The sequence below is a fragment of the Vibrio sp. Y2-5 genome, assembly GCF_014596725.1.
Classification (GTDB): domain Bacteria; phylum Pseudomonadota; class Gammaproteobacteria; order Enterobacterales; family Vibrionaceae; genus Vibrio.
On record NZ_JACVEG010000003.1, the window covers coordinates 203884 to 260493 of the forward strand.

Annotated in this window: 62 protein-coding genes and 2 tRNA genes (1 of these 64 only partly in view); 26 read left to right on the plus strand and 38 right to left on the minus strand. The window is 42.9% G+C overall.

All coding sequences use genetic code 11. The features are described from left to right. The first annotated feature begins 162 nt into the window (after positions 1-162). Positions 163-987, plus strand: coding sequence for a DUF2971 domain-containing protein (locus HUO09_RS10270; protein WP_188233927.1), 825 nt, complete (start codon positions 163-165; stop codon positions 985-987). 15 nt (positions 988-1002) lie between these two features. On the opposite strand, the gene HUO09_RS10275 is transcribed toward HUO09_RS10270, so the two are convergent. From HUO09_RS10275 to HUO09_RS10300, 6 genes are all read right to left on the minus strand, one after another. Beyond that, complete coding sequence (locus HUO09_RS10275) at positions 1003-1197, minus strand: hypothetical protein (RefSeq protein ID WP_188233928.1); 195 nt, start codon at positions 1195-1197, stop codon at positions 1003-1005. A 93-nt stretch (positions 1198-1290) separates the two neighbouring features. Beyond that, entirely contained in the window at positions 1291-2379 is a 1089-nt protein-coding gene (locus HUO09_RS10280) for a hypothetical protein (RefSeq protein ID WP_188233929.1), read from the minus strand. A gap of 5 nt (positions 2380-2384) precedes the next feature. Then, the gene (locus HUO09_RS10285; protein WP_188233930.1) at positions 2385-3761 is read right to left on the minus strand and encodes a hypothetical protein; all 1377 of its coding nucleotides are present in this window, start codon (positions 3759-3761) and stop codon (positions 2385-2387) included. After that, positions 3758-5356, minus strand: a complete 1599-nt coding sequence (locus HUO09_RS10290; RefSeq protein ID WP_188233931.1) for a hypothetical protein — start codon at positions 5354-5356, stop codon at positions 3758-3760. Before HUO09_RS10290 ends, HUO09_RS10285 begins: the two co-directional genes overlap by 4 nt. Further along, positions 5349-6314: a hypothetical protein gene (locus HUO09_RS10295; RefSeq protein ID WP_188233932.1), complete on the minus strand. Its 966-nt coding sequence runs from the start codon at positions 6312-6314 to the stop codon at positions 5349-5351. The genes HUO09_RS10290 and HUO09_RS10295 overlap by 8 nt, the downstream gene beginning before the upstream one ends. Then, positions 6314-7006: a hypothetical protein gene (locus HUO09_RS10300; RefSeq protein ID WP_188233933.1), complete on the minus strand. Its 693-nt coding sequence runs from the start codon at positions 7004-7006 to the stop codon at positions 6314-6316. The genes HUO09_RS10295 and HUO09_RS10300 overlap by 1 nt, the downstream gene beginning before the upstream one ends. Positions 7007-7404: 398 nt before the next feature. Here HUO09_RS10300 and HUO09_RS10305 point away from each other — a divergent pair, with 398 nt between their 5' ends. Beyond that, entirely contained in the window at positions 7405-7731 is a 327-nt protein-coding gene (locus tag HUO09_RS10305) for a hypothetical protein (RefSeq protein ID WP_188233934.1), read from the plus strand. Positions 7732-7756: 25 nt separating this feature from the next. Here the strand turns inward: HUO09_RS10305 and HUO09_RS10310 are convergent, their stop codons facing one another. Both HUO09_RS10310 and HUO09_RS10315 read right to left on the minus strand, forming a co-directional pair. Then, positions 7757-7999 (minus strand): co-chaperone GroES, encoded by a 243-nt coding sequence (locus HUO09_RS10310; RefSeq protein WP_188233935.1) that lies wholly within the window; start codon positions 7997-7999, stop codon positions 7757-7759. Then, a complete protein-coding gene (locus HUO09_RS10315; RefSeq protein ID WP_188233936.1) occupies positions 7996-9042 on the minus strand; it encodes a tyrosine-type recombinase/integrase in 1047 nt (348 codons plus the stop codon). Before HUO09_RS10315 ends, HUO09_RS10310 begins: the two co-directional genes overlap by 4 nt. A gap of 152 nt (positions 9043-9194) precedes the next feature. Here HUO09_RS10315 and HUO09_RS10320 point away from each other — a divergent pair, with 152 nt between their 5' ends. Beyond that, a complete protein-coding gene (locus HUO09_RS10320) occupies positions 9195-9362 on the plus strand; it encodes a hypothetical protein (RefSeq protein WP_223159387.1) in 168 nt (55 codons plus the stop codon). A 312-nt stretch (positions 9363-9674) separates the two neighbouring features. After that, positions 9675-10244, plus strand: a complete 570-nt coding sequence (locus HUO09_RS10325; RefSeq protein ID WP_188233938.1) for a glycoside hydrolase family 108 protein — start codon at positions 9675-9677, stop codon at positions 10242-10244. Between the two features lie 142 nt (positions 10245-10386). Here HUO09_RS10325 and HUO09_RS10330 read toward each other — a convergent pair. Continuing rightward, positions 10387-10463, minus strand: a tRNA-Val gene (locus tag HUO09_RS10330). Positions 10464-10499: 36 nt separating this feature from the next. After that, positions 10500-10576, minus strand: a tRNA-Val gene (locus HUO09_RS10335). A gap of 287 nt (positions 10577-10863) precedes the next feature. On the opposite strand from HUO09_RS10335, the gene HUO09_RS10340 reads away from it, so the two are divergent. Then, positions 10864-11916 carry a GGDEF domain-containing protein gene (locus HUO09_RS10340; protein WP_167412485.1) on the plus strand — a complete coding sequence of 351 codons (1053 nt, stop codon included), beginning with the start codon at positions 10864-10866 and terminating at the stop codon, positions 11914-11916. 9 nt (positions 11917-11925) lie between these two features. Here the strand turns inward: HUO09_RS10340 and HUO09_RS10345 are convergent, their stop codons facing one another. The 4 genes from HUO09_RS10345 to HUO09_RS10360 form a co-directional block, all read right to left on the minus strand. Continuing rightward, positions 11926-12618 carry a DUF2726 domain-containing protein gene (locus HUO09_RS10345; protein WP_188233939.1) on the minus strand — a complete coding sequence of 231 codons (693 nt, stop codon included), beginning with the start codon at positions 12616-12618 and terminating at the stop codon, positions 11926-11928. 157 nt (positions 12619-12775) lie between these two features. Next, positions 12776-13543, minus strand: coding sequence for a transporter substrate-binding domain-containing protein (locus tag HUO09_RS10350; RefSeq protein ID WP_188233940.1), 768 nt, complete (start codon positions 13541-13543; stop codon positions 12776-12778). 83 nt (positions 13544-13626) lie between these two features. Further along, a complete protein-coding gene (locus HUO09_RS10355; RefSeq protein ID WP_167412488.1) occupies positions 13627-14307 on the minus strand; it encodes a response regulator in 681 nt (226 codons plus the stop codon). After that, positions 14304-15923, minus strand: a complete 1620-nt coding sequence (locus tag HUO09_RS10360) for a sensor histidine kinase (RefSeq protein WP_167412489.1) — start codon at positions 15921-15923, stop codon at positions 14304-14306. Before HUO09_RS10360 ends, HUO09_RS10355 begins: the two co-directional genes overlap by 4 nt. Positions 15924-16280: 357 nt before the next feature. On the opposite strand from HUO09_RS10360, the gene HUO09_RS10365 reads away from it, so the two are divergent. The 5 genes from HUO09_RS10365 to HUO09_RS10385 all read left to right on the plus strand — a co-directional run bounded on the left by HUO09_RS10365 (position 16281) and on the right by HUO09_RS10385 (position 21346). Then, complete coding sequence (locus tag HUO09_RS10365) at positions 16281-16514, plus strand: hypothetical protein (RefSeq protein WP_167412490.1); 234 nt, start codon at positions 16281-16283, stop codon at positions 16512-16514. A gap of 127 nt (positions 16515-16641) precedes the next feature. After that, positions 16642-18063 (plus strand): TolC family protein, encoded by a 1422-nt coding sequence (locus HUO09_RS10370; RefSeq protein ID WP_167412491.1) that lies wholly within the window; start codon positions 16642-16644, stop codon positions 18061-18063. Beyond that, the gene (locus HUO09_RS10375; protein WP_188233941.1) at positions 18060-19034 is read left to right on the plus strand and encodes an HlyD family secretion protein; all 975 of its coding nucleotides are present in this window, start codon (positions 18060-18062) and stop codon (positions 19032-19034) included. Before HUO09_RS10370 ends, HUO09_RS10375 begins: the two co-directional genes overlap by 4 nt. 1 nt (position 19035) lies before the next feature. After that, entirely contained in the window at positions 19036-20214 is a 1179-nt protein-coding gene (locus tag HUO09_RS10380) for an ABC transporter permease (RefSeq protein WP_188233942.1), read from the plus strand. After that, complete coding sequence (locus HUO09_RS10385; RefSeq protein WP_188233943.1) at positions 20201-21346, plus strand: ABC transporter permease; 1146 nt, start codon at positions 20201-20203, stop codon at positions 21344-21346. The genes HUO09_RS10380 and HUO09_RS10385 overlap by 14 nt, the downstream gene beginning before the upstream one ends. A 24-nt stretch (positions 21347-21370) precedes the next feature. On the opposite strand, the gene HUO09_RS10390 is transcribed toward HUO09_RS10385, so the two are convergent. Further along, positions 21371-21742, minus strand: a complete 372-nt coding sequence (locus HUO09_RS10390) for an ATP-binding protein (RefSeq protein ID WP_175579839.1) — start codon at positions 21740-21742, stop codon at positions 21371-21373. Between the two features lie 161 nt (positions 21743-21903). On the opposite strand from HUO09_RS10390, the gene metA reads away from it, so the two are divergent. Together metA and pilW are read left to right on the plus strand one after the other, a co-directional pair. Next, complete coding sequence (gene metA, locus HUO09_RS10395) at positions 21904-22845, plus strand: homoserine O-succinyltransferase (RefSeq protein WP_167413820.1); 942 nt, start codon at positions 21904-21906, stop codon at positions 22843-22845. Between the two features lie 166 nt (positions 22846-23011). Continuing rightward, on the plus strand, positions 23012-23722 hold the full coding sequence (gene pilW / locus HUO09_RS10400) for a type IV pilus biogenesis/stability protein PilW (protein WP_167413821.1): 711 nt from the start codon (positions 23012-23014) through the stop codon (positions 23720-23722). A gap of 8 nt (positions 23723-23730) precedes the next feature. Here pilW and HUO09_RS10405 read toward each other — a convergent pair whose 3' ends face one another. From HUO09_RS10405 to flgB, 15 genes are all read right to left on the minus strand, one after another. Beyond that, the gene (locus HUO09_RS10405; RefSeq protein WP_188233944.1) at positions 23731-23952 is read right to left on the minus strand and encodes a hypothetical protein; all 222 of its coding nucleotides are present in this window, start codon (positions 23950-23952) and stop codon (positions 23731-23733) included. A gap of 44 nt (positions 23953-23996) precedes the next feature. Beyond that, on the minus strand, positions 23997-25166 hold the full coding sequence (rlmF, locus tag HUO09_RS10410; protein ID WP_188233945.1) for a 23S rRNA (adenine(1618)-N(6))-methyltransferase RlmF: 1170 nt from the start codon (positions 25164-25166) through the stop codon (positions 23997-23999). Then, positions 25163-25669, minus strand: a complete 507-nt coding sequence (locus HUO09_RS10415) for a M48 family metallopeptidase (RefSeq protein WP_042488710.1) — start codon at positions 25667-25669, stop codon at positions 25163-25165. Before HUO09_RS10415 ends, rlmF begins: the two co-directional genes overlap by 4 nt. Before the next feature lie 184 nt (positions 25670-25853). After that, entirely contained in the window at positions 25854-26897 is a 1044-nt protein-coding gene (locus HUO09_RS10420; protein WP_188233946.1) for a flagellin, read from the minus strand. A gap of 11 nt (positions 26898-26908) precedes the next feature. Then, positions 26909-27799 carry a flagellar hook-associated protein FlgL gene (gene flgL, locus HUO09_RS10425; protein WP_167413498.1) on the minus strand — a complete coding sequence of 297 codons (891 nt, stop codon included), beginning with the start codon at positions 27797-27799 and terminating at the stop codon, positions 26909-26911. A 9-nt stretch (positions 27800-27808) separates the two neighbouring features. Continuing rightward, positions 27809-29182 carry a flagellar hook-associated protein FlgK gene (gene flgK / locus HUO09_RS10430; protein WP_188233947.1) on the minus strand — a complete coding sequence of 458 codons (1374 nt, stop codon included), beginning with the start codon at positions 29180-29182 and terminating at the stop codon, positions 27809-27811. A 5-nt stretch (positions 29183-29187) separates the two neighbouring features. Continuing rightward, positions 29188-29712, minus strand: a complete 525-nt coding sequence (locus tag HUO09_RS10435; protein WP_167413500.1) for a rod-binding protein — start codon at positions 29710-29712, stop codon at positions 29188-29190. A 10-nt stretch (positions 29713-29722) separates the two neighbouring features. Beyond that, a complete protein-coding gene (locus tag HUO09_RS10440; protein ID WP_167413501.1) occupies positions 29723-30847 on the minus strand; it encodes a flagellar basal body P-ring protein FlgI in 1125 nt (374 codons plus the stop codon). Further along, positions 30847-31518, minus strand: a complete 672-nt coding sequence (flgH, locus tag HUO09_RS10445) for a flagellar basal body L-ring protein FlgH (RefSeq protein ID WP_167413509.1) — start codon at positions 31516-31518, stop codon at positions 30847-30849. The genes HUO09_RS10440 and flgH overlap by 1 nt, the downstream gene beginning before the upstream one ends. A 28-nt stretch (positions 31519-31546) precedes the next feature. Continuing rightward, positions 31547-32332 (minus strand): flagellar basal-body rod protein FlgG, encoded by a 786-nt coding sequence (flgG, locus tag HUO09_RS10450; RefSeq protein ID WP_102964035.1) that lies wholly within the window; start codon positions 32330-32332, stop codon positions 31547-31549. 27 nt (positions 32333-32359) lie between these two features. Continuing rightward, on the minus strand, positions 32360-33094 hold the full coding sequence (gene flgF / locus HUO09_RS10455) for a flagellar basal-body rod protein FlgF (protein WP_188233948.1): 735 nt from the start codon (positions 33092-33094) through the stop codon (positions 32360-32362). Positions 33095-33119: 25 nt separating this feature from the next. Next, entirely contained in the window at positions 33120-34316 is a 1197-nt protein-coding gene (flgE, locus tag HUO09_RS10460) for a flagellar hook protein FlgE (RefSeq protein WP_188233949.1), read from the minus strand. A 27-nt stretch (positions 34317-34343) separates the two neighbouring features. Next, a complete protein-coding gene (flgD, locus tag HUO09_RS10465; protein ID WP_188233950.1) occupies positions 34344-35024 on the minus strand; it encodes a flagellar hook assembly protein FlgD in 681 nt (226 codons plus the stop codon). Beyond that, positions 35024-35458: a flagellar basal body rod protein FlgC gene (gene flgC, locus HUO09_RS10470; protein WP_188233951.1), complete on the minus strand. Its 435-nt coding sequence runs from the start codon at positions 35456-35458 to the stop codon at positions 35024-35026. Before flgC ends, flgD begins: the two co-directional genes overlap by 1 nt. Before the next feature lie 2 nt (positions 35459-35460). Next, a complete protein-coding gene (gene flgB / locus HUO09_RS10475) occupies positions 35461-35823 on the minus strand; it encodes a flagellar basal body rod protein FlgB (protein ID WP_167413506.1) in 363 nt (120 codons plus the stop codon). 226 nt (positions 35824-36049) lie between these two features. Between flgB and flgA the strand changes: the two genes are divergently transcribed. The 4 genes from flgA (at position 36050) to HUO09_RS10495 (ending at position 38230) form a co-directional block, all read left to right on the plus strand. Continuing rightward, complete coding sequence (gene flgA, locus HUO09_RS10480) at positions 36050-36700, plus strand: flagellar basal body P-ring formation chaperone FlgA (RefSeq protein WP_223159388.1); 651 nt, start codon at positions 36050-36052, stop codon at positions 36698-36700. Between the two features lie 91 nt (positions 36701-36791). Continuing rightward, a complete protein-coding gene (gene flgM, locus HUO09_RS10485) occupies positions 36792-37070 on the plus strand; it encodes a flagellar biosynthesis anti-sigma factor FlgM (RefSeq protein ID WP_188233953.1) in 279 nt (92 codons plus the stop codon). A 12-nt stretch (positions 37071-37082) separates the two neighbouring features. Further along, complete coding sequence (flgN, locus tag HUO09_RS10490) at positions 37083-37526, plus strand: flagellar export chaperone FlgN (protein WP_188233954.1); 444 nt, start codon at positions 37083-37085, stop codon at positions 37524-37526. Positions 37527-37606: 80 nt separating this feature from the next. After that, on the plus strand, positions 37607-38230 hold the full coding sequence (locus HUO09_RS10495) for a lytic transglycosylase domain-containing protein (RefSeq protein ID WP_368484431.1): 624 nt from the start codon (positions 37607-37609) through the stop codon (positions 38228-38230). 85 nt (positions 38231-38315) lie between these two features. Here HUO09_RS10495 and fliJ read toward each other — a convergent pair whose 3' ends face one another. The 8 genes from fliJ to HUO09_RS10535 are packed head-to-tail and all read right to left on the minus strand — an operon-like array spanning position 38316 to position 46231. Next, positions 38316-38756, minus strand: coding sequence for a flagellar export protein FliJ (fliJ, locus tag HUO09_RS10500; RefSeq protein ID WP_188233956.1), 441 nt, complete (start codon positions 38754-38756; stop codon positions 38316-38318). Positions 38757-38791: 35 nt separating this feature from the next. After that, a complete protein-coding gene (gene fliI, locus HUO09_RS10505) occupies positions 38792-40141 on the minus strand; it encodes a flagellar protein export ATPase FliI (RefSeq protein ID WP_188233957.1) in 1350 nt (449 codons plus the stop codon). Further along, a complete protein-coding gene (gene fliH, locus HUO09_RS10510) occupies positions 40131-40874 on the minus strand; it encodes a flagellar assembly protein FliH (RefSeq protein ID WP_188233958.1) in 744 nt (247 codons plus the stop codon). The genes fliI and fliH overlap by 11 nt, the downstream gene beginning before the upstream one ends. 3 nt (positions 40875-40877) lie before the next feature. Further along, positions 40878-41897, minus strand: coding sequence for a flagellar motor switch protein FliG (locus HUO09_RS10515; RefSeq protein WP_188233959.1), 1020 nt, complete (start codon positions 41895-41897; stop codon positions 40878-40880). Continuing rightward, on the minus strand, positions 41860-43608 hold the full coding sequence (fliF, locus tag HUO09_RS10520; RefSeq protein WP_188233960.1) for a flagellar basal-body MS-ring/collar protein FliF: 1749 nt from the start codon (positions 43606-43608) through the stop codon (positions 41860-41862). The genes HUO09_RS10515 and fliF overlap by 38 nt, the downstream gene beginning before the upstream one ends. A gap of 3 nt (positions 43609-43611) precedes the next feature. Beyond that, positions 43612-43968 carry a flagellar hook-basal body complex protein FliE gene (gene fliE / locus HUO09_RS10525; protein ID WP_167412594.1) on the minus strand — a complete coding sequence of 119 codons (357 nt, stop codon included), beginning with the start codon at positions 43966-43968 and terminating at the stop codon, positions 43612-43614. A gap of 14 nt (positions 43969-43982) precedes the next feature. Beyond that, positions 43983-45314, minus strand: a complete 1332-nt coding sequence (locus tag HUO09_RS10530; RefSeq protein WP_167412595.1) for a sigma-54 dependent transcriptional regulator — start codon at positions 45312-45314, stop codon at positions 43983-43985. Next, on the minus strand, positions 45314-46231 hold the full coding sequence (locus HUO09_RS10535; protein ID WP_188233961.1) for an OmpA family protein: 918 nt from the start codon (positions 46229-46231) through the stop codon (positions 45314-45316). The genes HUO09_RS10530 and HUO09_RS10535 overlap by 1 nt, the downstream gene beginning before the upstream one ends. Positions 46232-46777: 546 nt before the next feature. On the opposite strand from HUO09_RS10535, the gene HUO09_RS10540 reads away from it, so the two are divergent. From HUO09_RS10540 to fliD, 10 genes are all read left to right on the plus strand, one after another. Next, entirely contained in the window at positions 46778-47590 is an 813-nt protein-coding gene (locus HUO09_RS10540) for a FliM/FliN family flagellar motor switch protein (RefSeq protein ID WP_188233962.1), read from the plus strand. A 3-nt stretch (positions 47591-47593) separates the two neighbouring features. Beyond that, a complete protein-coding gene (gene fliN, locus HUO09_RS10545) occupies positions 47594-47959 on the plus strand; it encodes a flagellar motor switch protein FliN (RefSeq protein ID WP_167412598.1) in 366 nt (121 codons plus the stop codon). Between the two features lie 15 nt (positions 47960-47974). Further along, positions 47975-48733: a flagellar type III secretion system pore protein FliP gene (fliP, locus tag HUO09_RS10550; RefSeq protein WP_042488780.1), complete on the plus strand. Its 759-nt coding sequence runs from the start codon at positions 47975-47977 to the stop codon at positions 48731-48733. A gap of 15 nt (positions 48734-48748) precedes the next feature. Further along, positions 48749-49018: a flagellar biosynthesis protein FliQ gene (fliQ, locus tag HUO09_RS10555; protein WP_042488784.1), complete on the plus strand. Its 270-nt coding sequence runs from the start codon at positions 48749-48751 to the stop codon at positions 49016-49018. Then, complete coding sequence (gene fliR, locus HUO09_RS10560; protein ID WP_188233963.1) at positions 49018-49794, plus strand: flagellar biosynthetic protein FliR; 777 nt, start codon at positions 49018-49020, stop codon at positions 49792-49794. The genes fliQ and fliR overlap by 1 nt, the downstream gene beginning before the upstream one ends. After that, on the plus strand, positions 49791-50918 hold the full coding sequence (gene flhB / locus HUO09_RS10565) for a flagellar biosynthesis protein FlhB (RefSeq protein ID WP_188233964.1): 1128 nt from the start codon (positions 49791-49793) through the stop codon (positions 50916-50918). Before fliR ends, flhB begins: the two co-directional genes overlap by 4 nt. Before the next feature lie 21 nt (positions 50919-50939). After that, positions 50940-53033, plus strand: a complete 2094-nt coding sequence (locus tag HUO09_RS10570; protein ID WP_188233965.1) for a flagellar biosynthesis protein FlhA — start codon at positions 50940-50942, stop codon at positions 53031-53033. After that, positions 53026-53838: an EAL domain-containing protein gene (locus HUO09_RS10575; RefSeq protein WP_188233966.1), complete on the plus strand. Its 813-nt coding sequence runs from the start codon at positions 53026-53028 to the stop codon at positions 53836-53838. Before HUO09_RS10570 ends, HUO09_RS10575 begins: the two co-directional genes overlap by 8 nt. 286 nt (positions 53839-54124) lie before the next feature. Then, a complete protein-coding gene (gene lafA / locus HUO09_RS10580) occupies positions 54125-54976 on the plus strand; it encodes a lateral flagellin LafA (protein ID WP_167412602.1) in 852 nt (283 codons plus the stop codon). 323 nt (positions 54977-55299) lie between these two features. After that, positions 55300-56610: the 5' portion of a flagellar filament capping protein FliD gene (gene fliD / locus HUO09_RS10585; protein WP_188233967.1), read on the plus strand. The gene runs 27 nt beyond the window's last position; the window shows 1311 of its 1338 coding nt (coding positions 1-1311); the start codon lies at positions 55300-55302; the stop codon falls past the right edge of the window.

Consider the following 56610-nt stretch of genomic DNA (forward strand, 5'->3'; position numbering starts at 1 on the left):
GTTTAGTGTTTAGTGTTTAGTGTTTAGTGTTTTTTTGGCTTGTGCATTCGTCGAGATAATAATGCGACAATTTGTTGCATTGCGCAACCATTAATCACACATGTTTTAAAAAAAGTCTGTGCCGAACACGGACCTTTTAATCGCCATACAGTAGGGAAATTTATGGAAGAACAACCCAAATATTTTTACAAATATTGTCCTACATACGATGTAAATAAAATAATAGAAACAACAAATAATGAAGAACTTAAAGCTATTGGTGAATATTCGCTAGCTAATCTATTCAATCACACATCCAAATTTACAAGCAGGACAGCTTTCAACGATCCTTTTGATACAAAAATAAAGATTCATACTCCTAATAAGCATCAAATAAGAGAGTTATTAAGAGCAATGCCCTATTTACAAAGGGAAAAAAACAGGCCATGGATGAAAGGTGAGCAAGGGAAGAGAAAGTTTGATGAATACCTTAAGCACATAAACCAAACTTTAGATAGCTATGTATTTTACTGCGTTACACCTGACGCACTTAATAACCTCATGTGGTCCCACTATGCAAATGAACATCATGGGTTTTGTATAGAGTGGGAAAGTGATTTTATGCAAGCCAGCAAAGTGACTTATTTGGATAGTATTGGCGAGTTTGAAATGATCCGTTTTATTAGAAGCGTTTTCTTTGAAGAGGAATCTAAAGCTGTAGGTGACGAATTCTGGAGGATTATGAGAATAAAACTCAAAGAGTGGGCTTATGAAAACGAGTATCGGCTTCAGTTAAGTAACAAAAACATAGATGAATTAACTGTAACCCACGCCCCGAATTTCAAAATAGTTAGGCATGAGCCCAAGGCGATTAAATCCATCATATTTGGGGGGCGAATGGATGTCCGTCTAAAACGCTTTATAAGAGACAGGTACAACAATGATGTAACTTATAAAGAAGCGTTCTTTAAACAAAGTTCAATCGGAATCCGCCCAGCAAAATTCTAATAGAAAGCCTGAATCTCAGGCTTTTTTTACAACTGGCACTTTTACCCAACGCTTACAACGGCACAATGCTGTACCTTCATGAAGCTTCACGCATCGAGAACGGATGATACCTTCGCTATCACAAATGCAGTGGCCACAAATACAAGTGACCTTACTGATTAGCTGAGTGGTTTGGTTTGGCTGATGATTTTGATTTGGTGCAACACTCATTGTAATCCCCTAGCAACTGACTGATTGTCTCTAACTTTTTGACTGACGTAAGCATTATAAGGAAATCTACGTGGAAAACAGGGGGCAAGTTATTCACAGGCTGTCAGTATCAATACCCTTACGTTTCAAGGCTGGTTCTACGTGCTTCCAAGGCGTAGCTATCATGTTTTGAGACAGGATATCCCGATGTAATGCTGACACCTTTTTATCATGGCCAAGCACCGCTTTTTGTGTGTCTCTGCTTTGCCCTTTTAACCAATCAATGCGATTTGATGTATTAGTTCTATCGTCTTCTGTGATTTCATCGATGAACACCACTTGTTCATAACTCAATGTATTTGGATGCGCTGGCCATGGGCTCTTTCCTTTCGGATAAACACCTTTTCCCAAGCCATACAGATTAACCCTTGCGTGCATATCGCAAATATCCCGCCTTGGGTGATTAGGGCTAAGTTTAAATTTGGTACCAACAACAAACTCATTCTCAAAGGCTGAATTCTGAAAAGCCATGCCATGAGCTCGGTTGATTTCAGTACGCATCACTCGCTTAATTTGGTGATACGGTGTGCCTTGATCGTCTATCAGGGCATCTTTCATTTTTTTACTGAGTGCCGAGCTACTTGCCATGTTTGCCTGTTGAGTAATTTCTGTCGGTACTGCTCCAGCCCTTCGCTGATATTCCTGAGCAGCATCAGCTGCAGAGTTACCCAAAATAACCGCACGTTCTACAGCCTGAATTAACTGTTCTTTTGCATTGCGATGAACACGCCAGAGACGATCGCTAAGCTGTAAACCATCTTTTTGCTTCATAGTTCGCACAGCTAAAGCCGCTGAATCAATAGACTGCGAAACTCTCTCAACAGGAATGCTGGTAGAAAACGTATTGCCACCGTTCTTAGCCGCTTCAACGATATAACCATCAACCATATTCGACTGAGTGAGGTTTATCTGATTAAGGATACCTTCAATCTGAGTGGTAAGAGCTTGTAACTGGGAAAGTCGAACCATGCCTAGTTCATCTGCAGCATTGGTAATGAGATATTGAATTTCGACTAGTGCAGACTGATACAGAGTTGCCAGTTCCCTCATAGCTTGAGCATCAAGTTCATTGGTTGCCCGTTCTGCTGCCTGCATCGCTCTGCGAATGGTGGCTTTTACCTGAGTACGTTGATTATCAGTCATTCCATTTACCCATTACTGATTGAGGTTGCGCTTTCGCCTTTCGGCTGATTGTTTGGTGTGATGCTAACTTTCGGTTTTCCATCTTCCTCTTCTTCCAGTTCGTTATGCTCTGGATAAGGATCATTGCTGTTGGCCTCTTCTTCTCGCATTGCCTCCGCTCGTTGAATATCAACACCAGCTGCTTCCCAGGCAAGTTTACGCGGCATACCCAAAGCCTGATATTTAAGAGCCAAATCTGCACATTGGTTTTTGCTGTCAGTCATACGTTCAGCGAATTGAACCTGGAACTGATAAGAGTCCGGATTAATACCAGCTAACAATAACTGCAGCTTAAAACCATCTTCATAGGCATAAGCCAATGCGTCCTGCAATGAATCGATTTCTTCGTAATAGTCACGTTTCAAGTCTTCCAGAACATCACGAGCTAAGTCATCCACATAACCAAACAAACCTTTTGGAGCTGGAGCGCCAGAGAAGAACGCATCAATCAGCAAAGTGATATCTGCGATTTGTTCCAGGTTAGCATCACCACCAACCGCAGTAACGCTGAGTTTGTTACCGTAAAAGTCGGTAGCAATTTCACCTGACTCCCCTTCTACACGCGCTCGATATTCATCCAGAGCCTCTTGGTTAGCGCCATCTAGTGAGTGAGCTAGCTTCTGCGGTGCTCGAGTACGACGACGAATAACGAGGTCCTCTTCCGTCATATTCAATTTCTGCCAAATACCACGGGAAGCATCCATATATGGGCGCCCCATACACCCCATATCATCGAAGTTATCAGGGTCCAAACGGCTAACCGTCAACTGCCACAATGGAAAGGTACACAGCTCTTGCATAGTCACTGGGTGAACCTGACGAAACGCTTTCTTGGTATCTTTAAAACGCCCTGTTTGGTCAACGATAGGAATAATGGTCTCTGTAGGCATACGCAGCGAGCCTGTTACCTGACGTAACTCATTGACGATCCATTGCAGAGGAAGGTTACCCTCTTTAGCCAAGCCTGCTGCATCACTCATCAGCTTCATACGGTTGTTTATCTGCAGACGCAAAACAAACTGCTGCCATAGTTTGTTGATGCGAGGGCTTTCTTTACCAATCCAATGCAATTTCAAACCGCCTTTGGTGGCATCACGAGCTATACGGCGGTGAATTTTCTTAACCCTTGGATCGACCTTATCCATATATCGAATAGTTACGATGGCAGCTCTTAATTGAGGGTCGATTTGCATTTGGTCATAGAGGTACTGCACCGAACGCTCTGGATCAGCAATATGACCTTTCTCTGTTGTCGCCTCTCCATGATGGTTACCTGATGTATTAGGCGCGGAAGGAAGAGGTCTATTTCTCAAGATGGCCCAAATTTGGGAGAACTTGCTCATCGTAAATTCCTTAGCTGATCGAATGCGCTTGGGGCGCCTAGAAGTTGTTCGCGTGTTTTATGGTGAATAGTGATGATGCTTGGTACTGGCGCAGCACCTTGAGTAACGAGTGCCCAATGTGAAGCCATATGTGCGTCAAATAAGTCATCACCTAGAGCTTTCTTCACCATCTGATAACTGCTGTAACTACCCGCTTTCACAGGTGATGGTTTGATGTTTTTAAGCTGCCTTGGCAGGCTGACGTAATCTTCTAATGCGGGGTCAGTATCTCGGTCGTCAACGTAAGGAAGCACCATTTGACGGTTGTGGTATGCGCTACGTAATGACTGAGCCATTTGGTGTTTAGCCATACCTTCAAAACGTAGAGGGGAAAACGCCCATTCTGGCCATGTTGTTGCCGTGCTCTCACCGCCACCAATACTTTTGCGGTCGATTTGCGTTAAGCCTTCAGCAAATAGATCATCGTTAACCTGTGTGATAAGCCCGATACCAAAGGCATCACCGATAGCGTAATCAGGGCGAAAGTAACGCCAAAATCCGACTAAATCTTTACGAATAACGCTTTCATCCGTTCCCGGGTGCCAAGTTCTAGCGAATATAACGACCGAGAAGTTACCGATTTGTTCTTCGACAATCAGCGAGGAGCGAGAGGAAGCTAGGTTCTCACCGTGACCTGTATGGTCATAGCCAAAAGAGAGTACGCCACGTTTTTTGTAAACAGTGTAAGGTTCCGGCTCTACTGGTTCCAAACCAATGCGAACGCCAACCTGAATGGCATAGCGAATGTACTTTTCCCAAATCAAGTTTTTAGCGGCAACGTTAATGCACAGCAACTGACGAATGTATTCATCTTCAGGCAACTGCTTACGCATCGACATGATGAATTCTTCATTCAAAATCCCGAGCTCAATGCCGAGGTAACAATCAACCGTTGGCAGGCAGCTATATTCGCCAGAATCTATCAAACCACTGAGAGTATCAGCACCTTTGAAAACACCAGTGATGCGGATTTGTGGTTTATTGATGGCTGTTTTACTTGCACCTAAACGGCGGTTTGAGCCCATCATCAATAGGAATCGACCGTAAAGACGATCAGAATCCATATCATCAACTTCTTCTAATGATGCCCAGGTTAAGTCACCACCATCGACGTTCGCCATGATGCCGTAAGCTCGCGCTTTTGAACGGTTAGCGAATTCGTAATAGGTGTCTGCCAGCTGCTTACGCCCCGATTTATAAGCGATGTATCCGTTCAAAATGTCGGAGCGACGAATCGCATCCAAATGATAACTAAGATTCACCAATGACTGAGCTTCACGAGGAGCGACAATACCGCCTTCCTGATCGCCATTGATAGCGTTGTACTCCAAAAAGTACATTTCTTTGACGGCAGTTTTACCAGTACGACGACAACTGTAATCAACCGTGTTTTGGTGCGTATCCATTTCTTCCATTTTGAGCAACTGGACTGGGTCAAGCTCTACGTTGTGAACATGTTTGTGCCACATGCCGTGGTTTCCGGCATATCGCATAATCTCAGTTTCAGCTCTGCTCTGGATTTCAACCCGCTCTTTCGCTGTGACGCGTTCAGCCATTATTTACCTCGCCATCAATGACATCAGCGTCTTCTGCAGAATATTCCTGATTGTGTTCCAGCAAAATGTCGTCACTTCTCACACGTTGCTTAGAACGGGAGATCATGTCGCGTAATCCGTCCATTTGTTCTGACATCTTACGTTGATACTCAAGTGCAGATTCACGTTCATCTTCATGTTCCAGCGTTTTGCCCATCTCGATGCCGTGGTCAACTTGGACTTTAGGAGTCATGTTGAGATCAGCCATCGACATGTTGTTTTTGCTCAGCATCTCAAGCATTGGCTTGAGCAGTGGGTGCGCTTTCACTTCCTCAATGGTTTCCATCACGCCATGAGCATTTTTGTACTGGCCAATATGGAAACCACCTTCTTTATCGAAGTCATAAACGGGATTACGCAAAGCTACACCATCAGACACGATGGTTTGCATCATGTCCTGAAATATCGCGGCCAAGTTCGCCTGGTTGATAGCATGCAGTTCGGTGAGTTTTGTTGGGTCATTGGACTGAAAGGCGATGAGGTGCTGCATCATTAGTTCAGTTCGTTTGATACAAGCAGGCTGAGTCGCGCAATAGGCATGGTCAACATCGCAGGTTTTACACTGCGGGTATTTGCCAGGGCGAGCTGGGAAAAACAAGGCAGTTTTTGCGTTGGCGCCGTGCTTAAGCGCGTTGAATCGGCTGACTCCCCTGTTGCTTACTTCCTGCAAATTTGCTGATGATTTGGCTTTGCCTTCCGTTGTTCTTGGTCCTGTCGCTGCCAGTACTGCACAGAACTGACCGACCTCCCAAGGAACTTGCTGCACTTCGCGCTGACAGCTGTCGCAAGTAGCGAAGTATCTATACGGGTGCGCTCGGTTTGGTTCTTCTTCAATGCGTGATGCTTCGCTCTTGAATGTGTAATCACAAGAGGCGCACTTGAATGTAATCATGGACTTTGGCTGTTTATGCTCGTTCATCACACCATTTCGCCTGATTTTTGATTGTGATTGGAGGGATTCAAATCAGTAATCATCTTTGAAGCTAAGTTGATGCGTGATTGCGACGCGGTTTGGCCTGTCCAAAATAAAAGGTGTTGTGAAACTTTGTGCTTGGGGACGCCTGCATTAAGAAGACTAAACATTAGGATGTGTTTTAAATGCGTATTCCAGGTATTAAAAAGAGGGACGTAAACTCGCAGCGTTCTTCTCCCCGGATAGAAAGCAACGTCGTAAAGAGTTTTCCATATAAAGCGATATTGTTCCGGAGATGTCGAATAGTAGACTTCAAACCATGGCTTAGATAAACGCTGAGCATCAAGCCAAAGCTCAAACTCTTCAGTGGTCATCTGCAGGTGTTTGTCCTTCAACTTACCAATTTGAATGCGTAACCGATGACCAGTCCGAAGTTCTTCTAAACCTCGCCACAACTCTAAAAACTTTAATGCACCGATATGCTTCTGGATTTCGGCCCAATGGCTTGGAAGAGGTAAACAGCTAAATGCCTTTTCTAACTCAAGATCACTTAATGAAAGTTCTAATTTGGTGTAGTTATCTAGGTACCTACCCCCCTCTATCGGCAGGGGTAAATCTTTATGCCGAGCCCCCACCCCATGAGCAGTGACCTGATGATCCTTAAGTACATCTAGATATTTTTGAATTGAACTGCACATTACCTAGTCCTTTATGAAAACTGTATCCAGTAAACACAAAGGCTCGGTCACCACAGTAAGCTGATGAACTGCGCATTCTGTTAGTATGTGCAGCTAGTGATAGATATCACGTTTCAGAGTTTGGTCGTTTCGAAGGTGAGTTCTCAGAGGTCCCGCAATCGTCCGACAACATCCAGTATACCTGAGTTTAGAAAATAAGTTAAAGACGGGTTATATAAGTTCTAAGACGTTAAAGTGCAGTAAGGAAGTCTGGGTAGAGCACTCAAAAGTTAGAAAATGGAAATGGTGTAGAATAGGTTTAATCTACGTGATAATTAAATTTCAGTTTACACCTTGGGGTTTAACCGAATAGCCCTAATATTAACTAGTTCATTATACTCAAATAACAGAGGTTATTTATGGCATGGGAAATTACGTGGAATGGTTCTTCTGTAAACTATACATTCGGGGAAGAGGATTTTAGTATTGACGAAATTACTCGAATCAATCGAAAATCGTTTGACGAACCCAGTGGTGGATATAAAGAACCAAATGACAGTGTTATGGTCGATGTTTATGAAGCAATAACTGAACACGGTACTTTTGAATGGACGGTTACTGCTAAATGCGAAGGTTTCAATGGTTATGCTGATATAGACGACGTACAGCAAACTAAAGAACCTAAAGGTTGTACTACAGAAATACCTGTGTTTGAAATAGAAAATGAATCTAGTGAAAATCTATAAAACACCACGCATAAAATAACTCTATTTATTTGATCATAATAGATATTTCATCTTCATTAACGAATAGCCAAGTCTGGCCATGAGCCGAAACCTCAAGGCCAGCATAAGGATTAAATTGAACCTTATTGCCAACACTTACTTCTTTAACCTTTGGTCCTATAGCTGTAACGGTACCTCGATTCACAGGTTTATCCGGAACCCAAAGTAAACCGCCAACCGGCTTATCACGTTCAATGACTACCCAATCGTGCAACGGTCTTAGCTTCATACCAACTTACCCTTTTTGAACTCGTTCAGTAATGCAGAAACTGGCGTGTCCATCTTACTTAAAGGGTTTCCTTTATCGAGCACATTCGTCATCTTACGCATCGAGATATGAGTGTAAATTTCTGAGGTCTTCGGGTCAGCATGTCCCATTAGCGCTTGAATTTGCAGTGTAGAGGAATCGGACTCGGCCAGTTCGGTACCAAACAAGTGACGAATAGCATGAGCATGTGCCTGGTCTTCAGGAACTCCGGCATCGATAGCATATCGTTTTATCATTCTATCGACTGCTCGAGTAGATAAACGACGCAACTCACCTCGATGTTCCCATTCAGGAACGTGGCGATTACGCAAATTAACAAACAATACTTGGTCACCGTTCTCGAGTAAGCGGTCAACATTTCTTAAGTCTTGGTGGCCAAGATACGCTTGAACTAAAAGCATGGCTTCAAGTGGTACCGGCACTAAACGCTCTCGTTCACCTTTCTCTAATGTTCTTATGGCCAAACGCTCAACTTCACCATACTGATACCAAATTAACTGTGATTCATTCAACCCACACAAACCCGCGACTCGAAAGCCACAACCAATGAGTAATGCCAACATAGCACTATCTCGAACGCCAGATAATGACGATAAGTCAGGCTGAAACAATAATGCCTCGGCGCTTTTAAGACCCATGAACCTTGGAAGCCTGCGTCCCATTCGGGGGTAAACCAAATCTTGAGCCGGGTTTTTAGAAACCATACGGCGCTTAGCAAGAAAAGAATAGAACCCTCGAATAGCAGCAACAGCAACTTTTCGCGATGCTGCTGAATAACCAGCTCGATGCAACCAGCCGCCAGAGAACTGCTCCAAAATTTTAAGCTCAGCGTTAGCAAAGTTTCCGTTCAGAAACTTCCCCAACTGGTTAAGCAACCCTCGATATTTCCTCACAGTTCTAGCACTGCAGTTCTCATTCTCCTGCTTCCATGTAAGAAATTGATCAACGAGATCATCGCACTTAGTTTCATTTTTTATTTGGGTGGCAGGGGCAGAAAAATACATGGAACCATGGACTCACAAGTTAAAAACTCTCTAACGCCAGTATCCACAAGGCTTCACGCTATTAGGAGGGGCTAAAATAATCCATGGAAAAACCCATGGGAGACTAAAAAACCCATGGAACAAAAAATGAGCAGTAAAAATAATCCATGGGAATGCCTGTACTCGTATTTCTTCCTTTCCTGTTCTCTATCTCTCTCTTTTTATTAAAAAAGAAAGAAAAGAAAGAAAAGAAAGAAGGAACACCGGAAAAACGGCAAAAATATAACCCATGGGAAATAGAGCACAATCCATGGGAATTTACTGCTAATCCATGGGAGTAATTTTGTTACAAACCTAGTAATAGCAATGGATTAGAAAAACTAACCCATAAGTCCATAGGTTTTTGCCAGTATGCGTGCTATCCAAATTGACGAAAGCCCCTGGAGCCGCCATCTTATTTTCAAGCCCAGAGCTCTATCTAAGCGCCCATATTCTATTAGGGGGTGCGGGGGAAGACATAACAACGAAAGAAACGCCCTTTATGTTGGGCGTTCTGAATAGTTAAGAGGTAAACATCAATATCATCGCAAGAACGCCCTCTTAAGGAGTTTCCAGCAAGATAAGAATGCGCATAGCAACCAAAGGAGAACGCTATGTGTATACCTAAACCAAGAACTATTAATGAAATCATCCTTGAAGCTATGAAAAAGGAAGGATTCAGATCTAACCACACTGATGACCTGGGCGGTGATACGACCTACGGCATAACAGAAGCCACAGCACGTCGCTTAGGCTTTACTGGCAAAATGGAAGACTTAACGCCTCAACAAGCAGAGTCTTTGTACCTGAACGAATACGTTCAACGAGTACGTTTCGACGAAGTGCATGCTATAAGCGCTATCGTTGGTGAAGAACTTATCGATACCGGAATCAATATAGGCCAGAACACCGCAGCTGTATTCCTGCAGCGTTGGTTAAATGTATTCAACAACAAGCAATCTTATTACAACGACTTGGTCATCGATGGCCAAGTTGGCCCTGCAACAATCACTGCTCTGAAAACGTTCTTAAGTAAACGTGGCCAAGAGGGTGAAATTGTATTGTGGAAATCACTCAACTGCAGCCAAGGTGGTCGTTATTTGGATATAACTCTATCCAGGGAAAACAATGAAAGCTTCATCTACGGATGGATGAAAAATCGGGTTGGTATTCAGGGAAATTAAAGGGGAGTTTTGGAACCATATTGGAACCGTTTTGGAACCACCTAGTTAAACAGGCTTATTTTCACCTTAAATTCAACTATGGGAAAATCGCCTGAGCCCAGATACAACAAAGCCCGCAGAGATGCGGGCTTCATCGAAAATTTGGTGGGTCTAGGCAGACTCGAACTGCCGACCCCTACCATGTCAAGGTAGTACTCTAACCAACTGAGCTATAGACCCAAATTCTGTGTTCTAGTGTTCTTAATCAATTAAGAATGGTGCGTCCGAGTGGACTCGAACCACCGACCCCCGCCATGTCAAGGCGATACTCTAACCAACTGAGCTACGGACGCACTGCTTTAGAACGAGAGGGATATTAGCGACTGTGTCTGAGGCATGCAAGTGCAATTTATAGGTTTTTGAACTAATTGGCTTTTCTATAGACAGTTTGGTGTTTTTTTATCCGAGCTTCGAAAACCTTTGTTTACTGCAACTAATTAGCATCTTATTAATAAGACACCAGTAAACCACTTCTCTTTAATTTTGTGACATTGAGCCAAAATACTGATTGATTGATTAATCTAAAAACGTAATATTGAATTTACCTAAAAATAACCTACAACCGATATCAAAGTAGTGAATGGACATTCATATTTTCGATAACTCACACACACTAAGAGCTTCCGTCTTAACGGGAGTGAGCCTTTTCATGTCAGTTATTGCACTTTGTTTCGCGGTCTTTCACTTTCATGTAACGGGTAAATATTATCTATCCGGAGTCGATCTCATTCTGGGAGCCTACTCTTTTTATGCTTATCAATTAGCTAAGAAAAACAAACACAAAAAGTACCATATTCAGAGTTTTGTCTACCTATTTACTCTCGTCGCTTCTGTTAATATCTATGTCCAGCCGATTGAGCATGGTACTTACGTATGGACGATGCTCTTTCCTATCTTTTTTTATTCTTTGTTGGGTATAAAACAAGGCCGAGCTTTTTGTTTTGGCGTACTGCTCGTTCACCTTGCGAGCATCTACCATAAGGTAGATTCAAACCATGTTTTTGATGTCATCCCAGCGTTCATCAACCTTGTCTCTTGCTATGTGTGCATATGGATCATTGCTCATATCTATGAGTTCAACCGCAGAAACATTGAAAATTCGCTTACTTATTTAGCTTCTAGAGACTCGTTAACAGGCGCACATAACCGTCTATCATTAACTTCAACGTTTAAGCATTTTGAAAACCACAAAGATGACGAGACAACACTTTGTCTGCTTTTTATTGATTTAGACTATTTCAAGAAAGTGAATGACAAATATGGACATGACGCTGGTGATAAAGTTCTGATGGAAACGACTCGCCTACTTTGCCAAGTCGTCGGCGACGATAACCTTTATCGGATTGGTGGTGAAGAATTCTGCGTTACCCTGTTTGATCATCCTATTGAACAAGCGGAACAAGTCGGGGAACGAGTTCGCTCTATGATGAGCCAGCACTTGTTCGCTTTTGGTGATAAAAGAATCCAAATAACACTGAGTGTTGGCATCTGTGAATACAGTGATGGAGACAAGCTCAGTGATCTTCTGAAGCTGGCCGATCTCCAGCTTTATAAAGCAAAAGAAAATGGCCGTAACCAAGTCCGTTTAAGTCGCACTTCAAAAGATCTCACGCAAGATACCAGTTCCTGTTGATAGTTAGATTCAGTCAAAACGCTCAATATTTGGTTCTTCTTCAGTGTTATCCAGCTCAAACACCACATTATAGTTTTCGGTGTAAGTACAGTGCGGTTGACGGCTACAGGTAAAAAATCGGCGGCCTTTGAAATCACCTTGGCTAGCTGTTTTTATAACCATAGGGCTGCCACAACGCTTACAGAAACGAACTTCTTTATCAGATTCAATAAGGTCGATATGCGCTGCCAGCAAGCGTCTCAGTTTGCTAACCTGATAACTCAGCTTTACATTGGTTCCAATGAGTGGAATGTTTGCGGATTTACATACGTGAATAAGTAATTTTTCACGCTCAACTTTGCCTTTTTTTAGTTCTTTGCCGTTATCAAGCTCAATGATCACTCTTGGCTCTAATGTACGAGCATCGCAAACAACAAAGTCAAAATAGCTTTTTGCAATGCGGTTGTAAGCAATAAACCACTGTTTCTTATTGTTTGTTTTTGTCGGGGTGATGATATTCGCCATATTCACTTTCGCTAACACGACTCCATGCTCACCAACAGCGGTCTTTAGAGCGTTATAGAAAGCACTTTCGGTCATATTCAGGACTGCCCCTTTAGACTTGTATGCAAAGTCTTTAGTTTCGTCACGACGAGTAACGGTTTTCTGAATGACATAAAAAAACAAAACCAAGATGGCAACAACAATAAAAATGTTGGTCATGATAAAAAGCAGACTCCTAAACTAAACGACGCTAACACGTTAATTCATAACCGAAGTTATGTTGAAAAACCAGTACCTATGGTGACTTTTGAGAGATGTTAACACCGCCATTCCATTCCAGCCGCTCATCGCTTAGCATTTAACGAAACGATATTGGCTACTGATATTTTTCGACAATTGCCTGATATCGAGTTACGCCATTAGCATCCGTTGTATTCTTAACTTTGTCGAGATTCTTTTGCATCTCCTTAATCAGCGCCGTATCGACGTTTTTGTTGAAGGCATAGTAAATTTCACTTTGATCAAGTGTGTATACGCTTTCGAAACTGTCAGAGCCATAACCCGCTTTGTCAATTAACCAGCCTGCCGAGCGTTCATCATATACCAACAAATCGATTCGATTTTTATATAGCAGTTCAATCAAACGGCTGATATGCGTTGTCTCTTGCATAGATTCTCTTGGAACCCCTAAAGAAAACAGCATTTGTTCGCCCACATCGTCCCTCATAACGCCAATGCGATATTTCGCCATATCTATTGGTGAGTTAATGACAACGTTGCTTCCTTTACGTGCCATTACTGCCACTTTGGCGATATCAATTGGACCAACCCATTGAAATAGGTCTTCTCTGTGGGATGTTTTGGTCGTGGAAAATAACCCGCTATTTTTCTGAATCAGCGCGGAGCGATATGAACGAGACCAAGGTAACAATATGATGTTGCTCTCAGGGACTTCTGCTCCCGAGAGTGAGGTGATTTCATGAAGTAAGTCGACAGAAATGCCTTTAACAACTCCATTTTCTCGAAAATTAAAAGGCGGATAGTCTTCGGTGTAATAAACAATAGATTCAAGTGGATGTGCATGTCCTGCCCCTGCGTTCAACGACAGTAGTACACACAAATACATCAAAAAGCGTCGATACATATAACTCTCCACTTAAGTAATATTTTTTTGATTGGCTTTTAATACTGTAGATGGTTATCGCAACAATGGAGAGTGTTTGTACATTAACGTACCAGCTTTTTATAGCTGCGCTCAGGTCTTCCTACGGTTCCATACTTCAGATCTGCCAGCAATTCACCTGTACTAATTAAATACTCAAGATATCTTCGGGCAGTCGTGCGACTTGCACCAATCTTTTCTCCGGCTTCATCAGCCGTTAAGCTAACTGGCGTTTGAAATAGAAAACGAATTTTGTCTAAAGTTACAGAATCAATCCCTTTAGGAAGCCTATAGAGTTTTGGTTCATCAGCAAGATTAGCCGTCATCATTTTATCGACTAAGGTCTGATCTAAATCGGCCATTCGTCCTAATTCTGCTAGCCTTAAACGGTATTTATTAAGAGCAGCTTCCAAACGTGGGAATATTACTGGCTTCAACAGATAATCAACCACCCCTCCTCGCATTGCCTGTTGCAAGGTTTCCACTTCTCGTGCTGCTGTAATTAAAATAACGTCACAACTGTCGTTCTGGCCGCGCATACGCTGAATCAGATCTAACCCAGTCCCATCTGGTAAATACACATCTAAGAGAACCAAATTGGGTTTTAAAACATCAAGTTGCATCTCCGCCTCTGCTTGAGTCGTAGCTATGCCTACCACTTCGAAGCCTTCAATTTTATCCAAATATTTGTTGTGAAGCTGAGCAATGGCTACATCGTCTTCTACGATCAAAACCCGAGTATTCATTGTTGTTCCTTTGGTAAATAAACCGTTATACGTGTACCGAATGGGGTATTCGCTACCATTTCCAAATGCCCTAGATAACGATCGGTAAGCTGCTTAACTAAATACAATCCAACGCCCCTGTTATGCTTAGCTTTACTTGAAACACCTTTCTGTAGAAGTTGATCTTGGCTCAGCCCTTTTGGTAAACCACAGCCTTGGTCTTCCACTTCCAAAATGACTTCATGTCCATAGTCACTAATGGACACTTGAATGATACGGCGCTCTGGCGAAATGTATGTACCCGTTCGCAGCGATGACAGACAGGCATCAAATGCGTTATCAATCAAATTACCCAGTATGGTAACAATATCTTCTGCATTGATTTGCTCGGGCAGATTCTCCAGTTTCGAACCTTGTTCAACAACAAGTTCAAGCCCAAGCTCGCGAGCTCTTTCGGTTTTGCCTAAAAGCAAACCGGCGATCAACGGGTCTTTCACCGTCTCTCGGAGAAATTCAATTAGATTCTGATACAACGCGGTTTCTTGGCCTATCAGTTGTTGTACCGCTTCCAGTTCTCCCATCTGAACCAAGCCACTAATGGTGTTGAGCTTATTACGGTGTTCATGTGTTTGAGATCTCAGCATTTCTGCATAAGCTTTGGTTTGTGATAACTGCTCGGTAAGATCGTTGATCTCGTCTCTTAAACGGAAACTCGACACCGCGCCCACCACTTCACCATCAACAATAATCGCACTGCGGTTTGCAATCAGCCTTTGGTTATTCAAAAACAGTTCAATGTCTTTATCTGTTTCCCCTGTCTCCAACACTGTATACAGGTCGCTATCCGGCAGAGAATCGGTTAACAGGCGATTAAGAGCATGCTCTTTATCTAACCCTAGAATTTCGCAGGCGCTTTTATTGATCGACCTTAGATACCCCTTTGAGTCGATACTTAAAATACCTTCCTTTATAGTACTCATGGTCACATCAAGTTCAACGTACAGACGACCAATCTCTTCTGGCTCGAAACCCAAAATGGCTCTTTGAAATCGACGAGATGCATAACTGGATACCACAACGTTTGCGGCCACTACAAGCAACGCCATGCCTGTTAGGTAGATAAGAAATGGTTCAATGCGGTTTTGCAAACGCGCAATCAGATAGCCAACAGAAACCACGCCAATGATTTGATCATTTTCATCGCGTATTGCTGATTTGCCACGAACCGACTTACCTAGAGATCCTTTAGCGTAAGAGACGTAGGACTCACCAGAAACCAGCGCCCGATAGTTATCACCACCGACCATAGGTTTTCCAATACGCTGATCTAGCGGGTGAACAAGTCGTATTCCCTGCTTATCACCAATTGAGATAAAGGCGGCCCCAATCAATTGGGTCAGATCTCGAAATTGTTCTTGTTGTTCTGCGGTCGCTTGCCCTGATTTCAACATATTAACGACGCTTGGTGATTGGGCTAAAAATGAAGCGACACCAAGTGCTTTCAACCCCACTTCTTCCTCTTGGCTATGTTTCACATAAGCAAAACCCGCTGCCACCAAAAGTAACAGTTCAATCAAGCCTGATAAGGTCATAATAATTAACAGGCGTTTACGAAAACTGATGCTGTTCCAAGTCATGCGTTACCTCCGGGCAGAAAGTAACACTTAATTAACATAAGCGCTAAAGCGGTATCGAATAGTGTGAACAACGTATCGCAATAAAGTGACTGCGAAAAAGACTGCGATTTCGCACCTGAAAATTCGAATGATAACTACTGCTAAAGCGCTAGTAACAAAGTTCTATTACATCCTTTAAATTAGGCAGGAATCACACTGTGCAGGGGTGCTTTTCTTCGACAGAGTCAAAAATTGACCAGTATAATTAATAAGCCAATAGGAACATTCAAGCTAGCGAATTTTTATGTGAATTATTTATCGATTAATGAGTTTTTGTTTAGGAAGTAGAACTCAACAGAAAGTTTACGGGGTAAGTTTATGAAACGGGACGACTTAGGGATTTGTCTTTCCAAAGACATGTTATCAAGACAATTGTGTTCTACGTTCACCCACGTAAGAGCGTATGATCCAAAAGATACCTGCTCAAATGGCATGTTAGTACTCCTCTCTTTTCCGCAGATGTCAGGTAAAGAATTGCTGAGTACCATGCAAAGTAGCAAGAAATTGGTTTGGCGAGCCGATTACTGTTGCCCTGCGGAGTATCATTTCTAATAAATACATTTTGTTTTGTCTCAGACAGTGATTTACTGATAAGCGACTATGCTTTCTAAAACCCGTTGACTTAACACGCAAATAATTAGAGCATAAGCTCTAATTATTTTTTATTGCTGAGCTGAACATGAAGACAAAAACTATTACTCTTTTTGTATGCTCTCTGCTTGGTATTCAAACTGCCTATTCTGCGCCAATTTCATTTCAACAAGCATGGGAGTTGCTGAAACAGAACAATAATTCCCTCGCCGCAGAACGTGCCAATGTAGAGCGTTACGAACATCTTAAAAATTCAAAAGGTAACCTAAACTTACCTTCCATAAGCGTGGGAGCGAACTTCACTCGATTAGATAACGACGTGACTCTCTCCGGTCAGCAAATTATGGAGAGTACAGGTCAAACTGTCCCTCTCCCTGCCGCTCTACTCAGTTCCATTGGTTCAATAACTTCAACAGTCACTGAACGAGATATATTCAGCTCTTCCATTCGAGCCGTGTGGCCTATTTTCACTGGCGGCCGAATTTCAGCAGCCCAAGATGCCGCAATAGGAAAGAAAGAAGAAGCCCAAAGCCAGCTTGCTATGGAAACTCAAGCTCGTTATGAAGATTTGGCAAAATACTATTACAGTGTGGTTTTAGCCCAGCAAGTTCTAGAAACACGCTCTTCTGTTGAAGCAGGACTCACAAAACACAGAGATAACGCTTTAAAACTGGAGCAGCAAGGGCAAATCGCTCATGTAGAGAGACTTCAAGCGGAAGCTTCATTAGATAAAGCGACTGTTGAGCGTAAAAAGGCACAAAAAGATCTCGATATTGCTCAGAATGCGTTAACCGAAATTCTTGGACAAACCACTCTCGTTGAACCCGATGGTGAATTGTTTGTAAACCAGAGTCTGCCTTCAATAAACGCCTTTGTTGAACAGACACTCAATACCTATCCGGGTCTCGATCTGCTCGACGCCAAAGAAAAGCAAGCCAGCAGCTTAATCAACGCAGAAAAAGGCAAATACTATCCAGAAGTTTACCTTTACGGTGACTACAGCCTCTATGAAGATGACTCATTGGCGAGTCAGATGAAGCCAGACTGGCTGGTTGGTATCGGCGTCAGTGTCCCTTTGCTTGAAAATACCGGTCGTAGTGATCAGATCAAGGCAGCCCATAGCGCGGTCTCGCAAGTCAAATACTTAAAGGCACAAGCGAGACAAGATCTACAAGTATTGGTGAAAAAAACGTATCTCGAAGCAGAACAGGCACTAGAAGAAGTGACAGGGTTAAACTCCAGTCTCAATCTAGCTCAGGAAAACCTCAAGCTGCGTCAGAAAGCATTCACTCAAGGCTTATCAACATCTCTTGATGTGGTAGATGCCGAACTTTATTTGGCGAGCGTTAAAACTCAGCAATACGTTGCCAGCTTTAATTACCTTATTTCACTTAATAAATTGCTCGCACTGACCAGTGAAATGGACACATTTGATAACTACAAAAAGTCAGCAATTCCTCTGACAAGCGCTGAAACTCAAACACTTGTGAATGAAAAGGATCCATCATGAAGGCTGTAAAAACGACACTAGCTGCTGTATCCACCCTAGCTTTGGTTTCATGGATCGGTTATGGCTTTTATAAAGCTTATCAGCCAAAGCCTATTCACCTGCAAGGACAGATCGAATCGCAACAATATAGCATTTCCTCAAAAGTCCCGGGGCGCATAGACCAAGTGTATGTTCGCAAAGGTGATATGGTAGAAAAAGGCGAGCTGATATTCACGATTCACAGCCCAGAGATTGAAGCCAAGCTTGATCAAGCTATTGCAGGAAAAAAAGCAGCGGGTGCGTTAGCTCAGGAAGCTGAAAACGGAGCGCGTGAACAACAAATTCAAGCGGCTAAAGACCAATGGTTAAAAGCACGCGCCGCTTCTCAGTTAGCAGAGAAGACTTATTTACGAGTCAATAATCTGTATAAAGATGGCGTGGTTGCTGAGCAGAAAAAAGATGAAGCGTTGACTCAATGGCAAGCAGCGAAGTACACCGAAAGCTCAGCGCTACAGATGTACAACATGGCTCAAGAAGGCGCTCGTAAAGAAACCAAACAAGCTGCGGCAGAAAAAGTTCGCATGGCTGAAGGTGCAGTAGCCGAAGTGGAAGCGTATGCCGCAGATACTCAAATCTCGAGTTGGTTTGACGGAGAAGTCGCACAAGTACTAATGCAAAGTGGCGAACTGGCTCCACAAGGTTTCCCTGTTGTGACTGTTGTGGATACACAGGATTCTTGGGCCGTTCTGAATGTTCGAGAAGACCTGCTCAGCCATTTTGCTAAAGATTCGCAGTTTGATGCTTTTGTTCCAGCATTGAATAAAACGTTAGCGTTTAAAGTCACTCACATCGCAGTAATGGGCGACTTCGCCACATGGCGTTCTACCGATGCTACGCAAGGTTTTGACTTACGCACTTTTGAAGTTGAGGCTCGTCCCGTTGAACCCGTTGACGGTTTGCGCATGGGCATGAGCGTGGTGGTTGAACTATAAAATGAAACGCGCTGTGGCTTCACCTTCTTTAGGGTCTCAATGGCAGATATTAAGGAGAGATCGTTGGTTACTCTCCTGTCTGACTTGGATACCAATTGCACTGGTTGTCATCATCTGGTGGATATTCTCTCAAGCGATTGTCCGCGATTTACCCATTGGCGTCGTGGATCTATCCCATAGTCGCCTTTCACGTCAGCTAAGCCGTGAACTGGATGCAACATCTACCCTTTCGGTAATTCGTAGTTACGCCAATGTGGCAGAAGCGACAGATGATCTAAAGAGCACTGACATTTATGCGTATGTAGTCATTCCGAACCAGTTCGATAAAGCCATTTATCGTGGAGAGCAACCACAGGTGACCACCTTCTATAACAGCCAAATGATTCTGGTTGGAAGGCTAATCAACTCTGCCGTTGTGCAAGCACAATCCACATTTAATGCGCAGATTGAAGTGGTAAAAACACTCGCCAAAGGACAGCAAACCACTTTGGGTGCCATGAGTCACGTGTTACCGATACGCACGCAAATCACACCGTTATTTAATAAAAATACAAACTACGCTCAGTTTTTGGTTTCTGCTGTTGTTCCCGCTATTTGGCAAATAGCCATAGTGGTGACCACCATTATGATATTGGCCGCCAATCACCGAACTCACGGTTTAAGTGTCTGGGCTCAATCCAATACGCTCTCTCGTTTGATAGCAACACTCACGCCCTATTCACTTGTCTTCGCTTTGCAAGGTGCCGGTTTTCTTAGCTGGTTTTATCATGGGTTGAACTGGCCTATGCACGGTTCTATGTCGACTGTGATCATAGCTCAGTGGTTTACAATTGTTGCCTGTATGATTATGGGTTCGTTCTTTTTCTTTATGACTTTGGACCCAGCGCGAGCGATGAGCTTCGCCGCTGCTTATACAGCACCTAGCTTTGCTTTTATGGGAATCACATTCCCGACAACAGATATGGGCACTTTGGCTCAAATTTGGCGCAGCTTGCTGCCTGTCAGTCATTATATTGATGTGCAGGTAAGCCAGGTCAGCTATGGACTCGACGCTTACTCTGCTCTTGCTTCTTTATGGCCTATGCTTGGCTATCTTCTACCACTTGGCTTAACGCTCCTATTGATTAAAAAGCATCAACGATCTGAAGAAGAAGTGAGGACTACCGATGAATTGGTTTAGCTTGCTAAAAGCAGAAATAAAAGCCTTGTTTACCAATCCTGTAGTGGTATTAACCGTCTTTGGAGGCGTATTCTTCTATTCTTTTCTATACCCGCTCCCATACAGCCATCAAACGCCACGGGAACAAACGCTTACCGTTGTAAATTTGGATAAGAGCCAAGCCAGTTATCAGCTTGAACGAATGGTCGATGCAACGCCACAGGTCAAAGTCGTACAGCGAAATGCAACTATTGAAGAAGCAAAGCAGGCATTTTTAGATAAGCAAGTCAGCGGAATTCTGGTTATTCCTGAGCATTTCTACAAAGATTTAATGCTAGGCAAAAGCACCACGCTCGCTTATGCGGGTGATGCTTCTTACTTTTTGGTTTACGGCACATTGGTTGAAGGTCTCGCTCAAGCAGGCGGAACGTTAGCGGCGAAAACCAAAGTCGCTCGTCTTGTCGTAGACGGAGAGCCGCTTTCACTTGCCGCTAAACACTACTCACCGACCGGACAGAACTTGAAACCCACGTTTAATGCACGGATGGGATATGTAGACTACGTGGTACCAGCGGTATTTGTCCTTATTCTGCAGCAAACGATGCTGATTGCTTCAGGCATGATGGTTGGCACACAGAAACATGGCCTTGGTTATTGGAGCCACATATCCAGTATCAAACTCATCATATTAAGGAGTGTTGTACTCATCCCGATTTACTACCTGCTGAGTATGTATTATTTCGGCGCAAGTTTTAGCTTGCATGGTGTCAATACACTCGCACACGCATCCGAGCTGCTGACGCTATTACTGCCATTTTTACTTTCTTCGTGTTTTATCGGCATCTGGCTTGGTTCGATTACTCCGAGACGCGAGCTCGTTACATTAGTGGTGTTGCTAAGCTCGATGCCTTTGATTTTTTCAGCAGGTTTTATATGGCCTGTTGAGGCGATTCCACAACCAATTGTATGGGCATCAAAACTGTTTCCAAGCACTCCGGCGATACAAGGCTTCTTAGCTCTCAATCAAATGAGTGCTGAATGGCGTCAGATAGCGTCTCAATGGACGTTGATGTGGGGACAAGTGATTGTTTGGTTCATGCTGGCTTGGTGGCAACTTAGCAAAGCACAACGTCACGCTTCGGAAGCAAAATAGAAGGTAGCACAGATAGCTGGCAGATTACTCTTGCCAGTCTTTTCGCATCCGCTCTATGACTTCATCATCGACGCCGTGGATATTTCCGTAGAGCTCTCGGCACACCATTATTTTTAGCTTAGCTTTATGTTTTCTGGCTAACTTCTTGTAAGCGGTCATTTCCCACTGCTTAACAAAGGTGTTGGAAACCACCACATTCTTACCCTGTTGAAGCCAATAATCCGTTTGTTGCTGACACCATTGGTGTGCATCCCCAATTTCCTCGGCACGGTATTGATACTCTCCCCGCTCGTTCACAAAGTACATATCCGCTTCTAAATGAACGGCTGGTAGTGTTTTTGCCAACGTTGATTTACCTGAACCCGGTAAACCTCGGATAAGAGTGAGAGTCAGCATGATGAACCCGTCAATAAGATATAAAATTATGAAATAACCGCGTAGGGCGTGAATATTAACTTAATTTGCTGTTGTCTGCATTTTGCTATCGACATCTGCAAATAGTTAGGCTATAAGTCTAGATGTTTAGACGTCCAAAATGTTAGCTAAGGGAGAAAGCTGTGCCAATTAGGATCCCCGATCAACTACCTGCAAGTGATGTATTACGTAAAGAGAACATCTTCGTGATGCCAGAATCTCGTGCGTCAACGCAGGAAATCCGCCCACTTAAAATTTTGATCTTGAATCTGATGCCGAAAAAGATTGAGACCGAGACTCAATTTTTACGTCTACTCTCCAATTCCCCTCTCCAATTGGATATCGAGCTGTTACGCATTGATGATCGCCCAAGTAAAAATACACCGGAAGAACACCTTAATGCTTTCTATCGTCAGTTTGACAAAATTAAGGATCGCAACTTCGATGGTCTGATCATCACTGGAGCCCCTCTGGGCTTAGTTCAGTTTGAAGATGTGGCGTACTGGGATCACTTACAAACCATCATGAATTGGGCAAAAAGCCACGTTACTTCAACACTTTATGTGTGCTGGGCAGCTCAAGCTGGTTTGAAATTGCTGTATAACTTGCCAAAAAGAACACGTAAGGAAAAACTCTCTGGAGTTTATCGCCACGATATTCATCAGCCGTACCACCCTGTTTTGCGTGGTTTTGATGATACCTTTTTGGCCCCTCATTCACGTTATGCCGATTTTGAAGCCGACTTTTTAGGTGAGCATACTGACTTAGACATACTCGCGACTTCAGATGTCGCGGGCGTGTACTTAGCATCAACGAAAGATAAGCGTAACGTGTTCGTTACGGGTCATCCTGAATACGATGCCAACACACTGCACAATGAATATATTCGTGATTTAGGTGAAGGTATGGAGCCGATGATCCCTGTGAACTATTACCCGAATGACAATCCGGATAATCAGCCTAGAGCAAGTTGGCGAAGTCATGGTCATCTGCTGTTTGCTAACTGGTTAAACTACTGTGTTTACCAACAAACACCGTTTGATTTGGAACACTTTAGCGAAGACAAGTTCACGAAAGACGACTAGTCGAAGAGCAAAGCATTATTTCTGCGCATACTCTAAGCCCGCTAACATAAGCGGGCTTTTTTATTCACTCCATTGAATATGCAGAACCTGTCGCATAAATTTTCACCACAACTTCGATAATCAATTGATTTCATTATCATACTTGAAAAATTCAAGGAGTTAGTCAATGAAATCAATACTCAGCTTTTTGCTATCATTTGCCCTTTTGGGATGCATGATGGTTGAACAACAAGACACTCTCCAGCAAGCCAGCAACTCGATAGAAAAAGCGGAATCGAGAATAACATTAGGCCTAGGTTATTTAGAAAATGGCAACATGCCTAAAGCACGAGAGAACCTTGAAAAGGCGCTAGAACATGCTCCGGAATACTATCGAGCTATGCTTGCCATTGCTCATTACTACGATGTCGTTGGCGAAAAAGATAAAGCGCTTGAAGCTTACGAAGATGCGCTGAGCGAACATGACAACAATGGTCAAGTGCTTAACAACTATGGTGCATTCCTGTGCAAAATAGGCGATTACCAACAAGCAGATAAATATTTTAATCAAGCCGTAGAACAAACCAACTACTACTTGGTAGCAGAAAGCTATGAAAATGCGGGGTTGTGTGCAACGAAATATGGCAATTTGAGTAAAGCGAAAACATACTTTAGTCGTGCCATAGACCACGACCCACAACGTTTTCGTTCAATCTTACAATTGTCAAAGCTAGAAATAGATTCAGGAGAGTTTTCCAAGGCACGGGTAAGACTTATGCAGTTTCATCAAAACCATGGCTATCAAAAGGCATCACTGCACTTGTTGGCAAATTTAGAACGGCGAGCAGGAAACATAAGATTGGAACAAAAATATTTATCGTTACTTAACCAACGGTAAGCTAAACGTCATTTAGAGTTGTTCGGGCGGCCATTATTGCCGCCTTTTCTATCGCGATAATGCACTCTACGCAAGCGTCGTACTTTTGTCGCCCTCTGTATCTTCTGGTATTCGCGATAAACGATACGGATAAACAGAACCAGTCCAACAAGCAACAATAGTGAAAACACACTCAAGAATGGTTTACATAACCAATCGGGTTGGCAAGGTTGAAAGAACACAAAGTCCATACTTACCTCCTTCGCTTCTATAGAGTTGTTCCACTACCGTTATATTAGCAACTAGCTTTAAACCACAGCTTGCGCTGCTCAACATTTTGAAAAGTCCATGCAATAAAACGACTTATCTTTTGTCCTTGCTGCATCTCTACTACTTTTATCGACTCGACGCCAACTTTCTGAAGCTGTTTTTTCATCCAACGAACATTATCACTTTTTGAAATCAAGGTTGTGAACCACAAAACCTGCTGACCAAACTGCTGGCTTTCAAACGCCATGTTCTTAATAAATGCCGCTTCACCGCCGGGACACCAAAGCTCAGCTTTCTGTCCACCAAAGTTGAGAGTCGTTTTTTCATCTTGCTTAGAAAGCGGTGGCTGACTTATTAAACCTTTTTTCTTTTTGTTCGCTTGAAGGTTTTTTAGCTTTCGCTGCGTCCCTTGTTCTGCTTCGGCTAGAGAAGCATGAAACGGTGGATTACAAGTCGTCACATCGTATTTTTCATTTGGCTGAATAATGCCTGAAAAGATCGATTTGCTATCACTCTGTAAACGGCACTCTATTCGGCCTTTCAGATTGTGGTTGTGCAGAGCAATGTTATTAGCTTGCTTTACCGACGCAGGGTCAACATCACTACCTACATAGCTCCAACCGTATTCCGTGACACCAATGATCGGATAAATACAATTCGCACCTACTCCTATATCAAGTGCACGAACGCCATTTTGTTTTAGCGACGAATTCTCTGATTGCAGCAAATCAGCAACGCGGTGGATGTAGTCTGCACGTCCAGGAATCGGCGGGCACAAGTAGCCCTGTGGAATATCCCAGAACGTCACACCATAGTGCAATGCAAGTAACGCTTTGTTCAGTAGCTTAACGGCTATCGGGTCAGAGAAGGAAATACTCCAATCACCTTTTGGATTTTTAATCAGGTGAGGCTTTAACTCCGGTAACACTTTGCACAACGCCATAAAGTCATAATTACCTTTGTGGCGATTTCTGTTGTGTAACCCCTCTTTGCCCTTCGTCACTGAGTTTTGTTTAACCGTTGGTTTTGCGTTTCCGCTTGATTTCGGTTGTGCTAGTGGTTTGGACTTTGAAGCCTTAGATGCAGAATACGGTTTCTTACTGCTCACCTTTTTTTCGTTAGCAGCTTTCTCTTTCACTGTATTTTTACTGCGTGTTTTTCCGTGAGTTTTCCCAGCATGAGCTCGATTGTTCATCCGTTACCTCGGCTTAATTCTAAGACCATCATGTAAATGCGCGCGTCCAGTTCATACTGGTGATAATTCGGTTCCATATGGCAGCAAAGTTGATAGAAGGATTTGTTGTGATCTTTTTCTCGCAGATGCGCAAGCTCGTGAACAACCAACATTCTTAATAAAGGCTCAGGGGCGTTTTTAAACATACTGGCAATACGTATTTCATTTTTAGATTTGATCTTATTGCCATGGACTTTTGATACGTAAGTATGAAGCCCCAAAGCATTGTTGATTAGGTGTATTTTACTGTCGTAAACCACCTTGCTCAGCGGCGCAGTTTTCTTCATATACTGATTCTTAATCGCCATCGTATATTCAAACAGTGCCTTCTCACTTTGAATAGAATGACGTTCAGGGTAACGCTGCTCGAACCAAGGAATAAGCTTATCGTTATCAACCAACTTTTGGACTGACTCGACAATGTGGGCAGGATAACCTTGAATGTATCTAAGTACTGAATTCATACGTATTTTTGAAAGCCTTAAAATGAAGCCGCACAGTGTAGCGGAAAGTCGATAATGATTCACGTATTAGGCTTTGGCAAATGCAGAGATAGGTTTGTATCAAGTCTGAATGAACGAAACTGGAACATGGAAAATCTAGGCACCAGGCGATTTTCCATTGCTTTTAATAAGGTATGAGCTAGGTCTAACTGAGCAACGCAACCACAGTATGACGACGCACATTCGCTTGTGCATTTAATGCTTCAAACGCTGAAGCAAAATCTTCAGAAGCTCTATTAAAATGTGTGAGCTTTTGTGAAATTTGCTGACTGGTAGGCACATTCAGTTGACTCTTCATTGTCTGCATTTGTGTATCGATATCGACTTGATATTGATTAGCTTGTTCTAAGCTAGCGTGTGTTTGCTGAAGATGTTTATTAACTTTAATGATGCTCTGCTTAATACCGTCACGCGAGCTTAAGTCGAAACGCAGTTCAGCAACGCCATCGGGTTCTGATTTTAAATTGAGCATGTTAGCCTGACCAGCCGGAAAACGATGGCCTTGGCCTGTCACTGCGACTTTATGGTCCATTTGTTTGTAAGCTCGCTCACTCGCTTCAAATAGTACAGTACCGTCTTCACTAATGCTGGCTCTCATCCCGAAAGGTATAAGACTTCTATCCAACATTTTAACGGTTCTAACTCCATCTTTCGCTGAATCAAACTGGATCATTACCGAGCTACCATGAGGGAAATCCAAACGTATTTGTTCAGCTTTACCTTGTAAGCGATTCACATTGAGGCCTGGAATAGAAAATCGGCGGACATCTGTTCCATTGAGTTTTAAGTTCAACTCATTATCAATAACACGATGACCATCGAACCGAGACTCTTGTAAAACGGTATCAATATTTAATTTTGAACGCGTTAAGCTCTCTTTAATATTTGGAACGCTATCTGCGCCCTGATTCATTGCCTGAGTTAATTGGCGCTTAATGCTACCTAACTCTTTGCCGACTAACTGCAAAGACTTAGCCGCTATTTGTACAGCAGTCGCTTGTTGTTGTCCTTGAGTAAGCAATATTCCCGACACAGAATAAGTCGACGCATTGCCTCTGTGCTGATAAGTAGCAGCGTTCGACTCAATAAGTTTTACATCGCCAGCGTTTAGTGACGGGGTAACTGTCGTTCTTTCCTGCCCTGTTAGTCGAATACCATGCGCACGAACTTCACTTGTGCTTAAAGCCATTTAAATACTACCTAAATACGGTCAAACAATGATAAGCCGTCTATTTTGACATAGCTGGCTTGCGTAGCCTGTAAAGCAGCCATAAAACTGTTTAAACGCACAGAAGCTTCACTGTAATCTAAAGCAGACAACTCATCGTTCACTTTTTCGACAAAGAGTTTATTGTCGGTATGCGAACTGTTCATTAAATCCAAGTTGTTGTGACGTCCGCCCATTTCCGTGATTGCTGACAGAACGTTATTTGCGGTTATATCAAGATCATTAATGGTATTGCTGACTTCAGTTTGGAAATTCGCAGTAGGAGCCTGAAACTCGGCGATTAATCCGTCTATGGATTTTAAAATATTATTGCCACCGCCCAGATCCAAAACATCTAGCGCTGTAATGTTTGTTTCCATCGTAACGCCTTTTGCAACAGTCACGACTCGTTTATCACTGTTACCCAAAATATTGTAGTTCGCATCTAAAGACGGGGTATCTGTTGCCGTTCCTGAGAATAAATGAACCCCTTCTTCATCCTGAGCATTAAATGACGAAGTAATCGAATCTCGGAGATTGTTTAACTCGGTAATAATGCCGGCACGGTCTTCTGTTGTCATCGTGCCATTCGCTCCCCATAGAATTCGGTCACGCATGTTCTGCAAACTATCTGTCACGGAATCTAAATACACTTCCTGGCTGGAAAGTATCGTTTTTACATTGGCAATATTGTTTTGGTATTGGGTAATAGCGCTGTCTTCACGTTCGAGGTTCAATAACTTGATTGATGCCATAGGATCGTCGGACAGCTTAGTCATCCTTTCCCCTGTCGACATTTGCTGCATGACCTTTCCTAACCCTGCATTGTTTGTCTGCAAACTTTGCAGCATCATCTGGCTAAACTGTGTGTCACTGATTCTCATGATGTCCCTCTAAAATAACTGCAGCACTGAATCAAACAGCTGGTTGGCGGTACTGATAACTTTCATATTGGCATTGTGCGCATTAGCAAAATTCATTAGGTTTGCTGCTTCTTCGTCACTGTTGACTGCACTAATATTATCTCTGGCGGTAATTGCTTGACTGTTCATGCTGCTTTTAGCCTGGTAGTCCGATTCGGCCTGTCGTGCTTTTATTGCGACATTACCCACCATTCCTGTAAATGCATCATTCAGTGAAACACTCCCAAAGCCATTTATCGAAAATGTCTGGTTACTTATCCCTATGATGGAAATCAAGTTGTCGCTGTTCCCTGGGTTTCCATCGCCAGATAAACCCAGTTCATTCGGCGTAATGTCTGTAATGGTTAGACTTGCAGCAGCGTTCGCTGCGTCATAACTAAATAACGCTTTTCCCGCTATTCCGTTCAGATCTAACCCCATTGCCAGTTCTGTGTTGAACGCATCAGCCATGGAAACAGCCATCTCATCAACCGCCAACATATACGGTTTGAGAATGTTAGTTTGGTAGTTTGATATTGCGCCAAGGTTACTGCCGACATCACCGGGTATTGAAAAACTTTGTTTATCAAAATCGACTTGTAACGTTGCTAGATAAGCATCATTGACATCAGGTATGGCTTTAAGGACACCTGCCTCACTGCCCATGATCAGAGGTTGACCAGACGTCAGTGTGACTTGAATGCTCCCGTTAGCCTGATCAGTGGTTTTTACTTCCACCAATTTTGCTAGCTCTCCAACCAACGTATCGCGAGTATCTAGTAGTTGTGCTGCATTTGCGCCAACGCCTTTACTCTCAACTATCTGCTTATTTATATGAGCTATATTGCTCATAAGGCTATTTGCTTCTGCAACTGCAGCAGTGCGCTGATCGCTTAAGTTTTTATGTTGGGTATAAAGGGACTCATTCAGAGTATTAAAACGGCGGGATAGCGCTTCAGCTTCATTAATAATTTGCTGACGTAATGGCATAGATTCCGGTTTCGAAGTCGCATCATGAAGTGCAGCAAATAAGTTATCCAAACCAGCTGATAAACTAAACCCATCAGAATCTAAGGTGTTTTCTAGGTAACTTAAACTCTCCGTATACCGTGATGCATAAGATTCTGCACTGCTGGTCGTCCACGTTTGCTTAACAATAAACTGATCTGTTACTCGGCGAATACTCGTCACCTCTACTCCCGTCCCTGCACTAAGTCTGTCATACTGAGAACCGCCAACGGTTGCCATTAGGGCCTGTTGACGACTATAACCAGGAGTATTTACGTTCGCGACGTTTTGAGCTGTAACATCTAGTGCTACGCGGTTTGCGTTGAGTCCGCTTAATGCGATATTAACCAGGTTCATATACGTTAACGCTCCAATTTACGAATCAAAGGCTGACTAAATGCATTAGTCGCTGTTAATTCATTTCTATCCTGGAAGTTAGATGCGACCGTTTGTGAAGAATGATTAACTGGTGTGGCGACATTTTTTGCCAATTTTGACTCATCGTGTCCTACACGTTGAGAAGCTAAAGAAAAGTCCACAATGTTTGAAGCCGGGGTATTCTCATTCGAACCCAATTGCTCAACTAACATATCTGCAATACCTGAGCTCTGTTTTTTCGCCATTTCAATAGCCATCTGGCCATCATACATATCGCGAAACACACCTTGTTGCTTGCTAGAAAACGGACTGTCTTCATCAGCCATAACATCACTACTGCTACGCATTTGGCGTAATACTAATTGCAGGAACATGGCCTCAAATTGTTTAGCGACAGTTTCTAATGCACCTTTTTCGTCGGAAGCATGTTTAATGTTCGTCAGTGTTGTGTTGTCATGGTAAAGAACTGAACCCACTTGTGTTCTATCGTTAGAAAGATCTATTTTCATTGTGCTTTCCCTAAATAACGACTAACTCTGCGTTTAATGCCCCTGCCTCTTGTAAGGCTTGCAATATTGACATCAGGTCAGTGGGTGTTGCCCCGAGGCTGTTCACCGCGTTAACGATGGTGTTTAGTTCGGTGCCTACAGGCCAGATCATCATATTCGCTCTCATTTCATCAATATTAACATCAGACTGCTGAACAACTTCCGTTTGCCCTGAGTCTGCAAATGCATTTGGCTGACTCACCAGTTGAGATTCGTTAATACTGACCGTTAAGTTACCGTGACTGACAGCAGCCTCTCCCACTTTCACATTCTTACCTATTACGACAGTTCCAGTGCGAGAGTTAAAGACGATTCGTGCAGGTTTACGACCTTCGGTAACACTGAGTTCTTCCAACATAGACATCATAGTCACTCGTTGTTGGGTATCCTTAGGGGCACGCATTTCTACCTTGCCCTTATTGATTGCCATCGCAACCTTCGGTCCAAACGTGTTATTAATTTCACGAACAATATTTTTTGCCGTGGTAAAGCTAGGTTCACGTAGATTTAATGTAATTTTGTCTTGTTCATTAAAGTCTGTGGGTATTTCTCGTTCGAGTGTTGCACCATTAGGCACTCTGCCAGTGGTTGCTGTATTGATGGTAATTTTTGAACCACTTCGACCTTCGGCAGACACACCACCAACCACAACATTACCTTGCGCTACGGCGTACACTTCGCCGTCAACACCACGCAATGGTGTCATTAATAATGTTCCGCCTCTGAGGCTTTTGGCGTCACCGATAGATGCAACAACAATATCAAGTTTCTGACCCGGCCCAGCCATTGGGTTCACTGTCGCCGTGACGCTCACTGAGGCAACATTACGCAATTTGGGGTTTGTAGACTCATCGAGTTGCACACCAAACTGACGCAACATGTTCGTAATAGATTGAGCGGTGAACTTCACTTGGTTACGGTCACCATTGCCATCTAAGCCAACAACCATTCCGTAACCAACTAATTGGTTTTCACGTATGCCCTGAACATCAACCAAATCCATTAATGCAATTTGAGTTTCAGCTCGTGCGGTAGGTAACGAACCCCAAAATAGTACTAATAATACTGTCGTGAGAAATATATTGTGTTGTTTCATTAAAACGGCATCCATGGACTATTAAAGAACTGCGTCAACCAACCGGACGCGTTACTGTCAGCCAGTGCGCCACGACCTGAATAGGTGATTCTTGCATCACCAATGCGTTGAGAAGAAACTTGATTACTACGTGTAATATCTTCGACACGGACGATTCCGGTCAGACGAATAAACTCATCCCCCTGATTCAATCGAAGCCATTTTTCTCCGCGGATTCTTAGTACACCATTAGGAAGAACCTCACCGACGGTGACCGTTATTGCTCCTTCAAGTTTGTTGCCTTGAGAACTAGAAGCTGTGCCATCAAAATTTCGTTCACCATCTACAGACGCACTAAATTGATCATATGTACTGTTCCCGATGGTGGGGACACCGAGTCCAACACTCGACGTTTTTCCATATTTGGTATCTGCACTTTTGCTGGATTCTGTTTCTTCCGACAAAAGTACGGTCAAAACATCGCCGACACGATACGCACGGCGGTCTTGAAATAGTGTCATTGAGTAGTTGTGGCGATAAAGACTGCCTGATTGAGGTGCAGGTAAAGAGTAATCCAAAGCCGGTGGCCCATATTTTTCATCATCGGGTGACGGCGGAATAAACTCATCTCGCCCCGCACAACCTGATAATATTAAAACGCTCAATAACCCGACCGTGTTTAGCTTTGTCATTACTCTCTGTTTCATTAACTATGCTTCCTTACACCGACTGTGACACATACTTCAGCATGTCATCTGCCGCAGATACGACTTTGGCATTCATCTCGTACGCTCGTTGTGTGGTGATCATGTCTACCATTTCTTCCACAACCTGAACGTTAGAGCCTTCGAGCACTCCTTGTTTAATGCTGCCTACACCATCTTCACCAGCAACAAGTTCCTCAGCCTGACCACTAGCATCGGTTTCACGGAAGAGGTTTCCGCCTAAAGCTTCTAAGCCTGCCGGGTTAATAAATCTTGCCAGCGTAATTTGTCCTAACGTCTGTGGTGTAGAATCCGTTGCACTTGTTGTAGTGACTGTGCCGTCAACACCAATCGACAAAGATGTTGCATCTTCTGGAATCTGTATTTGTGGCTGCAAAGGCAACCCCTGACTATTCACCATCAAACCTTCAGAATTCACATGAAACTGACCATTTCTGCTGTACATGATCTGACCGTCAGAATTTTCGATCTGGAAAAACCCCTGTCCCATGACAGCGAGATCCATTTCCTGACCTGTGTTCTGAGTATTACCCTGAGTAAAGACTTTTTGTGTACCAACTACGCGAACGCCGCTACCTAACTGAACTCCCGTTGGAAGCTGATTTACTTGGTCAACCTGAGCGCCGGGCTGACGTTGAATGCTGTAAAACAGGTCTTCAAAAACAACACGATCACGTTTGAAACCAACCGTGTTCACGTTCGCGAGATTGTTTGAAATAGCGGTCATCTTAGTATCTTGAGCCGCCATGCCAGTTTTACTGACCCATAGAGCTGAGTGCATTAAAGATTCTCCTTACAACGCCGACATTTATCGCGCGCTTACTAATTTATTTCCGGCTTGAGCCAATGTTTCTGCGGTTTTCATCATGCGCACTTGCATTTCAAAATTACGCGTTAAAGACATAACACTCAGTAACTCATCAATTGCCGAAACATTACTTCCTTCAATATGTTCAGGATTAAGTTGTATCGTCGCATCTGCCGCTAACACTGTGCCATCAGTGGTATGCAATAAACTGTCACTTTCCTTTTGCAGTTGCCCATCCGCTGGGTTCACCAGTTTGAGTGTTCCAACGTTGATTTCAGCTCCGCCTCCAGGTGGTGTGACAGAAATAATGCCACGTTCACTTACTTCAACTTTTTCATATTCAGGCAGGACAATTGGCGCGCCACCATCATCTAATACGGCAAACCCGTTAATACTTAAGGCACCATTCGTATCGACAGCAATATTGCCCGCGCGTGTATAAGCTTCACCGCCATCTGGAGATTCAACGGTTAGATAACCATCCCCCATGATGGCAACATCAAGTGAACGTCCAGTTCTAACGATGTCGCCACTATCAAAACGCGTATAAGCAGAGTTGGTTACGACCATGGTTCGTCCGTCATACCCTGAACCTTTTAGCGGCACACTACTGACGCGTTCCATATCCGCACGAAAACCCGAAGTATCTGCATTTGATAAGTTATTTGAACGTACGTGCTGAGCTTTAAGTACCCGGCTGGCTCCAGAAGTCGCGGTGTATAGCAAACTATCCATTGTTGATCCTGTTGAACTTCATTAACTAGATTGCGCTGAATAACGCCTGAGTAAGCTTATCTTCTGTTGAGATGGTCTTTGCGTTTGCCTGATAGTTACGCTGAGCCGTCATCAGACTGACTAATTCTCCAGTCAAGTCGACATTTGAGCCTTCCAGAGCACCTGCAGATAAGTCACCTAAAGTACCCGTGCCCGGCACACCAATAGTCGGAGCACCTGAGCTGAAACTTTGCGTCCAAGCGGTACCACTGACTTTTGCTAAGCCTTGAGGGTTAGCAAAGTTGGCTAACACAACTTGTCCCTGTAATTGAGATTCGCCATTTGTGTATGTGGCATACACCATACCGTTGTCTTCAATTCGTACACCACTGAGTTCACCTGAGGTATAGCCGTTAGGGTTGTTGGTACTGACACTGAACTCCGCACCAAACTGCGTACTACCCGTCATACTGATGTCAATGCTCATTGCGTTCGCACCTGCGGCAGGGAAAGCAACGTTATAAGTACCAGTAGGTGATAACAATGTTCCGTCAGTATTAAAAGTCACTGCTTGCGTTGTTACTGGTGTAGCGCTGCCATCCACTTGGACGTTCACTTCCCAAGTATTATCTGCAGTTTTAGTGAAATACTGTGTAACCGTATGGCTATTGCCGAGGGAGTCATAAACTTTAGAAGTGTATGAAGAGTTAAATGAGTTAGGATCGGCAACATCAAATGGATATACCGCTTGATCAATTACTCCTGCACTAGCGTTGAAATTGGAAACAAATTCAAGTGAATCCGTCGCCTTCGCCGCCAATGAAGATGTACCAATTTTTATATCACCAACAGACCCACTCATAAGCGTGTTGTTGGCATCGACGCTGTAACCCTGTAGCGCAGCACCAGTATTACTGACAACATTGTTGTTCTTATCGGTACTGAAGACACCAGAACGCGTGTATTGAATCTGGCCCGCTGAATCTTGTGTAACAAAGAAACCACCGCCGTTAATCGCCAAATCCATCGCTCGGCCAGTGTTTGTCACTGACCCATTTGTATCAAAATCCTGTGATGTGGCAGCGACTTCTACACCACCAGGCTGTAAACCATTATAAACGGCTGCAAATTCAGTCCTTGCACCCTTAAATCCATACGTTGACGCATTGGCAATGTTATGGCTGATTGTGTTTAGTTCAGTATTGGTTGCATCCAAGCCACTAAGAGCAATATTAAAACTCATAAATAACCTCAGTTTCCTTATAAGGCGTTAAGCGCCAAATTGAGTAATTTGATAAAAAGGTACGCTACCTACACCGGCGACATTGACCATTGCAGAGCCGCCCGAAGCGGGGATACGAACTTGTTCCACTTCACCAGCCAGCAATACATTCGGTGTTGGCTGCCCATCTTGTACTTGTACAGTAACGTTATATTTACCGGCAGTTAGTCCTAACGCTTCAGGGTCTATTGAAAACTCAACTTCACCAGCAGGGTGAGCACCCAATGGCACTTTCACTGTTTCGCCATACTGGTTGGAAACGATTAAGTTAACTTGGCTAGAAGAATGATTAAGCTCGACTTTTCCTCTCTGTGGATTTTCATCAAGCTCAAACTCATTACCTGAAATATATACAGTCTGTCCTACTAGCCCTGCAGTCGATAGCACCTGCATGTTGTCCAGCAAGACTGTATTGTTCTGCAGTACGCTGGACATGTTTTCCATACTTTGTACCTGAGAGAACTGGGCTAACTGACCAACATATTCAGTCCCATCCATTGGGTTTAGCGGGTCCTGATTTTGAATCTGAGCAACCATCAAACTGATAAACTCATTTTCAAGTGATGTAGCACTGTTCGCGTCCAGAGAATTGCTGCTTACGCTTGTATTTGTCATTGTTGCACTACCCGTTGTGTCACCAGAAAGTGCTGTATAGCTTGCAATTGTCATTAGCTACCCTGCCCTAGTTTTAACAGGCCTTGCTGCATACTTTTTACATTGGTGAGTACTTCAACATTGGTTTCAAAACTGCGTGTTGCTGACATCATGTCAGCCATTTCTGCCACAACATCAATGTCTGGGTAGTAAACATAACCATCTACATCAGCCAATGGACTATTAGGCTCAAAGCGTTTTTCTGCTTGCCCCTGCGCTTGAACAACATCAACAATTCGAACTTCTGCACTCGGGTAGTCATTATGGCTGGCGGTTAGTTGACTCTTGTTATAGACGGTCGCAAAGACTGGCTTTAAAGCTTTATAGGCATCATTCGGGTTTGCAGATACTGCGTCCGCATTCGCCAAGTTACTGGCAACTGTATTCAAGCGAACAGTCTGTGCATTCATTGCCGAACCCGCTATCGAATAAATATCAGTAAATGACATGATTAACGTCCTTCAATTGCTTTAGCTAAGCCCTGAAATTTCATATTGAGAAACGTCAGGCTTGTTTGAAAATCCATGTTGTTCTGAGCAAATTTGCCTTGTTCCACACCCAATTCGACGGTGTTACCATTTTTACTATTCTGATAAGGAATCGAATATTGACTCTCAACACGAAGAGAGGGAACCGAAGGGTCTACGCCTAACTTACTGACGGAATCCATGACGGCGGTAAAACTCAAGTCCTTTGCCAAATATCCCGGAGTGTCAACATTCGCTAGGTTACCCGCGAGAACTTTGGTACGCTGAACGCGAAAGTTAAGCGCATCGGGATGTACGCCTAACGCGGTTTCAAATGAAATAGCCATGCTATTGTCCTTGCTGATTGCCTTACACTTCAAATACATATAACAAGATGCATGCCACATAAATAATCAATATAATTCAATGACTTACACAAAAGCAAGGAAGAACAACTTCCGCCCATCGGAAGCAAATCACAGAAAGGAGGAAGTGTATATTTCCTCTATCTTCAATAAGTTTCTGATGTTAATAAGCTTGCTCATCGTGAGTGGAGCCACCCAAGCAAATAACATGACTGAACAAGCGTTACAGCAGGTCATAGAAAACCATCTTGATAAAGAAGTGGCGCTATTAGCGAAACAAAGAGAGTGGAAGAATTTTCAACCTCAATGGCAGATTTGGATTCCTGGCTCAGTTAAACATCTCAAAGTTTGCGAAAGCCCTCTGATTATTTCTGGTCAAGACAACCAATTGCTTCCAGTTGGCAATTTAAAACGGTCTGTTGATTGTTATGATGAGAACTCACGTTGGAGCATAAACGTCACCATAAAAGCTTCGTTGTCACTACCCGTTGTTGTGGTAAACACGCCTTTGTCCCGAGATCAAAAAATTGATGCTTCAATGCTTAAAATGGAAATGCGAACCCTGACACATCAAGATGATTTTTTTACCAAACTATCTGATGCGATTGGCAAGCAAGCGACACGTCGAATGCGTGTAGGACAAATTTTAGAGCCAACTCTTGTTACTGTTCCTTCAATTGTTACCAAGGGTAATGAAGTGATCATCATCGCTTCTAAAAACGGTGTTAATGCATCGACACAAGGTGTCGCATTAGAAGATGGTGGATTAGGAGAACAAATTGAAGTGCGAAATAGTTCATCTCATACCGTAATTCACGCAGTGGTCACTGGATTAAACCAAGTTCAGACACAATTCTAAATTTAAAAAAATATTCGTTTTTTATTTAATGAATCAAAAACCGTTGTCGCCTACTAATAGTAACAACGAAATTTAAGCCAAGAGTCAAAGCATGAAAATCGATAAAGTTTCGGGCGCGCATGTCCAGCAGCCAACCCTGCAACAAGCCAAAAAGCCAACTGAATCAAATCTACAGTGCAAAACAAGTGAACCTGAAATGAATTCCAATACCGTTGCCTTGGAAAAAGCACAAATGGCAATGGCTGCACTTTCGGATGTGGATATCGAGAAAGTAGCACAAGTCCGTGAAGCATTAGCAAATGGCAAACTTGAACTGGATAGCAAAGCTTTGTCTCAGGCTATGATGCAGTTTCACACAGGACACGAGTAAGAAGGAGTCCTCATGGCAAGTAACCGTGGGCAACACATTCAGGCTTTTATGGCTACGATTAGTGAAGATCTAAAACTTTATGATTTGCTCCATACGCTCATCGTAGAACAAAGATTACTGTATCTTGAGTTTAAAGGAGATGAACTGGCGAAAAACATTAAACAGCAAGTTCCTCTACTCAATCGATTAAATAAAAACTCATCACAACGTTCTCAGTGTCTAAGAAGTTTAGGATTACCCAATAACTCTCAATCCGTGATTCGTATTTTAAATGCATTACCAGAAAGCGTAAGAGGTCGATTCGCCAGTCAGTGGCAATCACTTAACTCTGTGATAGAACAATGTCGTAAGCTCAATCAAGAAAACGGTCAAAGTTCTGCAGCTTTCCATGAGCTTTTAACCGAACTTACTCAAACGTCTATTACATACGAAGAGCGACTAACCGAAGCCTTATGATAAACAAGCGTAGGTTAGCGTTAAATAAAAGGTGTCTGGTAGCAACAGGATTAGCCCTGTTATTCAGTAGTAGCGTGTGTGTGGCACAAACCTTTACTAAAGAAGTTGAGAATCAACAGCTTCTACTGCTGCCATATAAAAATCAGATACGTTCACGCATTCAGGCTCATCAACCTATTACCGAACTTATTCTCGGCCAATTGGAGCATTATTCGTTACCTAAACAATTGGTCTTATTACCCATGCTTGAATCTTCATACAATGCACAAGCTATATCACATGCAGGTGCGCGTGGATTATGGCAATTAATGCCCGCAACTGCGCAACGCTTCGGTCTCACCACTACCCCGAATGATCAAAGGCTAAATATTTCTGCCAGTACTGGCGCAGCGCTACGTTATCTGAAGTTTCTTTATAAAAAGTTTGACGGGAACTTAACGCTGACACTAGCAGCATATAATGCCGGAGAAGGACGTGTAGAGAGAGCGATAAAGCAAGCTGGCAGTAACGAGTTCCAAGAATTACGTTTACCACAAGAAACCATCCAGTATGTTCACCGTTTTTATGCGCTCGCAAATGTGGTTACTGTTTCTTCGATAAACCAAAGCTCATTTCAACCACTTATGCTGTTTAGCTCTAATAATCAGCTAAATGCTCAGCCTATTATTAACCTGCAGCCTCTGCCACCTCTCATTCAGTTGTAACGAAGCGCTCTGTTTAAAAATGGTTTGCACACATTCTCTCTGAACATTGAGCAATCAGAAATTGGCAATCAAAGTGAAGTTAACATTACAGAGTTTTGTAGCGAAGGCGTGAGTTTATAATATCTTCTATGTGTTTTTGCTCTTTGCGTGCTTTTTCATAACTTTGCTTTTTCTTCCAACGCTCTAACACTTGTTCTAATCCTTTCACACGCGCATGTTTATGCTCTAAAGCTTCTTGTACAGAATTGCATTCCGCTTCCATCACCGCTTGCTCTTGTTCATGGTGGCGTAGCATTTTGTGCAGCATTATATCTACACGATTTAAATTCATTAATATTGCGCTGTTAAGTGTCAATGCACTGAAGGTTGACTGACCCGTGGCCGATTTTAAATGGCTTAAAAGTTCCAGCTGATGCGTTAAGTGTTGATGCTGTTCACGCATTGAATCGAGTTGTTGGCCAATGCGGTCACGCTTTTGTTCTTCTACTTGCTGCAATTTGCCAACTGCCCTGATTTTATTTTTCATAGCCACCTACCTAAACAACCTTAATATTTATAGAATCAACTCCCCTGAAACAGAGTCGCTAATTGTGTCAAACTTTCCTCATAACTCACCGACTCGTGTGCTGACTGTTGTAGATAAGCACTTAAACTTGGGTACATAGCAACAGCACGATCTAAATCGGGATCTTGCCCGGGTTGATACCCACCTAGAGGTAACAGTTCTTTAACTTGCAGATAATTCGAATATAGCTGACGGAATTGATTTGCTACGGTTTGGTGCGCCTCTTGGGTGCAGGCTGACATACACCGACTAATTGACGCATTGACATCAATTGCTGGGTAATGGCCTTGTTCCGCCAATTGGCGAGAAAGCACCACATGCCCATCGAGAATAGCTCTAGCAGAATCGACCACAGGGTCTTGCTGGTCATCTCCTTCTGCCAATACGGTATAAATAGCCGTTAAGCTACCTTCCTGATTTTCACTGTTACCAGCGCGTTCTAGCAATTGTGGAAGTACGCTAAAAACAGAAGGTGGATATCCTCGAGACGCCGGCGGTTCACCTAAAGAGAGTGATATTTCCCTTTGCGCCATAGCGTATCGCGTTAACGAATCCATCATCAGTAGTACATCTTTGCCCTTATCCCTGAAATATTCAGCGGCGCGGTGACAAAGTAATGTTGCACGTAATCTCATGAGTGGCGATTCATCAGCAGGGGCCGCGATAATAATCGCTTTTTGACGGGCTTCTTCGGTAAGATTTCGTTCAATAAACTCGCGAACCTCCCTTCCCCTCTCACCAATAAGGCCAACGACAATAACATCAGCCTGAGTGTTTTGAGAGATCATGCCTAATAAAACACTTTTACCCACACCACTACCAGCCATCAAACCAATACGTTGTCCCTTACCGACGGTTAGAAGTCCGTTAATTGTTTTCACGCCAACATCTAATGGGGTATCTACGGGTCTACGTTTTAATGGGTTAATCGGATTTGCCTCTAAAGAGATTCGTTCACCACCACGTAACTCAGGTCCCGCATCAAGCGCTTCACCCAAGCCATTTACAACACGACCAAGCCATTGGTTGCTCATTTGAACAGTGCTGTCACCTTCCAAAGGGACAACTTTCGCTCCCGCGAATAATCCACCTAGGCGCCTTATGGGCATTAAATAAGCCACGTTATGGTCAAAACCCACAACCTGAGCCTCAATCATGCTTCCTTCAGCGGTCTCAACCATACAACGTTGCTCCAATTTAAAACGGCAACCGACCGCTTGGAGCATCAATCCATTAACTTTGACCAATCTACCTGTCACTCGTGCCACAGGTATAGCATCTAGAGAAGCTATTGCTTCATTGAGACGTTCTGATAAAAAACTATGAGTTCGAACATTATTGCTCATATTGGTTCTCAGACTCAGACGGTTCTTCAAGCAAGTGTTGTTTCACGTTGTCCATGCATGACTCTAACCTCGAGTCGCAGCTAACGTCTGCTTCGGCGTCATCAGTCACCAAATGACACCCTCCAACGGGTAAGTCTTTATTGGCAATGAGTTTCCAATCATCAGGTAGTTCAGAGCTTACCTGTTTGATTCGCTCCAAATCTTGAGGATTTAAATGTATATCGACACTTTGAGGTTTACCCGGCATTGCTTGTAACGTTTCATCAACCAATGAAAGAATTTGTTGCGGCATTAACGTTAGTTCCGCACGAATAACTTGCTGGGCTACTTTTTGTACCAGTTCGCAAATAATGTGGCGCTGTTGCTGCTCTTGCTCAACCTGCCACTGCGATAATGATTTAAATATCTCATTAACTGGCTTTGCCGCTTCAGCAAACAGTTTTTTCCCTGACTGCTCACCGTCTAGAAAGCCTTTCTGAAACCCCTCTTTCTGGCCTTCTACTGCACCTTGCTGTTTTCCCTGTTCGATTCCCTGACGTAAGCCTTCATCAAAGCCTTTCTGCAGCCCCTGCTGAAAACCCATTTCTAACTGCTGTTGTACATCTGCTTTCAAACCCTGAGTTTCTTTCTCCGAAACGAATTCATCACTACCCTGTATTGGCTGTGCCAACGGTGGAAAACGATGAACCCGATAGCTATCGGCAGAAAGACGCATGACCTTTTGTTTATTCATGAACTACTCCACCGTCGGTTCCTGATAGAGCTGCAGATCAATCTCATTCATTTCATTGAGTTCACGAACAGTCTGCATAATTTCCTGACGAGCACTTTCTACACGACTACGAGGAATGGCTCCACGCACTTGCATTTCATCTTCGAGAGTTTTAATCATACGTTGAGGCATGGAACGCTTAATCGCTTGCTGCAACGTGATTTCAGCGCCTTTAAGTGCGGAAGCCCAAAGTTCCATCGGTATTTGTTGAACCAGACGATCCATTGTGTCTTCGCTTTGACGCCCCAACACCATGAAATCAAACATATTTTGTTCAATTTCATTAACGACCTCTTCGTCGTGTAAACGAAGCATCTCCATTAGTGACGCTCTATCACCATCAAAACGGTTAATGATGTCAGCGACTTGCTTAACGCCTGACAAAGGTGCGCTTTGCGTCACTGAGATTTGTTCAATACAGCGCTCAATCAGTTCGTTCAAATCACCCGCCACCTGATGGTCAATATCTTGTATTCGTGCAATTCGGTACAATAATTCATCGTGGTAGTCCTGAGGTAAATTTTTTAAAACCGCAGAAGAACTCTCTGGTGGCAAATAGGCAAGGAATATGGCTTGCATTTGTGGGTGTTCATTTGCAATAAAACGGGCAAGTATCTCTGAATCTACCCATTGCAGACGCTGCATATTGTTTCGAATCTCATCACCATAAAGATCATTTAATAATCCCTTGGCTAAGTCGTTACCCAACGCTTTACGAAGAGTGTTGGACAGGTAATCTTTCGATGCGCCACGTATACCACTGTGCTGGCGAAAGTCATCGAAAAAATTCTGTATAACATTTTTCGCTTTTTCGCTTTTAATACCACTCAATTTGGCCATAGCGCGAGTGACACGTTGTGTTTCGTCTCGAGAGAAATGACGTAGCACTTTAGCGGCGGCATCTTCACCCATCCCCAACAGCACTAACGCTGTTTGCTCTACGTATTCAAGCTCTTGGTTCTGCATTGACTGTGCTGTGCTCATTCACATTTACCCACTGTTTCAATATCTCTGCGACACGCTGCGGCTCTTCATTTGCGATTAGCTGCAGATGCTTCAATTGGATTTCTAATGGTGATCCTGGAGGTGGTAATAGTTCACTACTCACATCTAATCCATTGGATGTACTAATTCCTTTTTCTGCTAATCGTTGATTGAGATTTTCCTCATATTCCCGATCGGACTTAGTTTGTACATCTTCGTAAGAAGGTTCATCTAGCAATGAAGGTACTTCAAGTTCCAGATTACGTCGGTCAGCTCCTGTTAGGTGCATAACCAATGGTCGTAGAACAAACATAATCATGGCCAAACCTAACGTTCCACCTATGACGTAACGTAGCGGTTGTTGAACGGTTGGGTCCTGCCACCAAGGTATTTCTGGCGGAGCTTCGATCTCTATTGGTGTAAAGTTAAAGCTATTTAAACTAAAACTATCGCCGCGCTCAGCATTGATACCAACCGCTTCCATAATCATTTCAGAAAGCTCTGATTTTTCTTGATTAGTCCAAGCACTCCCATCTGGGGCTACTACAGAATTCAACAATACAGATACATTGAGTTTCTTAATCTGTCCCTGTTGAAACTGTGTTCTTCGTACACTCGATCCAACAGCATACTGGCGTTTGATTTCAGAACGTGCATTTGTATTTTGACTGTCCTGAGTGGGTTGTTCACCCGTAACCGGAGGTTGATTACTTAATGAGCCAGGAACGCCAAGAGCAATCTGATCAATTGAATTATCCTGCACCGTATGTTCGTTACTGACGACTGGATTGTTATCTAAAATTTCTTGGGTTTCCTCTACCCGACTAAAATCCATATCCGCAGCAACCTGAACACGAAAGTTGCTTGAACCCAGTATAGGCGTCAACATGTCTGCTGCGCGTTTGATAATTTGCTGTTCGACGTTTCTCTGGTATTCAAGATATTTAGCATTTACTTTGCCAGATTCAGTTGAACCCACGTCAGCACTCAGTAAGCGCCCATATTGATCAATAACGGATACCGATTCCGGTTTCATGCCAATGACGCTACCAACGACCAAATTCACAATGGCTTCAACCTGCTCTGGTTTTAAATCTGATCCCGGCTTTAACTCAACCATAACAGAGGCAGATGGAGCTTCTCCTTGTTGACGTACAAACAACGTTTGACGAGGAATCGCTAAATGCACACGAGCATTAGAAACCGCATTTAATGCAATAATTGTCCTAACCAATTCACCTTCTAATCCGTGACGATATCGAGCCGTTTCCATAAATTGGCTCGTTCCTAATGAACTGTCCTCTTTAAGTGAATCAAGTCCAGTAGGAAGTTTAGCTTTAATACCTTTAGCAGCTAATAGCATACGCGCTCGTGCTACTTCATCTTCAGATACCAAAACTTGTCCGTTTTGGTCCTGCAAACGGTAATCAATACCTTCAGCTTCCAGTACCGATACAACTTCACCTACATCGAATTGCTCGTTGTGCCCATATAAAGGGCGAAAGCCTTGTGATGAACTCCACAACGCAACAACAATTAACGCCGCAACAATGGCCGCCAGTACCGCAGACAATACTAAATTTCGCTGACTACTTGACCACACCTGCTTTAGCTTATTGCCAAAATCGTCTATTCCTTTCTCTGATGAGGCTCTTGACTGGTTAGAACTGAGACTAAGTGCACCAGCCGTTTGAGTTTGAAGTTCAGACATGTTTTACACCGGCATTTTCATAATATCTTCAAATGAACCAACCACTTTATTGCGTACCTGCAATAATGCATTGAATGACAGACTCGCTTTCTGGCTCGCAATCATTGCTCCAACCAGATCATCACTTTCCCCGGTTTCTACCGCCGTCATTTTGCTACTTGCAATCGACTGATGCTCATTAACTTTGTTAAGTACATCCGTCATTGCAGTTGAAAACGACATAGGTTCATTTACGGTATGGATATCCACAGGGTTAGCGCTCACGACAAACTCTGGAGTGGCTTGTATTCGCATTGAATCCATTTTCGTGAGCATCAATTGCTCGGCTGACATTACATTCCCAAAAGGTAAATCTGCCATTTCTATTCTCCTTTTTATGCTGCTGAGCCAAGTATTGACTGAAGATCAATACCTTGATCTCTCATTGCCGCCAACTTGTATCGTAATGCTCGAGTTGAAACACCTAACGCGCTCGCAGTCTTAGTTCGGTTACCACCGAACTGACGTAACTTTTCTAAAATGTATTGGTACTCAGCCTGCTTTTTTGCTTCAACGTGGCCAAACGTTTGATCTGATGTAGAACTATGGCTTATTGAGCTTACTTCCACGGGAAGCATGAGATCCTGCGCAGTAATATAATCTCCGTGACGCATGACTAACGCACGTTGAATTACGTTTTCAAGTTCACGTATGTTGCCTGGCCAGTCGTATTGACTGAGCGCTACTTTTGCGTCTTGAGAAAGAAAGCAAGAACTTGCTTCCTGATATTTTTTGATAAAGAACTGACTGATTGGAAGTATGTCTTCTTTACGTTCACGTAGCGGAGGCCAATGTAAAGGTAATACGTCTAAGCGGTAGTATAAGTCCTCGCGAAATTGCCCCTTTTGTACGGCTTCTCGAAGATCTTTATTGGTTGCAGCTATCACACGGATATCAAGTTTGATAGCCTTGTGACTGCCCACTCTTTCTACTTCTCGCTCCTGAAGTACACGTAGGAGTTTAGCCTGAACCGCTGGTGACATTTCTCCAATTTCGTCCAGCAGTATGGTGCCTCCGTTAGCCTCTTCGAATTTTCCACTCTGAGACGCTAACGCACCTGTGAATGCGCCTTTTACGTGACCAAATAGAACCGCTTCTAACATTGATTCGGGTATTGCAGCACAGTTAACACCAACAAACGCCCCGTTTGATCTCGATGACTGTTCGTGAACATAGCGAGCGAGAACTTCTTTACCTGTACCAGATTCACCAGTAATTAATACACTAGCGTTTGTACAAGCCGCTCGGTGAGCTAGTTGAAGAACCTGTTTACTACGCCAAGATTCTGCAACAATGTTTGCCATTGGCTTTTTGAGTGCTTCAACCCTGTGAATAAGGTTAAGAAGCTGGTTGGATTCAAACGGGCGTAACAAATAGTCTGTCGCGCCAGCCTTCATGGTTTCGGCAGCCAAAATGCCTTGATCCTGTTCTACAATCGCGATAGCAACCCCAGAGCGACTTTGCTTCTGATGACAGGAAACCCAGTCATGTACTGATATATCACATAAATTGGAGCTAACAATTGTAATTGAAGCAGGGCTCTGTAGCAGAGCGTTTCGGCCTGTACGTTCATGGCGTACGTGATAACCTGCGTCAGTCAAAACTTCTATAACAGATTGAGCCAAAAGCTCATTCGGCTCGACTAATAAAATATCTAACGTAGACATTACTGACCTTCACTGGTTACTTGGTGTTGGGTGAGTGTTTTAACAACAGTCTCGTTATTTCTAACGATGCGAATCATTACGCGGCGGTTTTTTGAACGCCCCTTCTCTGTGTCGTTAGTCATCATCGGATACCGGGAACCATGTGCTCGAATCTGCATGTTTTCTTTACCTATACCTAATTTATCCAAATACTGTGCCACTTCTTCTGCACGTTCTTTTGAAATTTGAATGTTACCCAACCTTGATCCGACACTGTCTGTGTAGCCGTCGATCAATACCTTGGTAACCAAAGCGTCCCAGTGGATGTATTCTGCCAACGCACTTAGCTGCGCACGCTGATCTTTACTCAATGTTTTTTGGCCACTTCGATAATAAATGTATGTATCTTTCGCATCCGAATACGTCATTGATGGCAGACGATTTTTACATTCGATAAACTCAGCAATAGAAGATTGAACCCTAATGGTTGGAACAATGATATCGAGTCGCTTTGAACGAGTACTGTCATGAAGTGAAAGCTGCAACCACTTTCCTTGTACAACCGACTTTAGTATTTCACTAATATGATCTCGAAATAAAAATTGAGATGTTGCCCGCTTATATCCCTGGCTCATTTCAGTGACTTTATGCAGTTCTGACCAAGGAGGCTCCAACAAAGAAAGTTCCGCTGTTTTCCAAACATTCAATGTGCTCGATAATTCATACTCAAATGTTACCTTATTATTTGTCTCGGAGCGGAAATAAAACTTCCCCTGTGGAACTTCCGCATGAATTAAATTGCAAGCCGTTAATTCCTCTTTATAGAACCAAGAAGACACATCCATTGAAACTTCAATTTTTTCACTCGAATAAGATTCGAACGATGAAACTAAAATCAAAAACAATACAACTGAGCGAAACATTTCAAAAACACCCAAAAATAGCCACCCATAACTTTAATTGACACTACTCTGACACACATTCCATTAGAAAAAAACAATTTACATAAAGATTTATATATTTCAAAACCTTTATATACCCAACTCAAATTTAAATTAAAAACTGGAACAGATGCACATTTTATCTCACTTAAAATACTCGAAATTTTATTTTATTCGATATAAAAACCTAGATGTGATAACGAACCACGCATAAAATCGAGGAATTTTAACAACCGTAACATAAGCCACCGCTATGTATGACCTTTCACTAATGATTATCTAAAACCCGACATCAATCTGTTTATTTACAACAACTTAAAGTAAAAAGCATTAAAGTTTCATACTGAAATGTTATTAATCGACCATAATTTGAACAATCAAATCAATAATTAACCACCGTAAAAAGGTGAAAAACATCACAAGATTCATTTTGGAATAAATATCACAAATATGATTTTTATAAGTAAAAAAACATTAGTTTTAATGATTAGAATGCTGCCCAATACGACTAACAATGAATTGTCATGAAACGGTAAAATATAAATGCCAGAACTAATTGAAAATTTAAATACTGATGTAAAGCCCTTAAATGTACAATTACTAGGCAAACCAATTCATATCGTTCGAGAAAAGTTAGGCAAAATCATAAACATTTCAACCAATAGTCTAATTACAGAACTTCAATCTTGGTTGAGTGGTCTATATATAGATATTAATATCAAATCCGTTGGAATATTCGAACTAAGCAATTTATCCTTTAATATGAAAACGGTTTCTCAATACAACCATGAAAGCGGCGGCTCTTTATTTGTCAATCTAGACGACAAATCACTAATTAAATTTTCTGACCGCTTTTATGGTACAGATATTGAGCGAAAACAAACCGTAATTACTAGTAGTGACAAACGTCTTCAAGACCGTATAGGCAAGTTAATCAGTCAATGGATAGCACCAAAAGAAATGTGGCGAACCAGCGGAGAAGAGGTGACTTTCGGTACAGGTATTAAGGCCGATTTGAATGTAACTAGCGATGAACATAACGGTGAACTGACTGTATTCTTTGATAATCGTCTCGTTCAAACGCTGATCAATCAACTTGACTTGCAGTCAAACGAAAACTTAAAACCTCAGTTTTATGAATCGCTAAAAACGACACCAGTGAGACTCAATGTTCTTCTGAGTAAAAAAACCATGACTCTAAGCGAAGTGTTAAGCCTTTCGCCGCAAGACATACTTCCTATCGACTTGTTGTCATCCCCTCCTGTCAGTATCGGCAATGCCAATCTTTTTACAGGTCGAGTTGCAGAACAAGACGGGCAATTAGTTTTAATTTTGAACCAAGATAAGGATTCTTAACAAATGAGTGACTCTTTGGACGCTTTGAACTTCGATGATGATGACCTGAATTTTGGTCAATTTCACCTTGATGAATCTGAAGAAAGTGCTGCAAATGAAGAAGCACCCAAAAGCGAAAGGGATTTAAGTTTTTTCAAAAATATTCCCGTAACCGTAACGTTAGAGGTTGCCAGTAAAGAACTTTCTTTAGGTGATTTAATGAAAGCAGGTGAAGGTTCTGTCATTGAATTGGATAAGCTAAATGGCGAGCCTTTAGACGTAAAAGTGAACGGTTCATTACTGGGCCATGCGGAAGTCGTTATCGTAAATGAGAAGTATGGTCTGCGTCTAATTGACGTGATTGATTCAGCTTTAACATCCGTTGGTTAATCTCAGGTTATAAAAATGAATAAGCCGCTTTCTTTATACCGCTTAAGCATAATGGTGTTGTTGCTGTCATTGTTATCGATGCCAACGCTTGCAGCAGAAAACGGTCTTACTATGTTCAGTGTCACTGACGGTAATACTCAACAAGAATACAGTGTAAAACTGCAGATTCTGTTGTTGATGACAGCGTTAAGTTTTATACCGGCCTTTATTATGATGGCCACCAGCTTTACGCGTATTATTGTTGTACTTGCTATTTTGCGTCAGGCTCTTGGTCTGCAACAAAGTCCTCCCAATCGTGTTTTAGTTGGTATAGCACTCGCGCTTACCATCCTCATAATGCGCCCCGTCTGGACTGACGTATATGAACACGCATTTAAGCCTTACGACCAAGGTGAGATAACCTTGATGCAAGCATTCTCTGTTGCCGAAAAACCTGTACGACATTTTATGCTTGCTCAAACACATCAAAGCTCTCTCGAGCAAATGCTTCGTATCGCTAATGAACCGTTAGATCAGAACGTAGAAGACATTTCTTTTGCTGTTGTACTGCCCGCTTTTGTTATCAGTGAGTTGAAAACTGCTTTTCAGATAGGATTTATGCTGTTTATTCCTTTCCTGGTCATTGATCTGGTGATTGCCAGTGTATTGATGGCAATGGGTATGATGATGCTATCCCCGCTTATTGTTTCATTACCATTTAAGCTAATTATTTTCGTTCTCGTGGATGGATGGGCAATGACCGTCGGTACTCTTTCCGCCAGTTTCGCTCCATAAATTGAGGATTAATAAATGACTCCTGAATATGTCGTAACCCTCATTTCTCAAGCCGTTTGGTTGATCATCCTAATTGTCGCTGTACTGGTTGTTCCTGGCTTAATTGTGGGACTAGGCGTTGCCGTTTTTCAGGCTGCGACTCAGATTAACGAGCAGACACTCAGCTTTCTTCCTCGACTCATCGTGACTATGTTAATGGTCATATTTGCTGGCCATTGGATGATACGCCAAATTATGGAGTTGTTTGACTACCTGTTCCTCAATATACCCGGAATGCTTGGCTAATGGAGTTGAGTTTCAGCGAAATATCCAGTTGGTTAGGTCAACTTTGGTGGCCGTTTTTCCGGATTGGCGCCGCGTTTATTTCAATGCCTATTTTTGGTGATTTGCTTATTCCTGTGTGGATAAGAACACTACTTGCACTTTCCATTACAGTGATAACAGCTCCGCTTATGCCAGCAATGCCAGAAGTAGAACTTTTTTCGATGACGTCCCTTTTTCTTGCATTTGAGCAAGCCGTTTGGGGCTTATTGTTTGGATTAATCATTCATATGTTGTTCACGGTTTTTACCATGCTTGGTCAAATTGTCTCTCTACAAATGGGACTTGGTATGGCTGTTATGAATGACCCTGTGAATGGAATGTCGGTACCTATTCTTAGCCGAATTTTTCTCATTTTTGCCACTTTATTATTCCTCGCTCTCGAAGGGCACCTTTTGGTTATCGATATCTTAATTCAAAGTTTTGAGGTTTGGCCCGTTGGTTCCGGCATTACAATCTTATCGGTAAAAACACTTATTTCTGTATTTGGCTGGATGTTTTCCGCAGCTCTCGCTCTCGCTCTACCCGCAATCGTCGCTATGCTTCTGGCGAATATTAGCTTTGGTGTAATGAACCGAGCTGCGCCAAGCCTCAATGTTTATGCTCTCGGTTTTCCAATGACAATGCTATTGGGGTTATTCACAGTATTGCTATCCGTTAGCGGTATACCCGGCAGCTACACAGGATTAGTTCATGACACTTTACGTTTTCTAAATCAATTTATGGTGGGAAGAGCATGAGCGAATCGTCTTCTCAGGATAAAACCGAAAAAGCGTCACCCCAAAAGGTCAAAAAAGCCAGAGAACAAGGCCAAATACCTCGAGCCAAAGAATTTACCACAGCGCTTATTTTTCTCGCAGTGGCTTTCTATTTCTCTGCACAACTCCCTACAATTTGGCACACCATCACGGGTGTGTTTCGCTACAACATGTCTCTCACTCATCAAGATCTTGAAAACCCAATCACAATGATTGAAAAGTTGATGCACAGCTTAGGTATATTAGTCGAACTATTAATCCCTATGTTTGTAGTCATTGTTGTTACAGCCGCAGGATCTAACATGGTTCTCGGAGGATGGTTGTTTCGTCCTGCGAACATGCTACCCAAACTGAGTAAGCTTAATCCTTTAACTGGAATTAAGCGGATGTTCTCTACCCGCTCATTGGTCGAGCTTCTCAAATCCACGCTGAAAGTCGTGGTTATCTCGTTCGCGTTGTATTGGTATATGGACTCAAATCTTCAGTCTCTATTGGGAATGCAGCAACTCCCTCTCAATCAGGGTGTGAAATTAATAATGAGTATCCTGTTTGACGGTCTTCTTTTAATGGGGGGCGTGTTACTGCTTTTTGGACTGGTCGATATTCCCTACCAAAGGTGGGAGCATGGGAAAGAGCTCAAGATGACCAAGCAGGAATTGAAGGAAGAATACAAAAGCAATGAAGGTCGTCCAGAAGTTAAACAACGTATTCGCCAAATCCAACAACAATTTGCCCGACGCCGCGCCGATAAAATGGTACCAAAGGCTGATGTAGTAATTGTAAACCCGACACACTATGCCGTTGCACTAAAATACGATCTCTCTTTATCCGATGCCCCTTTCGTGGTCGCTAAAGGTATTGATGAGACCGCAATGCATATTCAGCGTATTGCTAGAGAAAATAACGTAGAAATCATTAACTCTCCTCCGTTAACTCGTTCAATTTACTATACAACCGCCATTGAACAGGCTGTTCCAAGCCAGCTTTATATCGCGGTAGCACACATTTTAACGTACGTGTTGCAGTTGAAATCTTTTCGCAATGGTAAAGGGGAAGAACCGATGCCACTCCCTCATTTTTCCATTCCCAAGAACTTGCAGCATTAATCAGTAATAAGGACTGTACCGATGTTAAACCGGTTAAAACAACTACAAAGTACAAGTAAATCTTATATTGGTATTCCAATCGTTTTACTGATGATATTGGCAATGGTTATCCTGCCCTTACCGCCTTTGCTGTTGGACTCTTTGTTCACTTTCAATATCGTGCTCGCAATTCTGGTTTTATTAGTGAGTACAACGGCAAAACGTCCGTTGGACTTTTCCATATTTCCAACCATATTGCTTGTCGCAACCCTATTACGTTTGACTCTAAACGTAGCATCTACGCGGATTGTACTGCTTGAAGGACATAATGGTGGCGAGTCTGCAGGTAAAGTCATTCAAGCATTTGGTGAAGTGGTAATCGGCGGAAACTATGTCGTTGGTATGGTGGTCTTTATCATCCTAATGATCATCAACTTTGTCGTCATTACCAAAGGTGGAGAACGAATTTCTGAAGTTTCTGCTCGATTCACACTAGATGCTTTACCTGGCAAACAGATGGCAATAGATGCTGATATGAATGCCGGGTTGATCGATCAAGAGTCCGCTCGTCAACGCCGCCGAGAAGTAGCGAATGAAGCAGATTTCCACGGCTCAATGGACGGTGCATCTAAGTTTGTTCGTGGTGATGCTATAGCAGGATTGATGATCTTGTTCATCAACATTATTGGCGGTGTCGCTATCGGTGTATTTGAACACGGTATGGCTGCAGCCGAAGCCTTTAAAACTTATGCTCTACTTACCATCGGTGACGGTTTAGTTGCTCAGATCCCTTCTCTCCTGTTAGCAACGTCAGCAGCCATTATTGTTACGCGCATTAACGACAGCGATAACGATATGTCGCAAACAATGCACAAGCAGTTGCTCGCGACACCTTCGACGCTTTATACCGTAGCGTGCATTATGTTTGTTATCGGTATTGTTCCGGGTATGCCACACTTAGCATTCTTCACTTTTGCTGTTGTTGTCGCTTTTGCCGGATGGCGTCAGAGCAAACTGCCGGTTGAAGACTCGCAGCTTGAAGAAGTAACTGCCCTTACAAAAGCGATGCGACAGGAAGAAGACGCACCGCTAAGCTGGGAAGACATACCTCACGTTCAGACTTTAGGCCTTTCCCTCGGTTATCGACTCGTTCATCTGATCAATAAAGAACAAGGCGCCCCCCTAACACAACGAATCAGAGGCGTACGCCGCAATTTATCAGAGCAAGTTGGGTTCCTGCTTCCAGAAGTGGGCATTAGAGATAACCTCAATCTTAAACCGAATCAGTACACTATTTCCCTAAACGGGGAAACGATAGAAGAAGGTTTTATAGAACCAGAACGTTTGATGGCAATTGCAGTAGGTGAAACCTACGGTGAGATCGACGGTATCCTCGGTAGTGACCCTGCATATCAGTTACCAGCCGTATGGATAGAACATAAGCAAAAAGCTCGGGCACTTAATATGGGGTATCAGGTTGTCGATGACGCGACAGTCGTTGCTACGCATATTAGTAAAGTTATGAAAACCAACCTTGCTGAGCTGTTTAATCATGATGATGTAGACGCTATGAATCAGCGCTTAACAGTCCAAGCACCTAAACTCGCTGAAGCACTCGCTGCGGCCTTGCGCCCGGCGCAACAACTCAAAGTTTATCGTCAACTTTTGTTGGATCAGGTTCCTCTAAAAGATATTCGTACCATTGCGAACACCATGCTTGAGTCCTGTGAAAATACAAAAGACCCTATCTTATTAGCCGCCGACATTCGCTGCGCATTACGCCGGACTTTGATTAACCTTTTAGCGGGTCAAAAGCAGGAAATTAAAGTCTATGCATTATCTGATGAACTTGAGCAAATGCTCATAACTTCTTTGCAACAGGCTCAAGCTCGTGGCACCGTTATGCTAGATAGTTTTCCGGTTGAGCCTAACATTCTGGGACAATTCCAACAAAATTTACCTCTCATTAAGCAACAAATGAAACAGCAAGGTATTCCGTCAATTCTGCTGGTTATGCCGCAATTAAGACCGTTAGTTGCAAGATACGCAAGAACGTTCGCACATGGGCTAGCAGTGCTGTCATATAATGAGATTCCAGAAAACAAACAGATAAGTGTGGTAGGTAACCTTGGCTAAGCTATTTTCTTTTCAGACGCTGTTCCATTATCTGCGTGATCTCATCGAAAACAACGTCACCACCAATGACGACGCTTTAGTATTTGAAGCATTCAAACACAACGATATTCGTCACGCCTGTCAGGCGATCCGTGAAGCGAATACTGGTGAAGTTGAGTTTCAACACCTTACCTTGCGATTTGGTAGCCATGGCGAACAGAGTGTTTATCAGTTTCAATTATCAGAGAAAATGGCGTACTGCCTAGACTTATACAGCCTTTACCTAGCGCTTCGTCAAACCAAATTCCAATTAGAAACTTTTCACCCGGATCTCATCAGCAATGTCGTCGTCCCTATTAAAGGTGAAACAATATTGTGGCCCGAAGGTAAACTATTTATCGAACAAGCTCTTGAGCATCATCAGCAGACGTTTTCGCACATAGTGCCATCAATACAGGTAGACTTCCCATTAACCTCTCCTGATGAACTTAAGGAATTTGTAAAACAAATTCAAAAGACTGCATACGCTGTTTGGTTTGAGCTCTATGCTCCATGTGACCAATTCGAACAAGTCGCGCTGTTCAAACCAGACATGATCAAACTTGCCGTGTCATTGGAAAACAAAGAAGACAGGCAAGCTTTTTTACCAATCGCACGTTTCCTTCGACAATCACGCTACAAATGGGTTGCAGGTAGAGTTTCCAGCAAAATAGAACTAAACCAATATAAGTTGCTTGGCGCCAGTTACTATTTTGGTTACTTCAGCGATATCCCAATGTCTATGTCATTTAGAAACTTTAGCGATGCGGATAATGATACCTATTAATTAACGACGTTATATTTAATTAACGACGTTACAGTCTGACTCTATTCCCCCTTCTCTTTCCGCATCACTGACACATCAGTTGTTAGAAAAGGGGGAATCAAAATAACCAGAATAATAAGCCTCACCAAGAATCAATTTAAGTCATTGAATTTTAATTAATTTTAAAATACTTCTTAATTTTTCTTAATTTTTAATTAATTTTCTCACTCGATCATCCGCCTCTAATTAGTGAACAGGGAAGTATCCCGAACCCAATAACATATTGAAACCACTTGAGGAATCGAACATGGCTTTATCAATGCAAACTAACTATGCTTCACTCGTTGCGCAAAACACGATCAGCGGTACGAACAACATGCTTAATACTGCGCTAGAACGTTTAAGCACAGGTTACCGCATCAACTCTGCATCTGATGACGCAGCAGGCTTGGCTATTGCCACTAAACTAGAAGCTCAAACTCGTGGTATGTCGGTTGCAATGCGTAACTCTCAAGACGCAATCTCCATGCTCGAAACTGCTGATGGTGCTTTAGATGAGCTATCTAACATCGCTTACCGTATGAAAGATCTAGCAACTCAAGCATCTAACGGTACTTATGCTGATGGTGGTACAGAACAAACTGCACTGGATGCAGAATACCAACAACTTGCTACCGAAATGACACGTATCATCGATCAAACAACTTACGGTTCAGGTACACACCTGCTTAACACCACTGACGGTATTATGGGTAGCAATACAACACTTCAATTCCAAATCGGTGCTTCTGCAGCAGAAACACTACAAGTTGATGCATCTACTGGTATTACAGCAATTGAAACTGCAATCACTGGTTTAGGTGCTTTAACTACTCAAGCGGATGCGAACGGCGAAATTACAGTTATGGAAGGCATGTTCGACACAATCAGTAGCCTGCGCGGTACATTGGGTGCAAACATCAACCGTCTAGAACATACAGTCAACAACTTAGCGAACGTTTCTGAAAATACAACAGCAGCAAAAGGTCGTATCATGGATGCAGACTTCGCAGCTGAATCTTCAAACATGACTAAGAATCAGATGTTGATGCAAGCTGGTACAACGGTACTGTCTCAAACTAACCAAATTCCTGGCATGGCAGTTTCTCTACTACGCTAATTGCTCAACCATATACCTTAATAGAACCTCCCTTTATGGGAGGTTTTTTTATTTGTTACTCGCCGACTTAAGTTTCACCACGTTGCATTTAATTTTATTCAAGACTATGTCGCCTAACGTTATTGAATAGTATGTGATTTTAAGTGGAAAAGCGGAACTCACCTTATGGAAACAGAACTTCCGCCCTTACCAATCATTACATCTATGTACTTGTTTTATATAAATAATTTAACTGGCACGCATCTTGAAATATACGTTCATTCAAGTCAGATATGTATAGCCAGATATAAGTAGCACTCAGGCTGATATCAGGGAGAAAACAAATGAGTTCGATCGATCCAATAACTATGGCAACACAGCTTGCAACCTATGACGTGCAGGCATTTCAAACTCGTTATGATACACAGAACACTCAGTATCAATCTCAACTGACAGCACTGGGCAAGATAGAAACGGCACTCAGAGATTTTCGCACCGCTATTAATGAAATAAACAGTTCTACTAGCAGCATCGTAAAAAATAGTGCGACCACCTCTTCTGATGGTTATCTTTCTGCAACTGCCGATGCGACGGCACTTTCAGGTAGTTACCAGTTTTTTGTTGAACAAATTGCAACGGCTCACCAAGTTTCCACCGATATGCCAGCTAACTTAGATGCTAGCACTGTGGTGCCTTCAACAGGAACGCTCGACTTTAGCATCAATGGCGAAACTATGTCTTTAGACCTATCCACTATTGATAGTAATGGTGACGGTGTATCAACCATGGCAGAACTCGTCACTGCGATTAACGGTGATAGTAGCAACCCCGGCGTTAACGCCACATTGGTACGCTCGAACGGCCAAACTTACTTTATGCTTTCCAGTGAAGAAACCGGCGTTAACAACGCGATTAATGTTAGTGCTTCAGGTACAGGCCAAGCATGGTTTGAAAATGCTTTCGCTAATCTGACCGAAATTACCGCACCACAAGATGCGATCATTTGGGCTGGTGCCCAAGGAACCGGTCTCCAGTTAACCAGTAGTAGTAATACTTTCGAAAACGTTGTTGATGGTGTTGATATCACTGTATCTAAAGCACAAGCATCGGGCGAGGCGCCAATATCGATGACAGTTGCGCCCGATCAGGAAGGCACAACAGAACAGATGGATTCGATTATCAAAGCGTATAACAGCTTAATGTCGACTATAGACAGATACACCACAATCGGTGACGAAGATACTGCCCGCGGTGTACTCGCGGGAGATTCAACCGTTCGTTCCATAGAAGCTCAGCTCAAAACGACTATACGTGAGCAATTTTCTGGAATACGCCTCGCTGATCTTGGCATTGAAATCAGTCGCGATGGAAGTATGAGTATTGATAGCGACAAGTTCGAAGAAGCTCAGACGACCAATAGTCAGGCTTTGAACACCTTCTTCAATGGTGACGGTAATCTTTTAGATTCTATCGATGAAATGATGGAGCCCTATCTCCAGTTTTCAACCGGTATGTTTTCATCACGTAAAGATGCGTTACGTCAAACTCTCGATCGTATCAGCGATAGACAAGAAGCCTTAGAACGAAAATATGAGATGTCTTATAACCGCTACCTAAAGCAATTTACCCAAATGAACCAAATTATTACCCAAATG

What these genes read in the sequence shown, in the direction of transcription:
- HUO09_RS10270 (WP_188233927.1), top strand. Translation starts at nt 163, where the DNA reads ATGGAAGAACAACCCAAATATTTTTACAAATATTGTCCTACATACGAT.
- HUO09_RS10275 (WP_188233928.1), bottom strand. Translation starts at nt 1,197, where the DNA reads ATGAGTGTTGCACCAAATCAAAATCATCAGCCAAACCAAACCACTCAG.
- HUO09_RS10280 (WP_188233929.1), bottom strand. Translation starts at nt 2,379, where the DNA reads ATGACTGATAATCAACGTACTCAGGTAAAAGCCACCATTCGCAGAGCG.
- HUO09_RS10285 (WP_188233930.1), bottom strand. Translation starts at nt 3,761, where the DNA reads ATGAGCAAGTTCTCCCAAATTTGGGCCATCTTGAGAAATAGACCTCTT.
- HUO09_RS10290 (WP_188233931.1), bottom strand. Translation starts at nt 5,356, where the DNA reads ATGGCTGAACGCGTCACAGCGAAAGAGCGGGTTGAAATCCAGAGCAGA.
- HUO09_RS10295 (WP_188233932.1), bottom strand. Translation starts at nt 6,314, where the DNA reads ATGAACGAGCATAAACAGCCAAAGTCCATGATTACATTCAAGTGCGCC.
- HUO09_RS10300 (WP_188233933.1), bottom strand. Translation starts at nt 7,006, where the DNA reads ATGTGCAGTTCAATTCAAAAATATCTAGATGTACTTAAGGATCATCAG.
- HUO09_RS10305 (WP_188233934.1), top strand. Translation starts at nt 7,405, where the DNA reads ATGGCATGGGAAATTACGTGGAATGGTTCTTCTGTAAACTATACATTC.
- HUO09_RS10310 (WP_188233935.1), bottom strand. Translation starts at nt 7,999, where the DNA reads ATGAAGCTAAGACCGTTGCACGATTGGGTAGTCATTGAACGTGATAAG.
- HUO09_RS10315 (WP_188233936.1), bottom strand. Translation starts at nt 9,042, where the DNA reads ATGTATTTTTCTGCCCCTGCCACCCAAATAAAAAATGAAACTAAGTGC.
- HUO09_RS10320 (WP_223159387.1), top strand. Translation starts at nt 9,195, where the DNA reads ATGCCTGTACTCGTATTTCTTCCTTTCCTGTTCTCTATCTCTCTCTTT.
- HUO09_RS10325 (WP_188233938.1), top strand. Translation starts at nt 9,675, where the DNA reads ATGTGTATACCTAAACCAAGAACTATTAATGAAATCATCCTTGAAGCT.
- HUO09_RS10340 (WP_167412485.1), top strand. Translation starts at nt 10,864, where the DNA reads ATGGACATTCATATTTTCGATAACTCACACACACTAAGAGCTTCCGTC.
- HUO09_RS10345 (WP_188233939.1), bottom strand. Translation starts at nt 12,618, where the DNA reads ATGACCAACATTTTTATTGTTGTTGCCATCTTGGTTTTGTTTTTTTAT.
- HUO09_RS10350 (WP_188233940.1), bottom strand. Translation starts at nt 13,543, where the DNA reads ATGTATCGACGCTTTTTGATGTATTTGTGTGTACTACTGTCGTTGAAC.
- HUO09_RS10355 (WP_167412488.1), bottom strand. Translation starts at nt 14,307, where the DNA reads ATGAATACTCGGGTTTTGATCGTAGAAGACGATGTAGCCATTGCTCAG.
- HUO09_RS10360 (WP_167412489.1), bottom strand. Translation starts at nt 15,923, where the DNA reads ATGACTTGGAACAGCATCAGTTTTCGTAAACGCCTGTTAATTATTATG.
- HUO09_RS10365 (WP_167412490.1), top strand. Translation starts at nt 16,281, where the DNA reads ATGAAACGGGACGACTTAGGGATTTGTCTTTCCAAAGACATGTTATCA.
- HUO09_RS10370 (WP_167412491.1), top strand. Translation starts at nt 16,642, where the DNA reads ATGAAGACAAAAACTATTACTCTTTTTGTATGCTCTCTGCTTGGTATT.
- HUO09_RS10375 (WP_188233941.1), top strand. Translation starts at nt 18,060, where the DNA reads ATGAAGGCTGTAAAAACGACACTAGCTGCTGTATCCACCCTAGCTTTG.
- HUO09_RS10380 (WP_188233942.1), top strand. Translation starts at nt 19,036, where the DNA reads ATGAAACGCGCTGTGGCTTCACCTTCTTTAGGGTCTCAATGGCAGATA.
- HUO09_RS10385 (WP_188233943.1), top strand. Translation starts at nt 20,201, where the DNA reads ATGAATTGGTTTAGCTTGCTAAAAGCAGAAATAAAAGCCTTGTTTACC.
- HUO09_RS10390 (WP_175579839.1), bottom strand. Translation starts at nt 21,742, where the DNA reads ATGCTGACTCTCACTCTTATCCGAGGTTTACCGGGTTCAGGTAAATCA.
- pilW (WP_167413821.1), top strand. Translation starts at nt 23,012, where the DNA reads ATGAAATCAATACTCAGCTTTTTGCTATCATTTGCCCTTTTGGGATGC.
- HUO09_RS10405 (WP_188233944.1), bottom strand. Translation starts at nt 23,952, where the DNA reads ATGGACTTTGTGTTCTTTCAACCTTGCCAACCCGATTGGTTATGTAAA.
- rlmF (WP_188233945.1), bottom strand. Translation starts at nt 25,166, where the DNA reads ATGAACAATCGAGCTCATGCTGGGAAAACTCACGGAAAAACACGCAGT.
- HUO09_RS10415 (WP_042488710.1), bottom strand. Translation starts at nt 25,669, where the DNA reads ATGAATTCAGTACTTAGATACATTCAAGGTTATCCTGCCCACATTGTC.
- HUO09_RS10420 (WP_188233946.1), bottom strand. Translation starts at nt 26,897, where the DNA reads ATGGCTTTAAGCACAAGTGAAGTTCGTGCGCATGGTATTCGACTAACA.
- flgL (WP_167413498.1), bottom strand. Translation starts at nt 27,799, where the DNA reads ATGAGAATCAGTGACACACAGTTTAGCCAGATGATGCTGCAAAGTTTG.
- flgK (WP_188233947.1), bottom strand. Translation starts at nt 29,182, where the DNA reads ATGAACCTGGTTAATATCGCATTAAGCGGACTCAACGCAAACCGCGTA.
- HUO09_RS10435 (WP_167413500.1), bottom strand. Translation starts at nt 29,712, where the DNA reads ATGAAAATAGATCTTTCTAACGATAGAACACAAGTGGGTTCAGTTCTT.
- HUO09_RS10440 (WP_167413501.1), bottom strand. Translation starts at nt 30,847, where the DNA reads ATGAAACAACACAATATATTTCTCACGACAGTATTATTAGTACTATTT.
- flgH (WP_167413509.1), bottom strand. Translation starts at nt 31,518, where the DNA reads ATGACAAAGCTAAACACGGTCGGGTTATTGAGCGTTTTAATATTATCA.
- flgG (WP_102964035.1), bottom strand. Translation starts at nt 32,332, where the DNA reads ATGCACTCAGCTCTATGGGTCAGTAAAACTGGCATGGCGGCTCAAGAT.
- flgF (WP_188233948.1), bottom strand. Translation starts at nt 33,094, where the DNA reads ATGGATAGTTTGCTATACACCGCGACTTCTGGAGCCAGCCGGGTACTT.
- flgE (WP_188233949.1), bottom strand. Translation starts at nt 34,316, where the DNA reads ATGAGTTTTAATATTGCTCTTAGTGGCTTGGATGCAACCAATACTGAA.
- flgD (WP_188233950.1), bottom strand. Translation starts at nt 35,024, where the DNA reads ATGACAATTGCAAGCTATACAGCACTTTCTGGTGACACAACGGGTAGT.
- flgC (WP_188233951.1), bottom strand. Translation starts at nt 35,458, where the DNA reads ATGTCATTTACTGATATTTATTCGATAGCGGGTTCGGCAATGAATGCA.
- flgB (WP_167413506.1), bottom strand. Translation starts at nt 35,823, where the DNA reads ATGGCTATTTCATTTGAAACCGCGTTAGGCGTACATCCCGATGCGCTT.
- flgA (WP_223159388.1), top strand. Translation starts at nt 36,050, where the DNA reads ATGACTGAACAAGCGTTACAGCAGGTCATAGAAAACCATCTTGATAAA.
- flgM (WP_188233953.1), top strand. Translation starts at nt 36,792, where the DNA reads ATGAAAATCGATAAAGTTTCGGGCGCGCATGTCCAGCAGCCAACCCTG.
- flgN (WP_188233954.1), top strand. Translation starts at nt 37,083, where the DNA reads ATGGCAAGTAACCGTGGGCAACACATTCAGGCTTTTATGGCTACGATT.
- fliJ (WP_188233956.1), bottom strand. Translation starts at nt 38,756, where the DNA reads ATGAAAAATAAAATCAGGGCAGTTGGCAAATTGCAGCAAGTAGAAGAA.
- fliI (WP_188233957.1), bottom strand. Translation starts at nt 40,141, where the DNA reads ATGAGCAATAATGTTCGAACTCATAGTTTTTTATCAGAACGTCTCAAT.
- fliH (WP_188233958.1), bottom strand. Translation starts at nt 40,874, where the DNA reads ATGAATAAACAAAAGGTCATGCGTCTTTCTGCCGATAGCTATCGGGTT.
- HUO09_RS10515 (WP_188233959.1), bottom strand. Translation starts at nt 41,897, where the DNA reads ATGAGCACAGCACAGTCAATGCAGAACCAAGAGCTTGAATACGTAGAG.
- fliF (WP_188233960.1), bottom strand. Translation starts at nt 43,608, where the DNA reads ATGTCTGAACTTCAAACTCAAACGGCTGGTGCACTTAGTCTCAGTTCT.
- fliE (WP_167412594.1), bottom strand. Translation starts at nt 43,968, where the DNA reads ATGGCAGATTTACCTTTTGGGAATGTAATGTCAGCCGAGCAATTGATG.
- HUO09_RS10530 (WP_167412595.1), bottom strand. Translation starts at nt 45,314, where the DNA reads ATGTCTACGTTAGATATTTTATTAGTCGAGCCGAATGAGCTTTTGGCT.
- HUO09_RS10540 (WP_188233962.1), top strand. Translation starts at nt 46,778, where the DNA reads ATGCCAGAACTAATTGAAAATTTAAATACTGATGTAAAGCCCTTAAAT.
- fliN (WP_167412598.1), top strand. Translation starts at nt 47,594, where the DNA reads ATGAGTGACTCTTTGGACGCTTTGAACTTCGATGATGATGACCTGAAT.
- fliP (WP_042488780.1), top strand. Translation starts at nt 47,975, where the DNA reads ATGAATAAGCCGCTTTCTTTATACCGCTTAAGCATAATGGTGTTGTTG.
- fliQ (WP_042488784.1), top strand. Translation starts at nt 48,749, where the DNA reads ATGACTCCTGAATATGTCGTAACCCTCATTTCTCAAGCCGTTTGGTTG.
- fliR (WP_188233963.1), top strand. Translation starts at nt 49,018, where the DNA reads ATGGAGTTGAGTTTCAGCGAAATATCCAGTTGGTTAGGTCAACTTTGG.
- flhB (WP_188233964.1), top strand. Translation starts at nt 49,791, where the DNA reads ATGAGCGAATCGTCTTCTCAGGATAAAACCGAAAAAGCGTCACCCCAA.
- HUO09_RS10570 (WP_188233965.1), top strand. Translation starts at nt 50,940, where the DNA reads ATGTTAAACCGGTTAAAACAACTACAAAGTACAAGTAAATCTTATATT.
- lafA (WP_167412602.1), top strand. Translation starts at nt 54,125, where the DNA reads ATGGCTTTATCAATGCAAACTAACTATGCTTCACTCGTTGCGCAAAAC.